At 61.3% G+C, this 48998-nt stretch carries 47 protein-coding genes, 1 tRNA gene and 2 pseudogenes; 27 read left to right on the top strand and 23 right to left on the bottom strand.

All coding sequences use genetic code 11. The features are described 5' to 3' along the window. The 6 genes and pseudogenes from HJB82_RS30420 to HJB82_RS30395 all read right to left on the bottom strand — a co-directional run. Window positions 1-255: pseudogene (locus HJB82_RS30420) on the bottom strand (electron transfer flavoprotein subunit alpha/FixB family protein); the annotation flags it as partial. 23 nt (window positions 256-278) lie between these two features. Beyond that, window positions 279-1028, bottom strand: a complete 750-nt coding sequence (locus tag HJB82_RS30415) for an electron transfer flavoprotein subunit beta/FixA family protein (RefSeq protein WP_207584607.1) — start codon at window positions 1026-1028, stop codon at window positions 279-281. A gap of 177 nt (window positions 1029-1205) precedes the next feature. Then, window positions 1206-1991, bottom strand: coding sequence for a rhomboid family intramembrane serine protease (locus HJB82_RS30410; protein WP_207581983.1), 786 nt, complete (start codon window positions 1989-1991; stop codon window positions 1206-1208). Window positions 1992-2023: 32 nt separating this feature from the next. Next, complete coding sequence (locus HJB82_RS30405) at window positions 2024-2602, bottom strand: cob(I)yrinic acid a,c-diamide adenosyltransferase (protein WP_207581982.1); 579 nt, start codon at window positions 2600-2602, stop codon at window positions 2024-2026. Window positions 2603-2996: 394 nt separating this feature from the next. Then, window positions 2997-3200, bottom strand: coding sequence for a twin transmembrane helix small protein (locus HJB82_RS30400; RefSeq protein ID WP_207581981.1), 204 nt, complete (start codon window positions 3198-3200; stop codon window positions 2997-2999). A gap of 14 nt (window positions 3201-3214) precedes the next feature. Next, window positions 3215-4048 carry an SDR family oxidoreductase gene (locus HJB82_RS30395; protein WP_207581980.1) on the bottom strand — a complete coding sequence of 278 codons (834 nt, stop codon included), beginning with the start codon at window positions 4046-4048 and terminating at the stop codon, window positions 3215-3217. Between the two features lie 76 nt (window positions 4049-4124). Here HJB82_RS30395 and HJB82_RS30390 point away from each other — a divergent pair, with 76 nt between their 5' ends. Further along, window positions 4125-5048 carry a YihY/virulence factor BrkB family protein gene (locus HJB82_RS30390; RefSeq protein WP_207581979.1) on the top strand — a complete coding sequence of 308 codons (924 nt, stop codon included), beginning with the start codon at window positions 4125-4127 and terminating at the stop codon, window positions 5046-5048. Here HJB82_RS30390 and gluQRS read toward each other — a convergent pair. Continuing rightward, window positions 5013-5894 (bottom strand): tRNA glutamyl-Q(34) synthetase GluQRS, encoded by an 882-nt coding sequence (gene gluQRS / locus HJB82_RS30385; RefSeq protein ID WP_221142315.1) that lies wholly within the window; start codon window positions 5892-5894, stop codon window positions 5013-5015. The genes HJB82_RS30390 and gluQRS overlap by 36 nt on opposite strands. Here gluQRS and HJB82_RS30380 point away from each other — a divergent pair. Then, entirely contained in the window at window positions 5893-6585 is a 693-nt protein-coding gene (locus HJB82_RS30380; protein ID WP_207581977.1) for a DNA-3-methyladenine glycosylase, read from the top strand. The genes gluQRS and HJB82_RS30380 overlap by 2 nt on opposite strands. A 111-nt stretch (window positions 6586-6696) precedes the next feature. After that, window positions 6697-7254, top strand: coding sequence for an HNH endonuclease (locus HJB82_RS30375; protein ID WP_007632738.1), 558 nt, complete (start codon window positions 6697-6699; stop codon window positions 7252-7254). Here HJB82_RS30375 and HJB82_RS30370 read toward each other — a convergent pair whose 3' ends face one another. Both HJB82_RS30370 and HJB82_RS30365 read right to left on the bottom strand, forming a co-directional pair. Next, window positions 7255-7770 (bottom strand): disulfide bond formation protein B, encoded by a 516-nt coding sequence (locus HJB82_RS30370; protein ID WP_207581976.1) that lies wholly within the window; start codon window positions 7768-7770, stop codon window positions 7255-7257. A gap of 73 nt (window positions 7771-7843) precedes the next feature. Beyond that, on the bottom strand, window positions 7844-8434 hold the full coding sequence (locus HJB82_RS30365) for a YqaA family protein (RefSeq protein ID WP_207581975.1): 591 nt from the start codon (window positions 8432-8434) through the stop codon (window positions 7844-7846). Window positions 8435-8687: 253 nt separating this feature from the next. Here HJB82_RS30365 and HJB82_RS30360 point away from each other — a divergent pair, with 253 nt between their 5' ends. Beyond that, window positions 8688-8978, top strand: a complete 291-nt coding sequence (locus HJB82_RS30360) for a hypothetical protein (protein WP_207581974.1) — start codon at window positions 8688-8690, stop codon at window positions 8976-8978. Window positions 8979-9016: 38 nt separating this feature from the next. Here the strand turns inward: HJB82_RS30360 and HJB82_RS30355 are convergent, their stop codons facing one another. Continuing rightward, on the bottom strand, window positions 9017-10765 hold the full coding sequence (locus HJB82_RS30355; protein WP_207581973.1) for a cation:proton antiporter: 1749 nt from the start codon (window positions 10763-10765) through the stop codon (window positions 9017-9019). Window positions 10766-10965: 200 nt separating this feature from the next. Here HJB82_RS30355 and HJB82_RS30350 point away from each other — a divergent pair, with 200 nt between their 5' ends. Both HJB82_RS30350 and HJB82_RS30345 read left to right on the top strand, forming a co-directional pair. Further along, window positions 10966-11250 carry a hypothetical protein gene (locus HJB82_RS30350; RefSeq protein ID WP_207581972.1) on the top strand — a complete coding sequence of 95 codons (285 nt, stop codon included), beginning with the start codon at window positions 10966-10968 and terminating at the stop codon, window positions 11248-11250. A gap of 168 nt (window positions 11251-11418) precedes the next feature. Continuing rightward, on the top strand, window positions 11419-11706 hold the full coding sequence (locus HJB82_RS30345) for a hypothetical protein (protein WP_097622071.1): 288 nt from the start codon (window positions 11419-11421) through the stop codon (window positions 11704-11706). Between the two features lie 185 nt (window positions 11707-11891). Here HJB82_RS30345 and HJB82_RS30340 read toward each other — a convergent pair. Continuing rightward, window positions 11892-11976, bottom strand: a tRNA-Leu gene (locus HJB82_RS30340). 124 nt (window positions 11977-12100) lie between these two features. Then, a complete protein-coding gene (locus HJB82_RS30335) occupies window positions 12101-13396 on the bottom strand; it encodes an MFS transporter (protein ID WP_207581971.1) in 1296 nt (431 codons plus the stop codon). A gap of 129 nt (window positions 13397-13525) precedes the next feature. On the opposite strand from HJB82_RS30335, the gene HJB82_RS30330 reads away from it, so the two are divergent. Next, window positions 13526-14104: a TetR/AcrR family transcriptional regulator gene (locus HJB82_RS30330; protein WP_207581970.1), complete on the top strand. Its 579-nt coding sequence runs from the start codon at window positions 13526-13528 to the stop codon at window positions 14102-14104. A gap of 86 nt (window positions 14105-14190) precedes the next feature. Here HJB82_RS30330 and HJB82_RS30325 read toward each other — a convergent pair whose 3' ends face one another. Continuing rightward, on the bottom strand, window positions 14191-15171 hold the full coding sequence (locus tag HJB82_RS30325) for an aldo/keto reductase (RefSeq protein ID WP_207581969.1): 981 nt from the start codon (window positions 15169-15171) through the stop codon (window positions 14191-14193). Between the two features lie 249 nt (window positions 15172-15420). Here HJB82_RS30325 and HJB82_RS30320 point away from each other — a divergent pair, with 249 nt between their 5' ends. Further along, entirely contained in the window at window positions 15421-17052 is a 1632-nt protein-coding gene (locus HJB82_RS30320) for an AMP-binding protein (RefSeq protein WP_207581968.1), read from the top strand. A gap of 58 nt (window positions 17053-17110) precedes the next feature. On the opposite strand, the gene HJB82_RS30315 is transcribed toward HJB82_RS30320, so the two are convergent. The 3 genes from HJB82_RS30315 to secA all read right to left on the bottom strand — a co-directional run bounded on the left by HJB82_RS30315 (window position 17111) and on the right by secA (window position 22701). Continuing rightward, window positions 17111-18388, bottom strand: coding sequence for a GNAT family N-acetyltransferase (locus HJB82_RS30315; protein WP_221142314.1), 1278 nt, complete (start codon window positions 18386-18388; stop codon window positions 17111-17113). Beyond that, window positions 18389-19804 carry an oligosaccharide flippase family protein gene (locus HJB82_RS30310; RefSeq protein WP_207581966.1) on the bottom strand — a complete coding sequence of 472 codons (1416 nt, stop codon included), beginning with the start codon at window positions 19802-19804 and terminating at the stop codon, window positions 18389-18391. A 179-nt stretch (window positions 19805-19983) separates the two neighbouring features. Continuing rightward, the gene (secA, locus tag HJB82_RS30305) at window positions 19984-22701 is read right to left on the bottom strand and encodes a preprotein translocase subunit SecA (protein WP_207581965.1); all 2718 of its coding nucleotides are present in this window, start codon (window positions 22699-22701) and stop codon (window positions 19984-19986) included. Window positions 22702-22946: 245 nt separating this feature from the next. On the opposite strand from secA, the gene HJB82_RS30300 reads away from it, so the two are divergent. The 6 genes from HJB82_RS30300 (at window position 22947) to HJB82_RS30275 (ending at window position 27165) form a co-directional block, all read left to right on the top strand. Then, window positions 22947-23828 carry a peptidylprolyl isomerase gene (locus HJB82_RS30300; protein ID WP_221142313.1) on the top strand — a complete coding sequence of 294 codons (882 nt, stop codon included), beginning with the start codon at window positions 22947-22949 and terminating at the stop codon, window positions 23826-23828. A 114-nt stretch (window positions 23829-23942) separates the two neighbouring features. Further along, window positions 23943-25184 carry a bifunctional glutamate N-acetyltransferase/amino-acid acetyltransferase ArgJ gene (gene argJ, locus HJB82_RS30295; RefSeq protein WP_221142317.1) on the top strand — a complete coding sequence of 414 codons (1242 nt, stop codon included), beginning with the start codon at window positions 23943-23945 and terminating at the stop codon, window positions 25182-25184. Then, entirely contained in the window at window positions 25165-25971 is an 807-nt protein-coding gene (locus HJB82_RS30290) for an N-acetyltransferase (RefSeq protein WP_207581963.1), read from the top strand. The genes argJ and HJB82_RS30290 overlap by 20 nt, the downstream gene beginning before the upstream one ends. Beyond that, a complete protein-coding gene (mutT, locus tag HJB82_RS30285) occupies window positions 25968-26381 on the top strand; it encodes an 8-oxo-dGTP diphosphatase MutT (RefSeq protein ID WP_007632760.1) in 414 nt (137 codons plus the stop codon). Before HJB82_RS30290 ends, mutT begins: the two co-directional genes overlap by 4 nt. A 228-nt stretch (window positions 26382-26609) precedes the next feature. Next, on the top strand, window positions 26610-26927 hold the full coding sequence (locus HJB82_RS30280; RefSeq protein ID WP_207581962.1) for a hypothetical protein: 318 nt from the start codon (window positions 26610-26612) through the stop codon (window positions 26925-26927). A 70-nt stretch (window positions 26928-26997) separates the two neighbouring features. Continuing rightward, window positions 26998-27165 (top strand): Flp family type IVb pilin, encoded by a 168-nt coding sequence (locus HJB82_RS30275; RefSeq protein ID WP_207581961.1) that lies wholly within the window; start codon window positions 26998-27000, stop codon window positions 27163-27165. A gap of 14 nt (window positions 27166-27179) precedes the next feature. Here the strand turns inward: HJB82_RS30275 and HJB82_RS30270 are convergent, their stop codons facing one another. Then, entirely contained in the window at window positions 27180-28064 is an 885-nt protein-coding gene (locus HJB82_RS30270) for a methyltransferase domain-containing protein (RefSeq protein ID WP_221142316.1), read from the bottom strand. Window positions 28065-28246: 182 nt separating this feature from the next. Between HJB82_RS30270 and HJB82_RS30265 the strand changes: the two genes are divergently transcribed. The 5 genes and pseudogenes from HJB82_RS30265 (at window position 28247) to HJB82_RS30245 (ending at window position 31184) form a co-directional block, all read left to right on the top strand. Next, the gene (locus tag HJB82_RS30265) at window positions 28247-29023 is read left to right on the top strand and encodes a ComF family protein (protein WP_221142312.1); all 777 of its coding nucleotides are present in this window, start codon (window positions 28247-28249) and stop codon (window positions 29021-29023) included. Window positions 29024-29054: 31 nt separating this feature from the next. Beyond that, window positions 29055-29312 carry a glutaredoxin 3 gene (gene grxC / locus HJB82_RS30260; protein WP_207581959.1) on the top strand — a complete coding sequence of 86 codons (258 nt, stop codon included), beginning with the start codon at window positions 29055-29057 and terminating at the stop codon, window positions 29310-29312. A 10-nt stretch (window positions 29313-29322) separates the two neighbouring features. Continuing rightward, window positions 29323-30180, top strand: coding sequence for a carbon-nitrogen hydrolase family protein (locus HJB82_RS30255; RefSeq protein ID WP_221142311.1), 858 nt, complete (start codon window positions 29323-29325; stop codon window positions 30178-30180). Beyond that, window positions 30177-30605: a DUF1178 family protein gene (locus HJB82_RS30250; protein ID WP_207581957.1), complete on the top strand. Its 429-nt coding sequence runs from the start codon at window positions 30177-30179 to the stop codon at window positions 30603-30605. Before HJB82_RS30255 ends, HJB82_RS30250 begins: the two co-directional genes overlap by 4 nt. 1 nt (window position 30606) lies before the next feature. Continuing rightward, window positions 30607-31184: pseudogene (locus tag HJB82_RS30245) on the top strand (DUF3291 domain-containing protein). A gap of 18 nt (window positions 31185-31202) precedes the next feature. Here the strand turns inward: HJB82_RS30245 and ubiG are convergent. Continuing rightward, entirely contained in the window at window positions 31203-31949 is a 747-nt protein-coding gene (ubiG, locus tag HJB82_RS30240) for a bifunctional 2-polyprenyl-6-hydroxyphenol methylase/3-demethylubiquinol 3-O-methyltransferase UbiG (RefSeq protein ID WP_221142310.1), read from the bottom strand. Window positions 31950-32091: 142 nt separating this feature from the next. Here ubiG and HJB82_RS30235 point away from each other — a divergent pair, with 142 nt between their 5' ends. Then, window positions 32092-32250, top strand: coding sequence for a hypothetical protein (locus tag HJB82_RS30235; protein WP_207581954.1), 159 nt, complete (start codon window positions 32092-32094; stop codon window positions 32248-32250). Window positions 32251-32394: 144 nt separating this feature from the next. Here HJB82_RS30235 and HJB82_RS30230 read toward each other — a convergent pair whose 3' ends face one another. From HJB82_RS30230 to HJB82_RS30215, 4 genes are all read right to left on the bottom strand, one after another. Further along, window positions 32395-33027, bottom strand: coding sequence for a glutathione S-transferase family protein (locus HJB82_RS30230; RefSeq protein WP_221133185.1), 633 nt, complete (start codon window positions 33025-33027; stop codon window positions 32395-32397). A gap of 35 nt (window positions 33028-33062) precedes the next feature. Beyond that, on the bottom strand, window positions 33063-33809 hold the full coding sequence (locus HJB82_RS30225) for an SDR family oxidoreductase (RefSeq protein ID WP_221133184.1): 747 nt from the start codon (window positions 33807-33809) through the stop codon (window positions 33063-33065). A gap of 123 nt (window positions 33810-33932) precedes the next feature. Beyond that, on the bottom strand, window positions 33933-34652 hold the full coding sequence (locus HJB82_RS30220; RefSeq protein WP_409201856.1) for an alpha/beta fold hydrolase: 720 nt from the start codon (window positions 34650-34652) through the stop codon (window positions 33933-33935). 186 nt (window positions 34653-34838) lie between these two features. Then, window positions 34839-35585 carry an SDR family NAD(P)-dependent oxidoreductase gene (locus HJB82_RS30215; protein WP_221117832.1) on the bottom strand — a complete coding sequence of 249 codons (747 nt, stop codon included), beginning with the start codon at window positions 35583-35585 and terminating at the stop codon, window positions 34839-34841. A gap of 178 nt (window positions 35586-35763) precedes the next feature. On the opposite strand from HJB82_RS30215, the gene HJB82_RS30210 reads away from it, so the two are divergent. From HJB82_RS30210 to clpB, 7 genes are all read left to right on the top strand, one after another. Further along, window positions 35764-36663, top strand: a complete 900-nt coding sequence (locus HJB82_RS30210; RefSeq protein WP_221117831.1) for a LysR family transcriptional regulator — start codon at window positions 35764-35766, stop codon at window positions 36661-36663. Between the two features lie 294 nt (window positions 36664-36957). Next, window positions 36958-38232, top strand: a complete 1275-nt coding sequence (locus HJB82_RS30205; protein ID WP_221117830.1) for an aspartate kinase — start codon at window positions 36958-36960, stop codon at window positions 38230-38232. 89 nt (window positions 38233-38321) lie between these two features. Beyond that, window positions 38322-40589: a phosphoenolpyruvate--protein phosphotransferase gene (gene ptsP / locus HJB82_RS30200; RefSeq protein WP_207581948.1), complete on the top strand. Its 2268-nt coding sequence runs from the start codon at window positions 38322-38324 to the stop codon at window positions 40587-40589. A gap of 29 nt (window positions 40590-40618) precedes the next feature. Further along, entirely contained in the window at window positions 40619-41698 is a 1080-nt protein-coding gene (prfA, locus tag HJB82_RS30195; RefSeq protein WP_221117829.1) for a peptide chain release factor 1, read from the top strand. Continuing rightward, the gene (gene prmC / locus HJB82_RS30190; RefSeq protein ID WP_207581946.1) at window positions 41695-42555 is read left to right on the top strand and encodes a peptide chain release factor N(5)-glutamine methyltransferase; all 861 of its coding nucleotides are present in this window, start codon (window positions 41695-41697) and stop codon (window positions 42553-42555) included. The genes prfA and prmC overlap by 4 nt, the downstream gene beginning before the upstream one ends. Before the next feature lie 342 nt (window positions 42556-42897). Further along, on the top strand, window positions 42898-43644 hold the full coding sequence (locus HJB82_RS30185; protein ID WP_221142308.1) for a DUF4167 domain-containing protein: 747 nt from the start codon (window positions 42898-42900) through the stop codon (window positions 43642-43644). Window positions 43645-43894: 250 nt separating this feature from the next. Then, window positions 43895-46495: an ATP-dependent chaperone ClpB gene (gene clpB / locus HJB82_RS30180; protein ID WP_207581944.1), complete on the top strand. Its 2601-nt coding sequence runs from the start codon at window positions 43895-43897 to the stop codon at window positions 46493-46495. Between the two features lie 83 nt (window positions 46496-46578). Here clpB and HJB82_RS30175 read toward each other — a convergent pair whose 3' ends face one another. Continuing rightward, window positions 46579-48519, bottom strand: a complete 1941-nt coding sequence (locus HJB82_RS30175) for a M23 family metallopeptidase (RefSeq protein WP_207581943.1) — start codon at window positions 48517-48519, stop codon at window positions 46579-46581. Window positions 48520-48998 lie beyond the last annotated feature (479 nt).

The following is a 48998-nucleotide window of genomic DNA, read 5'->3' as shown; positions in this document are numbered from 1 at the left end:
GTCGTAGGCACCGGCCAGCGAAACAATCAGGTCGGAAAGCGGCTCGGCCAGATTGTTGGCGAGCTCGTCGCTTTCGGCCAGCAGCACCTTGGCGACGCCGAAGAGTTTTGCCGCGGCATCGGCGGCTACCTTGGCAGCCTTGCCGGCGACGAGGATGTGAATATCGGAGCCGATCTGGCTTGCTGCCGTCAGCGCCTTGGCGGTCTGGTCGGAGAGGCTTTGATTGTCGTGGTCGGCCAGAAGAAGAATGGTCATGATGTTGTTCTCTCTTTCCTGGCTTAAAGCACGCCGGCTTCGTTTTTGAGCTTGTCGACCAGTTCGGCGACCGACTTGACCTTGACACCGGCCTTGCGGCCCGACGGTTCCTCGGTCTTCAGCACCTTCAGCCGCGGCGTGGTGTCGACACCGAAATCGGCCGGGCTCTTCTTGTCGAGCGGCTTCTTCTTCGCCTTCATGATGTTCGGCAGCGAGGCATAACGCGGTTCGTTCAGCCTGAGGTCCGAGGTGATGACCGCCGGCAGCGTGATCTCGATCGTCTGCAGGCCGCCATCGACTTCGCGGGTGACCTCAGCCTTGCCGTCAGCGATTTCGATCTTCGAGGCGAAGGTGGCCTGGGCGGACCCCAGCAGTGCTGCCAGCATCTGGCCGGTCTGGTTCGAATCGTCGTCGATCGCCTGCTTGCCGACGATGACAAGACCCGGCTGCTCGGCATCAACGATGCCCTTGAGGATCTTGGCGACGGCGAGCGGCTCGACGGCATCGTCGGTCTCGACCAGGATCGCCCGGTCGGCGCCCATGGCAAGGGCGGTCCGCAGCGTCTCTTCGGCCTTGGCCGGACCGATCGAAACGACGATCACTTCCTCGCACCTGCCGGCTTCCTTCAGCCGCAGCGCCTCTTCCACCGAGATTTCGTCGAACGGGTTCATCGACATCTTCACATTGGCAAGCTCGACACCCGTGCCGTCCGGCTTCACCCGGATCTTGACGTTGTAGTCGACGACCCGTTTGACGGGTACGAGAATCTTCATGGGGGGTCCTTCCTTCACGGGAAACTGGCTTCAACGAAAATGCCCGCTCGCGCGCCGCTCCGATTGTCGAATGGCGACATCGATACGCGCTTTTCCTCCAAATACAACGCTTCTATGCCGCCGGTAGACGATTCGCCGGGCAATATATGAACGTTTACGTTCACGTCAATATTGTTGTCAGCGTCGGCCCCAGGGAAGGCGCTGCGCTGTGCGCCCATCCGTGCCGGCGGCGATGGCAGGGCCGGCGCCAGGATCGCTTCTCACGGCGCGGGGCGTGACGATCTCCCGGTCGAACAGCGGTACACCGGGTCGGCGCAACACCAGGATCAGAAGAGCCCCGGCAAGGATGCCGCCGACATGCGCGCCCCAGGAAACATCGCCATCCGGTGCGATCGCCAGCATGAAGAACTGCTGGCCGATCCACAAAAGCAGCGGGATGAAGGCAGGCAAGGGCAGGGGCAAACGGAAGAATACCAGCACCCAGACCTTGACGCGCGGATGCAGCATGACATAGGCGGCGACGACGCCGGAGATCGCCCCCGAGGCTCCAACCAGCGGTGCCTGCGAGGCCATGGCCAGCAGACCGTGGCAGAGCGCGCCGGCGGCTGCACAGACGACGTAGAAAATCAGGAAGCGCAAGTGTCCCATCGCGTCCTCGACATTGTCGCCAAAGACCCAGAGAAAAATCATGTTGGACGCCAGATGCCAGAAGCCGGAATGGACGAAGGCATAGGTGAGGTAGGTCAGCGGTTCCGGCACGATTTCCAGCCCCTGCGCCAGCACCGCGTCACCGAAGGCGATCGCCGGGATATAGCCGAGCCCGACGGTCGTCGCCTGGGCGGCCTGCTCGCTCTCCAGGCTGGTCACAAGCCAGACCGCGACATTCAATGCGATCAGTGAGAGCGTCACCCACTGAACCTTGATATATTTCAGCGTATTGGCGTCGTGAAAAGGTATGAACATAAGGCCCCCCGGCGATCGCGACCGCGGCAAGCCTATCTGTTTTTTCCCGGAACCCAAAGCACATCCGCATGGCCGCGATCATTTGCATGACGCGCGGCGACGAAGAAGAAATCGGAGAGCCGATTGACATATTTCATCGCTGCCTCGCTGACGATTTCACCGTCGGTGCGGGCAAGCGCCACCATCAAACGTTCGGCGCGCCGCGCAATCGTCCGGGCAAGATGCAGATGTGCGGCGGCCGGGCTGCCGCCCGGCAGGATGAAGGATTTCAGCGGTTCCAGGCCGGCATTCAACTGGTCGATTTCGCGTTCCACGCGGTCGACCTGCGCCTCGACGATCCGCAGCGGTTCGTAGGCCGGCGGCTCGCCGGTATCGGGTGTGGCGAGATCGGCGCCGAGATCGAAGAGGTCGTTCTGGATCGACATCAGCATAGCGTCGAGCTCGGGCAAGCCGGCCGTGTGCAGTCGCGCCAGGCCGATGGCGGAATTGGCTTCGTCGATCGTGCCATAGGCCTCGACGCGGAGATCGTCCTTTGTCCGGCGCGGCCCGGAAACCAGCCCTGTGGTGCCGTCATCGCCGGTTTTGGTGTAGATCTTGTTGAGTTTTACCATGCCGCACCGCCTATTGGTGGGAAGGCTGAACCACTCCACCCTTCGTCATGCTCGGGCTTAACCCGAGCATCCACATGGCATTCACTAGCAGTCGTGGCACGGATCCTCGGCTCAAGGCCTGGGGTGACGGAAGGTGGAGTTGGCATTGTCGCAAAATTTGCCGCTGCGTACAGAACCACCGCGTCGTGCATGGCCTCACCTCCCTCATTCCTGTGCTCGTCACAGGAATCCACCGCGCCCAAGTCTTTGGGCGCGGGAGAGGCTTTTGAACGTCTGATTTTGTTATTCACCGCGCGGACGCGCGGTGGCTGGATTCCTATGACGAGCACAGGAATGAGGGAGTTCGAGGAGACGATAGTACCCAATTTTATCCCTCTGTCGTTAGATTGCCCGGTCACGTCGGCCGGCCACCACCGGTCAGCCAGAGCGTCACCATGATCAGGACGACGGCGATTGCCTGTAGCAGGACGCGAAGCTGCATCAGCTTGTTGGAACGGTTGGCATCGCCGCCCTTCATCATATTGAAGAGGCCGCGGATCAGGACGAGGGCGACGGCGCCCATGACGATGATCGCAAGGATATAGGTGACCGTGGACATGGCATTCAGCTTTCTCAGTCCGTCCAGCGCATCAGGCGGTAGAAGAGGTCTGCCGGAAGCAGCCGCTTCAGGAACATGCCCTGCTTGGCCGGAGTCGTTACAGGATAATGTGGCCTTGGATTTTTCGAGTTCAATGCGTGTTTCAATACGGAATAGACTGCTTCCGGGCCAAGCTTATGGCGGCTGACCGGGCCAGATCCATTAAGTCTTGCCAGTTGCTTGACATAGTCGGCCGCGTGCTGCGAATTCTCAAGGTCGATATGCTCCTTGATCTTTGCGAGCGCGTTGGCGGTGAAACGCGTGGCGATCGGTCCCGGCTCGATCAGGCTCACATGGATGCCACTGCCCTGTAGCTCCATGCGCAAGGTGATGCTGAGGCCTTCGAGCGCGAATTTGGAAGCGGTGTAGGCGCCGCGATAGCGATAGGGCACGACGCCGAGGATCGACGAGCACTGCACGATCCGCCCCTCTCGGCGTTTGCGCATCGCCGGGATGATCTGCCGCGTCAGTTCGTGCCAGCCAAAGAAATTCGCCTCGAACTGGGCGCGCAACGCGGCCGTCGAAAGATCTTCGACGGCGCCCGGCTGGCCGTAGGCGCCATTGTTGAAAAGCGCGTCGATGCGGCCGCCGCTGCGTTCCAGGACCGCGTCGACCAGCTCCGAAATCGTCTCGGACCTGGCATAGTCCATCAGCAAGGCTTCAATGCCGTCTGCCTCCAGCCCCGGCAGGTCTTCCGCCTTGCGCACCGTCGCAAAGACGCGCCAGCCATCGGCTTTCAGAGCCCGCACGCAATGAGCGCCGATGCCGGACGAGCATCCGGTCACGACGATGGTACGCTCTCCCGCCATGGAATGATTCCTGTACAAAATGGGACTCGTTTCCCATATTCGGCCAGAGGATACAATCTGGAAAGCCGGAGACGGAATGCCGAAGGCGCTGCGCACGATCTACGACGTGGTCTACGACGCGATCTGTCATATGATCGAGGACGACGGCTTTGCCATGGCGAGCCATGTGGCGCTGTCCAGCCTGCTTGCGGTTTTCCCCTTCCTGATCTTCGGCACGGCGCTTGCAAGCTTCCTCGGCGCCGATCAATTTTCCTCGACCGCCATCCATCTGATCTTCGACACCTGGCCCGAGGCGATTGCCAAGCCGCTCGCCGACCAGGTGCTGCAGGTGTTGACAATTCCGCGCGGCGGGCTGCTGACGATCTCGGTGCTGGCGGCCGCCTATTTCGCCTCGAACGGCGTCGAGGCGCTGCGCATCTCGCTCAACCGCGCCTACCGGGTGCAGGAGACGAGACCGTGGTATTTCACCCGACTCGCGAGCCTCGGCTATGTGCTGATCGCGGTGATCATCTTTGCGGCGATCAGCATCCTGCTGGTCGCCGTGCCGCTGGCGCTCGATTATGCCAGGAACTGGTTTCCGCTGTTTGCCGACACGCTCGACATCGTCTTCAGCTGGCGCATTTACGGCACGCTGGTGGTTCTGACGGTCGGATTGCTGGTCATGCATCTCTGGTTGCCGGCAGGCAAGCGGCGGGTCTTTGATGTCATCCCGGGCGTGCTGCTGACCCTGCTTCTCTGGCTCGCCGGCGCGCTGATCTTTGCCTATTATCTGGCGACCTTCGCCAATTATACCGCAACCTATGCCGGCCTCGCCTCGGTCATGATCGTGCTGATCTTCCTCTACATGATCGGCGTCATCTTCATCATCGGGGCGGAGATCAATGCAGCGCTGATCAAATTCCGCGTCTTCCGGATGTTCTCCCACACGCTTTCGATCGTCGGCAGAGAGCGTGCCGAACGGGCATCAGAGCCCGACAAGGCGGCGAATATCGGCCCATGACATGCCGCGGGCGCGCAATTCGCCAAGCCCGCTGTCGCCGTCGCTTTTCGAAAGCTTGCGGCCGGCCGGATCGAGAATGAGACGGTGATGGTGATAGATCGGTCGCGGCAGGTCGAGCAACACCTGCAGCAGGCGGTGCACCGATGTCGCGGGGAAGAGGTCGAGGCCGCGCACGACGTGGGTGACGCCCTGCAGCGCATCGTCGACGACGACTGAAAGATGATAGCTCGACGGGGCGTCCGAGCGCGACAGGATGACATCGCCCCAGACTTCGGGGTCGGCGGCGATCTCGCCCGATCTGCCGTCGCCGGTTTCGGTCCAGAACAGCAGTTCGCCGATCAGGTCCAGCGCCTTGCGCATATCGAGCCGCCAGGCATGTTTCTTTCCCGAGGTCAGCATTTCCCGCCACTCGTCTTCCGGGCGCTCGCGATCGTTTGCGGGATAGTGTGGCGTGCCGTCGGGATCGCGCGGCCAGGATTCACCGGCCGCCTCATAGGCAGCGACGCGCGCCTTCACCTCGCCTCGGGTCAGGAAGGCCGGATAGACCAGGCCGCGCTCGATCAGCGCGTGCAGTACTGCCTGATATTCGGGGAAATGTTCCGACTGGCGCCGCACCGGGCTTTCCCAGCCGATATCAAGCCAGTCGAGATCGCTCAGGATGCCGGCCTCGAACTCTGGAGTGCAGCGCGCCTGGTCGATATCCTCGATGCGCAGCAGCAGGCGCCCACGCGCGATCGCCGCCATGTCGCGGTTCAGGAGAGCCGAGAGGGCATGGCCGAGATGCAACTGTCCGTTGGGACTCGGCGCAAAACGAAAGACAGGTTTTTGACGCTCGCTCGTGGTCATGCTTTCTTCTGCCATGGATTTAGGTTTTGAACCACTGCGAGGCGATGTGCAGATCATCCGCAACGAAGACGACGTCAGCCGGGGGCTCGAAGCACTGCTTCGTGTCGATCCACGCCTTGTGCCGATCGCGGTGGATGCAGGGCCCGTTCCGCTGCGGTTGCGCGAACCGGGTTTTGCCGGCCTTGCCCATATCATCGTCTCACAAATGGTATCGCGCGCCAGTGCCGAGGCGATCTGGCGGCGCATGCTGCCGGCGGACGGTCTTTTGACCGCCGAGGGCTATGCGCTGCTTCACGCCGAGGCCTGGCGTGAATTCGGCCTGTCACGCGCCAAGGCTGAGACCCTGTCGCGGATCGCCGAAGCCGTTGCCTCCGGCCGCCTCGATCTTTCCGGGCTCTGCCTGATGCCGCCTGAAGAAGCGCTTGGCGAACTCACCGCGCTGAAGGGCGTCGGTCCGTGGACGGCGGAGGTCTATCTGATGTTCTGCGGCGGCCATGCCGATGTCTTTCCGGCCGGCGATGTCGCGCTTCAGAATGCCGTCGGCGCGGCATTCGGTCTCGCGGCCCGGCCTGAAGCAAAGGCTCTGGCTGCCTTGGCGGAACCCTGGTCGCCGTGGCGCTCCGTGGCGGCCCGGCTTTTCTGGGCCTATTACGCCGCGAAAACGCGCCGCGACATGGTGCCGACCAGCTGATCGGCAACACTCTTCAAATTGCCTTTATCCTCTGAATTTATTGGACTTCACAATCCTGTAACAACCGGCCTAATATACAGGTGCAGATGCCGAATCGATCAGGAGAGTCCCTTGACGATTGCAGTCTCCCCACAGGCCCTGCCAGCGCTCGTCCTGAACGCTGACTTCCGGCCACTGAGTTATTATCCCTTGTCGCTGTGGTCCTGGCAGGACGCGATCAAGGCGGTATTTCTCGACCGCGTGAACATCATCGCGGAATACGAGCATTCGGTTTCCTCGCCGAGTTTCTCGATGCGGCTTCCGAGTGTCGTGTGTCTCAAGACCTACGTTCAGCCGTCCCGCAATCCCGCTTTCACCCGGTTCAACGTGTTCCTGCGCGACCGGTTCGAATGCCAGTATTGCGGCGCCCATGACGATCTGACCTTCGACCACGTCATCCCGCGCGCCCATGGCGGCGAGACCACCTGGGAGAATGTCGTGGCAGCCTGTTCGCCCTGCAATCTGCGCAAGGGCAGCAAGCTTCCCAAGCAGGCAAGCATGTTCCCGTCGCAGAAGCCCTATCAGCCGACGGTGCAGGATCTGCACAATAACGGCAGGCTGTTCCCGCCAAACTATCTGCATGACAGCTGGCTCGACTATCTCTACTGGGATACCGAACTGCAGCCTTGATCAAGCGGCTTTGCGAACGCCTGCGAAGGCGAAGGCTGCGAGCAGAATTCCGGCAATCACGTTCCAGCCCGCAAAAGACAGGCCGAGCACCCTGAGTGCTGCATCGGTGCAGGATGGGCCCTTGATCGTGTTGAGTTCGCCGAGCAGATCGCCGGCATTGGTCGTCATGCTGCTGGCCGTCGTCGAGCAGGTGGCCGGGCCGGCCCAGAAATGCCATTCGACGCCGGCGTGATAGACGCCCATGCCCGCGGTGACCAGCATTAGCATGCCGGCGGCAAGAATGAGCGCGCGGGTGATCCAGTTCGGCAGGCCGACGAGTTCCGAAATCGCTGCGAGGATGGCGATCGGGATGGCGTAATAATAAGGCTGGCGCTGCAGCAGGCAGAGTGCGCAGGGAATGTAGCCGCCGATATATTGGAAACCAAGCGCCGTGCCGACCGCGGCCGCCATGCCGATGGCGAGCAATATGGAATAGACAAACCCGGGGCGGGCGAGCGGCGAGGAAGTGGCAGTCATGGCGGAACTCCGCGAAGTTGGCTTAGTGGCACGATGCCGAAAAGCGCGAGCGGTTTTCGGACAACCTTATGTTCTAGTGAGCGAGGTAGCGGTAGGCGATGTATAAAACGATCACGGCAGTTGCACCGAAGCCGACGATCTGGCCGAGGCGCTTCTCGATGAAGTCCCGGATCGGTTCGCCGTAGCGGCGCAGCAGCCAGGCGAGGAAGAGGAAACGCGCCCCGCGCGCAACGATCGCCGAAACAATGAAAAGGCCCAGATTGACGTGAATGACGCCGGACAGGATTGTGACGATCTTGATCGGCGGCAGATGCGCAACACCTGATGTGACAAGCAGCAGCAGGATCGTCTCGTAGGTGACATAGGCTTTCATCTGCTCGAAGGCGTCGAGCTTGCCGTAGAATTCGAGAACCGGCCGGGCCACCGTCTCATAGGCGTAATAGCCGAGCGCCCAGCCGGCGATGCCGCCGAGCACGGAAGCGATGGTCGCGATCAACGCGTAGCGATAGGAGCGCTCCGGCTTGGCAAGCGCCATCGGCAGGAAAAGCACATCGGCGGGGACGAGAAAGATGGAGCTTTCGACGAAGGCGATGACGGCGAGCCAGACTTCGGCCGATTTGCGCGAGGCCAAAGACATGGTCCAGTCGTAAAGTCTGCGGAGCATTCCGTTCCCTTCCTGTTGCAGTGCGAAAAGCTTTAGGGGGCGTGTGCGGCGCTGTAAATGCTTGCCCGTGTCCTTCGTGCCACCCCTGTCCAAAAATTTTCGTGATGTGGGGCATCGGCGCCTCTCCCAAGATTTCACGGGATGGCGAATCGGCGATTCTCCGGCAAGCTGTCTCAGAGCATGATACCGAAAACTGTGGGCGGTTTTCTTAAGACATCATGCTCCAGCCGAATTGGGGCGACTGCAGGGTGGCATGAGCATGTTCAAAGTGATTGAAGGCGGCCGCGGGCAGGCCGTGCACATGGTTGAGCGGTTCGAAGAGGGCGGCGGGCCGAGCCGAGACGACGTGCGCCGGGAGGCGGCGCGGCGGTTGAGTGCCAGCGGCTATCATCTCTCGCGCATCCGGGAGTTCGCGACCGGCGTGCCGATGCTGGCGTCTCTTCAATACCTGTCGCTGCAGATCGATTTTGCGGCCGAGAGCTTGTCGCGACTCGATCCGATCCCGGAGGATTTCCGCGCCGATGGCTATTGGCCGGCAGGCTGAGCAATCGTGCTATCGCCGAGACATGCGCCCATGTTGCGTCATGAGAGATCCATCGATTTTTCCCATTGCTGACGCTGGTCGTTCATCTCCGTGCGTTTCTGGGCCATTTCGCTGACTGCGGCGCGCAAATTGGGATGACGCGCCATGAACATGTTGAAGTCGCGCCGCTCGAGCACCTCGAACTGGCAGAAGTCGACGGCAATGACGTCGGCAGTGCGCCGTCCGCCGGTCAGAAGCGCCATTTCGCCGAAAAAGGCACCGGGCTCCAGGCGGATCGCGCCACTGGCGAGGCGGACTTCCACCGCTCCCGATGAGATAAAATACATGCCGTCGCCGCGATCGCCGCGGCGGATGACGCGCTCGCCGGGCGGCGCGGATTTCGCCTTGAAGAGCAGCAGCAGTTCCTCTTGCGCGTCTTCGTCGACCTCAGAGAATAGCGGGAAAGTCTCGATCAGCTGCTGCATCTTCAGTTGATGCTCGCGTTCGCGCTCCTCACCGAGCGCCTTGATTTTTTCCAGTTCCTTGCCGAGCGCCTTCTGCCTCTTCCTGCCGTAGCTTTCCCAAAGGGAGGGCCATTTCGAATGGATATATTTCTTCAGCCCGTCGGTCGCGAAGATTACGATGGGATTGAGTGTGATCGACAGGATTGCCGCAGCAAGGATCAGATCCTGGCCCTCATGCGGCAGCAGCCCAAGCGAGACACCGAGGCCGGCGAGGATGAAGGAGAATTCGCCGATCTGGGCAAGGCCGCCGGCCAAGGTCAGCCCCAGGCCGATCGGATATCGCAGCAGCATGACGATCGTGAAGGTGATGATGCCCTTGCCGAGGATGATGAGCGCCAGCGCGCCGATCACCGCCAGCGGCTGGCGCACCAGGATCGATGGGTCGAAGAGCATGCCGACGGAGACGAAGAACAGCACGGAGAAGGCATTCTGCAACGGCAGCGAGTCGGCCGCTGCCCTGTGGCTGAGCTGGGATTCGCTCATGACGACGCCGGCAAAAAAGGCGCCGAGCGCGAAGGAGACGCCGAAGATCGCCGCCGAGCCGAAGGCGATGCCGAGGGCGATCGCCAGTACCGTCAGCGTGAAGAGTTCGCGCGAGCCGGTGCGGGCGACCATCGTCAGCAGCCAGGGCACGATGCGCGGGCCGAGGAAGATCGCCATGGCGGCGAAACCCATAACCTTCAGCAGCGTCAGGCCGATCGTCAGCACCAGGGAAAGCTCGCCGAGGCCGTGGTTGGCCGTAGCGACGGCATTGCCACCCAGAAGTTCTGCAAGGGCCGGCAGCAGCACTAGCGCCAGCACCATCACCAGATCCTCGACGATCAGCCAGCCAACGGCGACGCGCCCGCTCGGCGCGTTGACGAGATTGCGCTCCTCCAGCGCCTTCAGCAGAACGACGGTGCTCGCCACAGACAGGCTCAGGCCCAGGACGATGCCGGCACCGAGGCTCCAGCCCCAGAGTTTGCAAAGGCCGATGCCCATGAGGGTGGCGAGGATGATGCGCCCGATCGCGCCCGGCACGGCGATGCCACGCACGGCCAGCAGGTCGGAGGCGGAAAAATGCAGGCCGACGCCGAACATCAGAAGGATGACGCCCATTTCGGCGAGTTGACCGGCAAGGGCGGTATCGGCGACGAAGCCCGGCGTGAACGGCCCCATCAGGATACCGGCCATCAGGTAGCCGACCAGCGGCGGCAGCCGAAGCCGGTCAGCAGCATACCCCAGGACCGCCGCGAAAACGAAACTGACGGCAACCGTCGCGATGAGCCCTACTTCCTGATGCACGTCTGACCCTTCCTGTGATTGCGGCGGCCACTCTGTACGAAGTGCAAGCGGAATTAAACAGTTGATTTGGGTGCGCTGCCCTTGTTTGCGGTCTTGCCCGTGAGGCCCGGAACTCGTTTGCCGCAAGGTCGGGCCTCCGGCGATGTTGGAACCACTTGTCTCTTGTCTCGTTGCTCTTTCATCAAGAAAGGAGAAACGACATGCGGAAGATCATCCTGAATTGTACTGTAGCGGCCCTTGCCGCCTGCTCGTTTGCAGCGCCTGTTCTCGCCGACAGCGTCTATGTCCGGGAGCGTTCCTATGACGACGGCTATCGTCATGAGCGGGTACGACCCGGCATCACCATCAGCGAGCGTGGCGTCACTTTCGGTGCGGTGCGCGAACGCGAGCACCGCCGCTATCGCGACTATGGCTGCGAAACCAGGAGCGTCACCCGACAGACCGACGAAGGCGAGGTTACCAAGACGGTCCGGCGTTGCGATTGACCAGGATTACCCGACGAAGGCGAAGCCCGGTTCCAATGAGCCGGGTTTTCGCCTTTCGTGGCGCGAATATCGCAATGCAGTGGTGAAACTCGTCCGTCGGTGTTATGAGCACGCCTTTGGTACAAGCGCATTCCCAGCGCAAACAACACCTGCACAGGATCTTTTAGTATGATTGAGCTTACGCCGTCCCAGATTGCCGCACTGAAACTCGCCAGGGATGGAGACCTTTACCCTCAGCCAGCCAATAAATGGACGCATCAGAACGCGACGGTGACCTACGCAAAGACCGACCGTTGGAAAGAGCGGCCTCAGAAAATCAAATCGGTCACCGCCAAGACGCTGGGTGAGCTGAAGGAGCCTGGTTTTCTCGAGCGGCGGCACCTCGATGACGATGTCTCGAAAGACGTCTACGGCATCACCATGGCCGGCAAGATGTGGCTGTTGAAGAACAAGTAGTTTTATTCGGATACGGATTCGTTGCGTGCTCCCGCGTCAGTTTGTTGATGCGGAGGTACGACACAATTGTATTCGGGATGAACTATCGAACCAGTCCGCCTTCATTCCTGACGGAACTGCGGCGCGACAGCCTCCGCTTAGCTGCTCTCTTCGGCTGGCCGAGCCGAAGCTCATAGAGCGTAGGCTGGTGCCCCATGCCGGAGTCGAACCAGCACTTCTTTCGAAACTCGATTTTGAGTCGAGCGCGTCTACCAATTCCGCCAATGGGGCAACGGATACGACCGGGCGGCTGTCTAACATGTGAGCGCCTGCACGCGCAAGACGGGCAAGCGAAGTTATCCAACTGATCCTGTAGAGAGATCCGACCTCGTTTCGAGGCCGGATGCTTTTGATATCAATGGGCCGCCGCGGGTGCCGGAGCGGTCAGGCCGGACTTCTTCAGCGTGATCGCCAGGATCGATGCCAGCAGGCAGAAGGCGCCGGCGATGAAGAAGGCGGGCAGGTAGCTCGAAAGCTCCGTGCGCGAGAGGCCGGCGCCATAGGCGGCGGTGGCGGCTCCCAGCTGATGGCCGGCGAAGACCCAGCCGAAGACGAGGCCGGCCTTTTCGCGGCCGAAGCGGTCGGCGGCGATCTTGACGGTCGGCGGCACGGTGGCGATCCAGTCGAGGCCGTAGAAGACGGCGAAGATGGAGAGGCCGTAAAAGCTGAAATCGCTGAAGGGCAGGTAGAGCAGCGACAGGCCGCGAAAGCCGTAATAAAAGAACAGCAGCCAGCGATTGTCGAAGCGGTCGGACAGCCAGCCGGAGCCGATGGTGCCGAAGAAATCGAAGATGCCCATGACGGCCAGCACACTGGCGGCGGCCACCGGCACGATGCCAAAATCGCCGCAGAGGGTGACGAAATGGGTCTGGATTAGGCCATTGGTGCTGAGGCCGCAGATGAAGAAGGTGGCAAACAGGATCCAGAAAGTCGACGTCTTCGAGATGTCTCTGAGCACTGTGATTGGCGTCATCAGCGCGACTCCGAGAGAGGTGCTTGCCGGCGGCGGCGTTACCTGGGTTTCGCCGAGGGCGGGCAAGTTGAGGTCGGCCGGCCGGTCGCGCATGAAGGCTAGCACGGCAAGGGCTGCGACCATGATCATGGCGCAGACAAAAAACACCGTCGAGTGCCAGCCATAGCGTTGCGTCAGCTCCGCCATCAGCGGCAGAAAGACGAGCTGGCCGGTGGCCGAACTTGCCGAAAGCATGCCGACGACGAGGCCACGATGCTTGGTGAACCAGCGGGTGGAGATCGTTGCGGCGAGTACCATGGCCGTCAGGCCGGTGCCGAAGCCGACGACAATGCCCCAGAGCAGCAGCAGCTGCCACAGCGTGGTCATGAACAGCGAACCGATGAAGCCAGCGCCGATCAGGGTGAGGGCGAAAACGATGACCTTGCGCACGCCGAAATAATTCATGAAGGCGGCGGCGAACGGGCCCATGAAACCGAAAAGGATCAGGCGGATGGCAAGGGCTGAGGAGATCTGCGACGTCTCCCAGCCGAACTCGTCCTGCAGCGGCTTGATGAGAACGCCAGGTGCGCCCATGGCGCCTGCGGTGACCAGCATGGTGAGAAAGGTTGCGGCAGCGACGACCCAGCCGTAGTGGATGTTACGCCGGGCAAGAGAGGAGGCAAGGGCTGTGGAAACCATGGGCGAGATTCCGTTCGAATTCAGCTTGGGGAAAATGCAAGATCGATTTACATGATGGCCATCATATTTGTTGCCTATTGATGATGGACGTCATATATTTTGTCAAGCGACTATTTCTGGAGATGAAAAATGCGGGTGAGCCGCGAGAAGTTTGCCGAAAACCGAGAGAAAATCCTGGGCGTTGCCGGCGTGCTCTTCCGCGAGAACGGTTTCGACGGGGTCGGCGTCGCCGACATCATGAAGGCGGCGGGGCTGACGCATGGCGGTTTCTACGGTCATTTCGCTTCGAAGGACGACCTGGCGCTGGAGGTCAGCCGTAAGCTGATCGACAAGGTCGAAACGCGCTGGAAGGAGCATATCGCCGATTCTCCGGATCGGCCGCTGGAATCGCTGCTCGACCATTATATCCACTGGCGCACGGTCGACGATCCGGGCGGCAGCTGCGTCTTCGCGACGCTGATCCAGGAGGTGAGCCGCAGCCGCGGTGCTGTCCGCGCCGTCTTCAGCGACGGGCTGTCCGTGCTGGTCGACACACTCGCCGATATCGTTCCCGGCGAGACCGAAGAAGAACGCCGCGCCAATGCCGCGACGACCCTCTCATCGATGATGGGCGCCGTCATTCTGGCGCGCGCGGTGGAGGACAGGGCGCTTGCCGAGCAGTTTCTGGTGACGATGCGCCGGCAGCTCGATCCCGGCAGTCGGATATAATCTCAGGATGGTGATGGTTTCGATTTCCCCTCCGCGCAAACGGAGGGGATCTGCCTTGATCGCTGAGGCTGAAAACCCGCCGGCGGCTATTTGAAACCGGCGACGGCGTGCGGGATGTAGGGTGCTTCCAGTGCGGCGATTTCTTCAGTGGTGAGCTTGACGGAGAGCGCGGCAACCGCGTCGCTGAGGTGGCCCGGTTTGGAAGCGCCGATGATCGGGGCGGTCACGGCACTCTTCTGCAGGATCCAGGCGGTTGCGACCTGGGCGCGGGAGACGCCGCGAGCCTTGGCGATCTCGGCCACGGCCTCGACGATTTTGCGGTCTGCATCGCTCGACTGCGTGTAGAGCGTCTTGCCGAATTCGTCGGTTTCGCTGCGCGCCGTCGCCTCGTCCCAGTCGCGGGTCAGTCGGCCGCGGGCAAGCGGGCTCCAGGGGATGACGGCGATCTTCTGATCTTCGCAGAGCGGCAGCATTTCACGTTCTTCTTCGCGGTAGAGCAGGTTCAGGTGGTCCTGCATGCTGACGAATTCGGTCCAGCCGTTCAGCCTGGAGACGTAGAGCGCCTTGGCAAATTGCCACGCATACATGGAGGAGGCGCCGATATAACGCGCTTTGCCGGATTTGACGACGTCGTGCAGCGCTTCCAGCGTTTCCTCGATCGGCGTCGTGTAATCGAAGCGGTGGATCTGATAGAGGTCGACATAGTCGGTGCCGAGACGGCGCAGGCTGTTGTCGATTTCATCGAAGATCGCCTTGCGCGACAGGCCGGCGCCGTTGGGGCCTGGCCGCATGCGATTGAACACCTTGGTCGCCAGCACGATGTCCTCTCGCTTGGCGAAATCTTTAATAGCACGGCCGACGATCTCTTCCGAGGAGCCGTTGGAATAGGTGTTGGCGGTGTCGAGGAAATTGATGCCGAGGTCGATCGCCTGCTTGATCATCGCCCGGCTTTCTTCTTCCCGCAGGCTCCAGGCATGATTGCCGCGGCCGGGATCGCCGAAGGTCATGCAGCCCAGGCAGATTTTCGAAACTTCCAGACCGGTCTTGCCAAATTTTGCGTATTCCATGAAACGACTCCGCGATTAAAATTTGATCACCCAATTCGATGCCCCAATTCCATGCCCCGGGGGATGGCCTCCATGATCTAGCGCGGAACCGGCAAAGTCGCAGGGCGGCCGACGAAGAACCGTTCTGCCAGGCACACAACAATGCGTGATGGGCTCGGAAGCCAGGCCTGTCATCGCCGCCCCGGACCGGCTGCTTGCGCAATTGCAGCACAAGGTGTTAGCTGGTGCAGCATTCACCGGATTTCGCCTATGATCCTGCCGTCCCACGATCGCTACGACGATCTCTATCGCGATTTCTCGTGGCGGATTCCCGAAGGCTTCAATATCGGCCGCGCCGTCAGCGACGACTGGGCGGCGAGGGCGCCGGAGCGCGTCTGCCTCGAACATTTCAGCCCGGACGGCCATCACCGCACCCTGACCTATCGCGCGCTCGCCGACCGTTCCTCGGCCTTTGCAAATGCGCTGGTTTCGCTTGGTATCGAACGTGGCGATCGCGTCGCGCTGCTCTTGCCGCAATCCTTCGAGACGGTGATTGCGCATGTGGCGATCTACAAGAGCGGCGCGATCGCGCTGCCGCTGGCGCTGCTCTTCGGCGTCGAGGCGTTGGAATACCGGCTGAAGGCGGCAGGCGTCGTGGCCGTCGTCACCAATGGCTTCGGTCTCGAACGCATCCGCCAGATCCGCGATCGGCTGCCGATGCTGAAACATCTCATCAGCATCGACGGGGCGAGTACCGATGCAGCCGCCTTCGGCGAATTGGTGGACGGCCATTCTCCCGTCTTCGATGTCGTCAAGACCGGTCCGGACGATCCCGCATTGATGATCTTCACTTCGGGAACGACGGGGCCGCCGAAGGGTGCGCTGCATGGCCACCGTGTGCTGCCCGGCCATATTCCCGGCATGCAGTTTGCCCATGAGGATTTTCCGAAAGCGGGCGACAAGGTCTGGACGCCGTCCGACTGGGCCTGGGCGGGTGGGCTGCTCAACGCGCTGCTGCCGAGCCTGCTGCTCGGCGTTCCCGTCGTCTCGTCGCCGGCGCAGAAATTCGATGCCGACATGGCCTATCGGATCATGGCCGAGATGGGGGTGCGCAACGCCTTCATTCCGCCGACGGCATTGAGGCTGATGCGATCTGTTTCGGATCCACGCTCGAAATACCATCTGGTGCTGCGCACCATCGGCTCGGCCGGGGAGGCGCTCGGCCGCGAGACCTATGAATGGGCACAGCGCACGCTCGGCATCACCGTCAACGAATTCTACGGCCAGACGGAGTGCAATTTCGTGCTCGCTTCGAGCGCTGCCCATGGCGTCACCAAGGCGGGCGCCATCGGACGGGCGGTGCCCGGGCATCGCGTTGCGATCGTCAGCGAAGCGGGTGACGCTTTGCCAGTCGGCGAACCGGGCCAGATCGCTATCGCCAGTCCCGATCCCGTGATGTTCCTCGGCTATTGGGACGATGCGGCGGCGACGGCGCGAAAATTCGCCAAAGGCTGGCTGCTTACCGGCGATATCGGCCGGCAGGACGCCGACGGTTACGTCACTTTCGAGGGCCGCGATGACGACGTCATCACCTCGTCGGGATATCGCATCGGCCCGGCCGAAATCGAGGATTGCCTGATCGGCCATCCCGCCGTGCAGCTTGCCGCCGCCGTCGGCAAACCCGATACGGTGCGCACCGAGATCGTCAAGGCCTATATCGTTCTGTCGCCAGGCCATCATCCAAGCGAAGCGCTGGCCGCCGATATCAGGGAGTGGGTGAAGACGCGGCTTTCAATGCACGAATATCCGCGCGAGGTGGAATTCATCGATGCCTTGCCGCTGACGACCACCGGCAAGGTGATCCGCCGGCTGCTGCGCGAAAAGGCGGCGGCCGAAGATTAGTGCATATCGCCCGGAAGTGTGTAGCGGTTCCGGAAGAACGATATGCAAATAAAGGGCTTTAGCCCCGGCCGGCGAGCGACATGATCTTCTCGCGCAGCATCTTCGCCATATTGCGGGTGCTGCGGTACATGTGGAGCTGGGCTGAGACCTGGCGCATGTCGCGGTCGCCGTTCTGCGTCAGGCCGATCACCAGCGTTCCCATCTCCTCGCGCTCCTGCCAGAAGCGGCTCATGATCGGATGATCCGAGACGGCGCAGGAATCGGAGCGCACGATATTGGCGTCGTCGAGATGCCATTCGGTGAGTTCGCTCATCAATAGCTTGCCCGGCGAATAGCGGGCATAGTTCTCGTCATAGGCGGTCTTCCAGGTGTAGGCCTCGCCACCCATCATCAAAACGACGATGGCGGCAATCGCCTTGCCGTTGAGGTCGATCGTGTGAATACGCACGGCGTCGACGGCGGCAAGGTTCGACACCGCCTCGCGGGCGAAAGCCGTATGATAGCGATCGGTGACAAGAGCGCTTCGCCGCTTACCCTTCCAGCCGCCGGCTTCCATCGCCAGGAATTCCTCGAAACGGATGTGGATTTCGCGGGGCTGGCGGGCGACGGCATACACCGCCGTTCCCTGTTCCTCCAGCAGACGCCACTGGCGGCGCATCTCGCGCATGTGCGAGGAAGAGATGGTGCGGCCGAGATAGGCCGGCGCCTCTTTGTCACTCTGCAGCATCGGCCGCAAGTAGGGATTGGTGACGGTGACGGGAAGATTGCGGCTGAGCGCCACGGCCTTGACCATGCGCACGAAGATGCCGTTCAGCCTGAGATCCGGCAGAACCAGTATGCCGGGCAGATTGAGATCGCGCGCGGTCAGTCCCTCGAAGAGGTTGTCGAGGGTCTCGGCTGCATCCTCGCTGTCGACCAGCGGCGTGCCAAGCGGGCCGAAGCTGTTCGACCAGCCGCGGATGATCGACGGACCGACGGCAAAGCCCGGCTTGTCGATCGAAAACGGCATCAGAAAGCGCATGCGGCTGCGGCCGGCATTGTGGTCGCGGATCAGGGCGAAGTTTACCTGCCGGTCTTCGAGCCGCGGCATGGCGGGAGCGAGAAAGCGGCCGGAGAAGAAGACGTTCGGTTCCATAGCCCGGTGGGAGAGAAAGTCGAGTTCTTCCTGCAGCTCATAGCCGAGCTTGCCCGGGTAGAGGCAGAGCTCGCGTCCCGGTCGTCCGATCTCGGCGCGCGCCTCGGCCCGCGGCGCTTCGAAATGCAGCGCGGCGAGATCATGCACCATGCGGTTGGCAGCGCTGTCGGTGCTTTCGGTAACGGGAGGAATACGCACCATCTATCGAACTCTCATCTCTGGCGTTGCGGCGGAGGGGCTGGCGAAGGCGAAAAGGACGATGCCGAGCGTGCGGCGCACGGCGAGATGCAGCAGGATTGCCTCGACCGCCATGGCGGAAGCCGTGGCGATCGCTGTGCCTTCGATGCCGTAATGCGGGATCAAAGCAAGGTTGAGGCCGACATTGGCCGTCAGCGCGCCGGCGTAGAGCGCGACGCAGATATTCTGTCTGCCGGCCATCATCAGCAGCGTTTCGGCCGGGCCGACCAACGACTTGGCGAGGATGCCGGCGAGCAGGATCGCCATGACCAGATAACCTGAGGTGAAGGCGCCGCCGAAGAGCGACAGCAGAAGATGTCCGGCGGCAAGCACCGCAAGTCCAACACCGAGCGCCGGCCAGAAGGTCCAGCGGGCGGCGTCGATGGCGGCGGTCGCCAGCTGGGCGTGGTCGCCTTCGGCGATAATCGAGGAGAAGCGCGGGCCGGAGGCCGCCTTGACCGAGAAATTGATGAAATGCACCAGCGCCATCGTCTTGGCGGCGGCGAAGTAGATAGCGACGTCGTGCGGCTCGAGGAAAATGCCGACAACGACGACATCGGAATTGGTGAGCAGGAAGCTGACGCCCTCGATCAGGAAAATCGGAAAAGCGACGCTGAACCAGGCGAGGAAATCGACCTTGTGCGGGCCTTTGTCATAATGCCGGCGAAGGCGATAGAGCGTTGCGGCATACTGGCCAAGCGCGGTGACGAAGGTCGCGGCGAGTGCGGCCTGCATCGCGGTGACGGCCGTATGCTCGGCGCCGCTGGCAATGGCGATGAGCATGAAGGCGATGATGAGAATCGGGCGGATAATATAGACCGGGCTCAGCGCCATCACCGGCCAGTGGTTCGCCCGCGAGGTGCCTTCCAGAATGTCGCCGAGCGCGATCATCGGCATGGCGAGCAGGCCGAGGAAGATCGGGACGAGATAATAGACCTGGATCATATCGCCGAAGAAATGCAGCCCGAGCATGCCGGCGGCGAGCACTGCAGTACCCGAAAGCAATGCAAAGATGCGCGCCGTGCCGGTCAGGCCGCGGATTTCCTCGACGGCGCCGGCTGCCCGGTATTGCGGCAGGAAGCGGATGATCGCGGTGTGGAAACCAAGGCATGAGAGATCGCCGAAGACGACGACCAGTACCCAGACGAAAACGAAAATGCCGTATTCATATTCGCCCATCAGCCGGGCAAGCACGATCTGGGAGACGAAGGCGAGTGCCGCGCTAAGGATGCGGATCGTGAAGGCCGTCAGCGCCATGCGCTGAGCGGCCGCCTTCTCACCACGTTCGGTGAGCACGGCTGCAAGCATGCGCAACGCGCGGCCGCCGATCGGGCGCAGGCCCGCGGGCAGCATTTTCTCCGCTGTTTCTATGACCGCCATGATGAACACGCAAAACTCTGAAAGTCAGGCAAATCGTCCCGAAGTCTTGACAGAACAGGGTTAAGAAACGGTTCCGGATCGGGCTTGCCGCCCGACACTGTAATTCCGGTTTTCCGGCGCTGCCGCAGAAAAGAAAATGCCGCCCGAAGGCGGCATTTCCGCAGTCTTTGCGGCTTGCCTCAGACCTGTTCGAAGGCGCCGTGGCAATGCTTGTATTTCTTGCCGGAACCGCAGGGGCAGGTCTCGTTGCGGCCGACTTTGCCCCAGGTGGCCGGGTCATCAGGATTGCGGTTCTCGGGAGAAACGAGGACTTCCGATGCCTGGTAGATCGCCGGGGCGAAATCGTCCTCGCCGGTCGTCGGATCCAGGTGGTGGGCCTGCATCAACGGCGGTTCGGGCTCGACAGGGGCCTGCTGCACCAGCTCGACGCGCATCAGCTGCGCGGTCACCGCCTCGCGCAGATTGTTCAGCAGCGCGGTGAACAGCTCGAAGGCTTCCGACTTGTATTCCTGCAGCGGATCGCGCTGGGCATAGCCGCGGAAGCCGATGACGGAGCGCAGATGGTCGAGATTGACGATGTGCTCGCGCCAGAGATGATCGAGCGTCTGCATGACCACCGAGCGTTCGACATAATGCATGATGTCGTCGCCGAAACGCTCGGCCTTTTCTGTGAAGGCGGCGTTGGTGGCTTCCGTCAGGCGCTCGCGGATATCGTCTTCGCCAATGCCTTCTTCCTTCACCCAATCCTCAACCGGCAGGTCGAGATTGAGGATGTTCAAAGCACCGGTCTTCAGGCCGGCGGCATCCCATTGCTCGGCATAAGCGCGCTCGGGGATGTGCTTTTCGACCAGATCCTCGATCACCTCACGACGCATGTCGGAAACGGTTTCGGAAATATTGGTCGATTCCATCAGTTCGAGGCGCTGCTCGAAGATCACCTTGCGCTGATCGTTGAGAACGTCGTCGTACTTCAACAGGTTCTTGCGGATATCGAAGTTGCGGGCTTCGACCTTCTTCTGGGCGCGCTCCAGGGCCTTGTTGATCCACGGATGGACGATCGCCTCGCCCTCCTTGAGCCCGAGCTTCGTCAGCATGCTGTCCATGCGGTCGGAGCCGAAGATGCGCATCAGGTCGTCCTGAAGCGAGAGGTAGAATTTCGAGCGGCCGGGGTCGCCCTGACGGCCGGAGCGGCCGCGCAGCTGGTTGTCGATGCGGCGGCTTTCATGGCGTTCGGTGGCGATGACGTAGAGACCGCCGGCGGCGAGCGCCTTCTGTTTGAGTTCCTTGATTTCCTCGACGATTGCCTGGATCCGGGCGTCACGCTCCGGACCGGCTTCGACTTCGCCGAGTTCGCGCTCGATGCGCATGTCGAGGTTGCCGCCGAGCTGAATATCGGTGCCGCGGCCGGCCATATTGGTGGCGATCGTGATGGCACCGGGCACGCCGGCCTGGGCGACGATATAGGCTTCCTGCTCGTGATAGCGGGCGTTCAGCACCTTGAAGTCGTCGAAGCCCTGATTGCGCAGGCGCTCTGCGAGCAGTTCGGATTTTTCGATCGACGTGGTACCGACCAGCACCGGCTGACCGCGGTTGTGGGCGTCGAGGATCTCCTCGATGATCGCCTTGAACTTCTCGTCAAAGGTCCGGTAAACCTCGTCGTCTTCGTCGAGGCGCTGGATCGGCAGGTTGGTCGGAACCTCGATGACATCGAGATTATAGATGTTGGCGAATTCTTCCGCTTCCGTCTGCGCCGTGCCGGTCATGCCGGCGAGCTTGGCGTACATGCGGAAATAGTTCTGGAAGGTGATCGACGCCAGCGTCTGGTTTTCCGGCTGGATCTGCACCCTTTCCTTGGCTTCGAGCGCCTGGTGCTGACCTTCCGAATAGCGGCGGCCCGGCATCATGCGGCCGGTGAACTCGTCGATGATGACGACTTCGTCGTTGCGGACGATATAGTCCTTATCGCGCTGGAACAGCTTGTGGGCCTTCAGCGCGTTGTTGACGTGGTGGACGATCGCGACGTTCTCGATGTCGTAGAGTGCGTTGCCCTTCAAGAGGCCGGCCTGACGAAGCAGGTTTTCCAGCTTCTCGGTGCCCTCTTCGGAGAAGTTGGCCGAGCGCTGCTTCTCGTCGATCTCGTAATCGCTAGGCACCAGCATCGGAATGTAGGCGTCGATCGTATTATAGAGTTCGGAGCGGTCGTCGAGCGGACCGGAGATGATCAGCGGCGTGCGCGCCTCGTCGACGAGGATCGAGTCCACTTCGTCGACGATCGCGAAGTTGTGGCCGCGCTGGACCATCTGGTTCTTCTCGTACTTCATGTTATCGCGCAGATAATCGAAGCCGAGTTCGTTGTTGGTGGCGTAAGTGATGTCGCAGGCATAGGCCGCGTGACGTTCCTCGTCGGAGAGGCCGTGGACGATGACGCCGGTGGTCATGCCGAGGAAGCTGTAGACGCGGCCCATGGTCGCGGCATCGCGCTGGGCGAGGTAATCGTTGACGGTGACGACGTGCACGCCCTTGCCGGAAAGCGCGTTCAGATAGACCGGCAGGGTGGCGACGAGGGTCTTGCCTTCGCCGGTCTTCATTTCGGCGATCGCATTCGAATGCAGGATCATGCCGCCGACCAGCTGTACATCAAAAGGCCGCAGGCCGAGAACGCGGCGCGAGGCTTCGCGCACGACGGCAAAGGCCGGGATCAGAATGTCGTCGAGCGTCTTGCCCTCGGCAAGCAGCGCACGAAACTCTACGGTCTTTGCCGTGAGCTGCTCGTCCGTCAGGGCCTTGGTCTTCTCTTCGATAGAGTTGATGGCAGTGACGTTCGGCTGGAAAGACCGCACGCGGCGGTCATTGGAAGATCCAAACAACTTGCGGGCTAGACCGCCAAAGCTGACCATATGACTGGTCCTTTCTCAAATATTCATCCCCGACGTTTGTTGTTCGCGGCCCAGCCGAAAATCAGGCGCGCGGCTAAAACGCCCGGAAACTGTTCTGGACGCGAGGTTGCGTGACAGATAAGAGGGGGGTCGAATGATGTCAACGGATTTGGCGGATACAGAAAGGCCACAATCCGGTGTTGATGGCTATTTTGGGCCGATTCAGGCGATGCTGAAACCGGCGATGTAACTGTGAAGGGTATTTCATGTTGAGCACCAACAAACTTGCCGTACTGGCGTTTGCAACTTTTGTTGCGCTCCAGGCCCCGGCCTATGCCGATGACGCCGTCATCGCCAAGGTCGGCACGCTGGAGATTCACCAGTCGGAACTCGACCTCGCCGTCGCCAATCTCGACCCGCAACTGGCGCAGCTTCCCGATGACCAAAAGAAGGTCGCAGCCCTTTCCGCCGCCATCGACGTGAAGCTGCTCGCCGCCGACGCTGCGGCCGAGAAGCTCGATCAGACCGACGAATTCAAGAAGCGCATGCAGTATCTCACCGACCGCGAGCTGCACAACGCCTACTTCAAGAAGCATGTCGTCGACATCGTGACGCCTGAAGAAGTCAAGGCTCGCTACGACAAGGAAGTCGCTGCTCTGCCGAAGCAGGAGGAAGTTCACGCCCGTCATATCCTCGTCAAGACCGAGGACGAAGCCAAGGACATCATCAAGCAGCTCGACGCCGGCAAGGATTTCGCCGAACTCGCCAAGGAAAAGTCCACCGATCCGAACAAGTCGGAAGGCGGCGATCTCGGTTATTTCTCGCGCGGCCGGATGGTCAAGGAATTCGAGGACGCGGCCTTCGCGCTGGAGAAGGGCACCTATTCCAAGACGCCCGTCAAGACCGATTTCGGCTATCACGTCATCAAGGTCGAGGATAAACGCGACGCCGCGCCGCCGCCCTTCGAGCAGGTGCAGGATCAGGTTCGTCAGCTCGTCATGCGCGACAAGTATCTTGAGCTTCTGAATAAGGCGAAGGCCTCCGCCAAGATCGAAATCACCGACGAGACGCTGCGCAAGAATTACGATCAGGCCAACAAGCAGCCGGAGCCGGGCAGTGATCCCGTCGCGCCGGCGCCGAAGCAGTAATATTCGCATCAGGGCCCGGTTTTTCCGGGCCCTTTAATATCATTGTTGTTGTTGCATTTCCGGACGGCGAACCGGTTTCCATTCGCCTGGAAATGCCCATTGGCAGGTTTCATCATGTCCGGTTCCGTCTCTCCGCTCGCTCCGAAATCCTTCGTCTCGATGCCGCCGCTGCGCGGCGTGCGCATGGCGACGGCTTCCGCCGGCATCAAGTACAAGGACCGCACCGACGTGCTGATGATGGTCTTTGACAAGCCGGCGGCCGTTGCGGGCGTCTTCACCCGTTCGAAGTGCCCGTCGGCGCCGGTCGATTTCTGCCGGGCGAATCTGCCGCATGGCAGTGCCCGCGCCGTCGTCGTCAATTCCGGCAATGCCAATGCCTTCACCGGCCTGAAGGGCCGCCAGGCGACCGCACTGACGGCGAAGTCGGCTGCCGCTGCAGTCGGCTGCGCCGAAAACGAAGTCTATCTGGCCTCGACCGGCGTCATCGGCGAGCCGCTCGACGCCACCAAATTCTCAGGCGTTCTGGAGCGGATGCAGGTCGAAGCGACCGGCGATTTCTGGTTCGAGGCCGCCAAGGCGATCATGACGACCGACACCTATCCAAAAGTTTCGACCCGCAGCGCCGAGATCGGCGGCGTCGTCGTGACGATCAACGGCATTGCCAAGGGCGCCGGCATGATCGCGCCCGATATGGCGACGATGCTTTCCTTCGTCGTCACCGATGCCGACATCGCGCCCGAGGCGCTGCAAGTGCTTCTGTCCGATGGCGTCGGCCCGACCTTCAATTCCATGACCGTCGACAGCGACACTTCCACCTCCGACACGCTGATGCTGTTTGCGACGGGTGCTGCGGCCAAGGACGGCCAGGCCCGTATCGAAAGTGCCGACGACCCGCGCCTTGCAGAATTCCGGGCCGCACTCAACGACGTGCTGAAGGATCTGTCGCTGCAGGTGGTGCGGGACGGCGAGGGCGCCACCAAGATGCTCGAAATCACCGTGACGGGCGCCGAGAGCGATGCCGCAGCCAAGCGCATCGGACTGTCGATCGCCAATTCGCCGCTGGTCAAGACGGCGGCCGCCGGCGAAGACGCCAATTGGGGCCGCATCGTCATGGCGGTCGGCAAATCGGGCGAGATGGCCGACCGCGACCGGCTGGCCATCTGGTTCGGCGACATCAGGGTCGCGGTCAATGGCGAGCGCGATCCCGATTATTCCGAGGAGGCCGCCTCGAAGGTCATGAAGGCGCAGGATATCCCCGTCAAAGTTGACATTGGACTCGGCACTGGTTCGGCAACCGTCTGGACCTGCGACCTCACCAAGGAATATGTTGCGATCAATGGCGACTATCGGAGCTGATCGTTCTTTGGTGCAGGCATCCATCTCTTCACACAATCTGCCGCTGGTGCGCAGGCTGGAGGCCGTCGGCTTCCGGGCCTGGCCGGCGGCGTCCGTGCAATATGACGGCAGCTGGCAGGTGCGGCTGACGGCCGGCCATCCGTCCAACCGGCTGAATTCGATCGTGCCGCTCGATCCCTCGGACCATCGCGATGTCGAAATCCGCCTGGAAAAGGCGAGCCGGAAGTTCGAGGCCTATGGCCGCGCCGCCGTCATCCGCCAGACGCCGCTTGCTTCGCCGGTGCTGATCGAGCTTCTGCGCGCGCAGAGCTGGACGCGGTTCGACGAGACGGTGGTGATGACCTGCGACCTTGCCGAGGCCGAGCTGCCGGATACGCTCGATCACCTGCCGACCCATGATATCGGCCGGTTCGTCGACGCCAACCTCGCCGTCGACCGGGCGCCACTGAACTTGAAGCCGGCGCTTGCCGAGATCATTTCGGCGATCAAGCCGCCGTCCGGCCTGTTCATGATCGAGAATGCGGCGGACGGCCCGCTGGCGACCGTGCTCTGCGTTCAGGACAACGACCTTGCCGGCATCATGTCGCTTTCGGTCTCCGAAACGCGGCGGCGCGAGGGACTGGGCACCGAGATCCTGACCTCGGCGCTGCGCTGGGCGCGCATGCGCAGCGCCCGATCGGCCTGGCTGCAGGTGAAGTTGTCCAACCGTCCGGCCATCGCACTCTATGAACGCCTCGGTTTTCGCGACGCTTATCATTATTGCTATTGGCAGCAGGAGCCGCGATGAGCGATGCCGGCCGGAAGATATTGCTGGTCGTCGCCTGTGCGCTGATCGATGCCGATGGGCGTATCCTATTGGCACAGCGCCCCGAGGGAAAGTCGCTTGCCGGGTTGTGGGAGTTTCCCGGCGGCAAGGTCGAGCCCGGCGAGACGCCGGAGGAAACGTTGGTGCGGGAGCTCGAAGAGGAGCTCGGCATCAACACCAAGATCGCCTGCCTGGCACCGCTGACTTTCGCCAGCCACTCTTACGAAACCTTCCACCTTTTGATGCCGCTTTATATCTGCCGGCGTTACGAGGGCATTCCCCAGGGCCGCGAGGGTCAAGCACTGAAATGGGTGCGTCCGCAGGCGCTACGCGATTACCCGATGCCGCCGGCCGACGAGCCGCTCATCCCGATGCTGCAGGATTTACTTTAAAGCGCATCACGCCGATCCGGATTCGGATGATGCGCTTTAGTCTTTGTCTTTTGCATGATGCCTCCCCGGAACCGCTGCAAATTTCCCGATGATATGTATTAGCGTTACCTGATTATTATCATGCCGGGCCATTTTCGGCTGTGGATATTAATGGATCATTTAACACATTCTGCCAAAGATCGGCCTCAATCAAGCATCTGGCGTGCGTGTATTAAAAGGCTTGACGTCATGGACGATGATTTCTGGAAAGCTGTCCGGGAAAAGGAACGGGTTTCGTCTGCCTCGCGCAGGACGGGTGCGCTTAATATCGCCCTTCTGTTCGGCACGGCGGTGGTCGCCCTGACGCTTATCCTGACGCCGATGCTTGCGGATTCCTCGAAGAAGAGCGTCTTTGCCAGCGCGCCGCTTGAATTCGACACGATGACAACCGGATCGATCCCGAAGAGCGAAAGCGGCAAGCGTTATACGATCCGCCGCAGCGTCCTCCAGGATACGCCCGGCTCGGTCTGCGTCGTCCAGGGCTATGGCGTCGGCGCCGGTTGCTGAAAAATGCCGGCCATCGCCCGATGGTCGTGGAATGGTCGTTTGCTGTCAGTTCGCGCCAAGGGTTGGGGTCATGCATCTTTTGAAAGCATTTCTTGCAGATAACAGAGGTGCGACGGCCATCGAGTACGGTCTGATCGCCGCGCTCATTTGCGGCGCTCTCGTCTCGGGTCTCGGGTTCTTCACCGGCGCCCTTCAGAATGTCTTCAACGTGATCAACAACGGTATGATCACAAATTGAAGAGACCGTCGCTGTCACTGGCTGAGCTTGTGCTCGTCCACCTTCAGCGCATCGGCAAGGCGTGCCTTGGCTGAACCCGGCCTCAGCGGCTTTTGCTGGCTCTCGTGCGGCGCCCATCCCGAGACATAGATGATCGAGAAGGTCGCGCGGATGCGCCCGTCGGGATCGGAATAGCGCTCGGCATAGATCTCGGCTGCACGCAGGAAGAAGGCGCGCGTCAGCGGCACCCGGCCCCTGGCTGCAAGCGGATTGCTCATGCCCATGGCTCTCAGATCCCGCATCAGCGGAAATAGCGAATCATATCGTACCGTGTAGTTTTCCGCGTCGATCACCGGCAGCGCGAAACCGGCGCGCTGCAAGAGGCTGCCGACATCGCGCACATCGGCGAAGGGGATGACACGCGGGCTTGCGCCGCCTGTCATCTCGACCTCGGCGGCCAGCAGCACGTCGCGCAGTTCCTGCAGCGTGCTGGCACCGGGGATAGCCGCCAGGAATAGGCCGTCCGGCTTTAGAGCGCGACAAATCTGGATGAAGACGCCTGGCGTATCGTTGGTCAGATGCAAGCTGAGCGGAGCAAGGATGAGATTGGCCGATTGCGGCTGGAGCGGCACGTCCTCAAGCGGCGCCTCGATCAAGGTTTCGCCTGGGCTCGCATAGGCCCTCTCGCTCTCGACGCGCATCATCGTGCCGATCTTGCCGGTCGCCAGCGCGGCACGGGCGGCGGCTCCAGTTGCGCCATGCAGTTCGACGGCGGTCTCGAAGGTCCGCTCGACAACAGCAAGCCTTTCCGCCATTTCCTCAGCGGCAATGTCGAGCAGGAAGGCGGCTTTCGGGTCGTTATTGGCGAGCGCGCGATGACGATGTGCGGCGATCAGGGCTCTGTCGAAGATCGATTCCATGACGATGTCATTAATCCTGTGGCGCTTACGCAGCAAGACGATTTTCCTTTCTGAAAGAACGCGCTAAAGCGCGTCGCGATCTTTCAGATTCGCTCCATGCGCTTTAGCTCTTTGTTTTTACGCATGTGGTTGACGCAAAAACCGCTGCACACTTTTGCGCGACATGCTTTAGTCTCAGCCGGATGAGGCCGATCGATGGCAAAACACGGACGGAGTTCTTGCGGGCGCAGCTCTTGCGGCCGTTTTCCGTGCTTGCAGATTTTCTCTATCCCCCGGCCTGTTCCGTCTGCGGCATTTCGACCGGCGGCCATCGCGGGCTGTGTGCGAAGTGCTGGTCCGGCATCCGCTTCATCGAACGGCCCTATTGCGAGGTGCTCGGCATTCCCTTCTCGCATGATCTCGGCGCCGGCATCCTCAGCGCCGAGGCGATTGCTCACCCGCCGCCCTTCGATCGGTTGCGGTCGGCTGCGACCCACGACCATGCGGTTCGCGATCTCGTGCATGGGTTGAAATATCGCGACCGCACCGATCTGGCACCGATGATGGCTGCCTGGATGCTGCGCGCTTCCGAAGGGACGGTCGAAAGCTGCGATGCGCTGATCCCGGTGCCGCTGCACCGCACCCGTATGCTGGCGCGCAAATTCAACCAGGCAGCCGAACTTGCCCGCCATATGGCGAGGCTCTCGGGTAAGCCGCTTCTTGCCGCCACACTTGTGCGCGTCAAGCGCACCAGCCAGCAGGTTGGCCTTGGCGCGAAGGCGCGCGAAGATAATGTCAGGGGCGCTTTCGCGATTGCCAAAGGTTGCGAAAACGACATTTTCGGCAAGCGCATCGTCCTCGTCGACGACGTCTATACAACAGGGGCGACGGTGGCTGCGGCAAGCCGGACGCTGCGCAAGGCGGGCGCGGCCGAGATAACGGTTTTGACCTTTGCAAGGGCATTGTCCGAGCCTATATGACAGAAATACCCGGCATCGGTCTGGAGAGATTATGATACCCGTCACCATCTATACGCGGCAGTTCTGCGGTTTTTGCACCCGCGCCAAGTCCCTTCTCGAAGAAAAGGGTGTCGACTACGTCGAGCACGATGCGACATATTCACCGGACCTTCGCCGAGAGATGATCGGCAAGTCGAACGGGCGTACCACCTTCCCGCAGATATTCATCGGCGCCGATCATGTCGGCGGTTGCGACGATCTGTTTGCGCTCGATCGGGCCGGCAAGCTCGATACGATGCTGGCGGCTTGAGGAAGAACCGATGGGTTTCAAGGCTGCCGCCGTCCAGATGTGCTCCGGGGTTGATCCGGTGAAGAATGCCGCCACCATGGCACGGCTGGTGCGCGAGGCCGCCGCCCAAGGCGCGACCTATGTGCAGACGCCTGAGATGACCGGCATGCTGCAGCGCGACCGCGCGGCGGCGCGTGCGGTGCTCGCAGACGAGACGCATGACGTCATCGTCAAAACCGGCTCCGAGCTCGCCCGGGAACTCGGCATCCACATGCATGTCGGCTCGACGGCGATTGCGCTAGCCGACGGCAAGATCGCCAATCGCGGTTTCCTGTTTGGCCCCGACGGCAGGATCCTCAATCGCTACGACAAGATCCACATGTTCGACGTCGACCTCGACAATGGCGAGAGCTGGCGGGAAAGTGCCGCCTATACGGCTGGCTCGGAGGCGCGCGTCCTGTCGCTGCCCTTTGCCGAAGTGGGCTTTGCGATCTGCTACGATGTGCGCTTTCCAGCACTCTTCCGCGCCCAGGCGGTTGCCGGCGCCGAGGTGATGACAGTTCCCGCCGCCTTTACCAAGCAGACCGGCGAAGCGCATTGGGAGATACTGCTCAGGGCACGCGCGATCGAGAACGGTGTCTTTGTCATCGCCGCCGCGCAGGCCGGCCGACACGAGGACGGGCGCGAGACCTTCGGCCATTCGATGATCGTCGATCCCTGGGGCACGGTGCTGGCGTCGGCCGGCGCCACAGGGGAGGCGGTCATCATCGCCGATATCGATCCCGGCGCGGTCAAGGCTGCGCATGACAAGATCCCGAACCTGAGGAACGGCCGGGAGTTCTCGGTCGAGAAGATTGCGGGAGCAGTCGCCGGAGGCGTCGCCGCTTGATCCGCTATTCCCTCACTTGCGACAATGCCCATGAATTCGAAGGCTGGTTTTCGGAAAGTGCCGATTTCGATCGTCAGGTCGCGACCGGTTTCCTGACCTGTCCGGTCTGTCATTCCGCCGCCGTCTCCAAGCTCCTGATGGCGCCCTCGGTGTCGACGGCGCGGAAGAAGGACGAGAGGCAGACGCTGGCGATGGATGCCCTGCGTCAGGAGGCGCTGCAAAAGCTCAAAGAGGCGGTCGCCGCGGTCAAGGCCAATTCCGAGGACGTCGGTACGCAGTTTCCCGAGGAAGCCCGCAAGATCCATTATGGCGAGGCGGATGCCCGCGGCATCATCGGCCAGGCGACGGTCGACGAAGCGCAGGCGCTTCTCGAAGAGGGCATCGAGATCGCCGCCATTCCGGTTTTGCCTGAAGATGTGAACTGAAATGCAGTCCGCGCGTCTTGCCCTCTACAATTTCGGCCTGCACATCGCGCCTGCCGAAAGCGAAACGGTCGAAGGCTTCGTTCTCCGCGAGCCCTTGAATTTCGAAGCCGCCGGCCGTGCCTACGGCTCTATCGGACGCTCCGGTTATCCCGGTTATCCCGGAGCCAGAAGCTGGGGCGTTCAAGTCTTTCCCCGTTATATCGAAGGCAGCGGTTTTCCGTCCGCGCCCTCCTCCCTTCGCTCTGGGCCGACATCGAGTGCCTGATGGCCTTTACCTATAACGGCGTGCTTGCCGAGGCGCTGAAACACGCGCGTAACTGGAATGTGACACAGACATGGCCGCCGCTGGTTCTGTGGTGGGTGTCGGGGCATCACCGGCCCGATTGGCAGGAGGGTGTCGAACACCTCGAATATCTTGCCGATCACGGGCAAAGCCCTCGCGCCTTTACGTTCAAGCAGGCTTACGGGCCTGGCGGAACGGAGACGACAATCGATCGCGACCGGGTCAGGGAACTTGCCGCTCGTAATGCAGAAACTCAAAAGGATCTGCTTGCCTGCGTTCAAACGCTGAAAGTGTAGCGCTTATTATCGGCGGAGCTATGCGGGTCGCTTCGCCAGCAGCATATAATTCACGTCCATATCCCTGGACAGGCTCCACTGATTCGACAGCGGATTGAAGAAGACGCCGGTGCGGTCGGTGATCTCGAGGCCGCTTGCCGCCAGCGGCTTTTCCAGCTCTTCCGGGCGTACCAGTTTCTCGTATTGGTGGGTGCCCCGCGGCAGCCAGCGTAGAATGTTCTCGGCGGCGAAAATGGCAAGCGCTGCCGCCTTCATCGTACGGTTGATGGTGGCAACGAAGATCAGGCCGCCGGGGCGGACCATTTTCGCGCAGGTGGTCATGAAGAACTCGACGTCGGCGACGTGTTCGACCACTTCCATGTTTAAAACGATGTCGAAAGTTTCGCCGGCGTCTGCCAGCTCCTCGGCGGTGACGGCGCGATAATCGACCGAAACGCCGGAAGCCCTGGCATGGGTCGAGGCGATGCCGATATTCTTCTCGGACGGATCGGCGCCGGTGACTGAGGCGCCCATGCGGGCGACCGGTTCAGACAACAGACCGCCGCCGCAGCCGATATCGAGTACGCGCAGGCCGTCGAGCGGGCGGGCGCTTTTCGGTTCACGGCCGAAATTCTCGCAGGCCTTGTCTCTTATATAGGTAAGGCGGACGGGGTTGAATTTGTGCAGCGGCTTGAACTTGCCGGTCGGGCTCCACCATTCCGCCGCCATTGCCGAGAAGCGGTCCACCTCGGTCTGGTCGATCGTCCTTCTGGCGGTTTCCGTCATCGTCCTCTCCATCGTTCGTCCCAAGTGAAGTCGGACGATCGCGGGCATAAGTCAAGGGGCACGGTTCAGGGTGGCGGCAGACGCGTTGGGTGATGCCGGTTGCGATTAGGCGTGCCTCCAGTGCAGCACCATGGGAAAGTACATGTTCGTCGCCGAAACGGCGGCCGACAATCTGCAACCCGACGGGCAGCGAGAGGGCCGGAAGCTGCGGCAGCATATTGAAGGGACAGGTCATGTCGAGACCCTTGAAGCGGCCATCGGTAAGCGTCGAGACATGCATATTGTTTTTGTGAACAAATGACGAAGGAAGGCGGACGGATCGAACATAACCCCAAGAGGTTATGCCGAGCGAGCGGTGCGGCCTGTTCCCAGAGGAGATCCGAGTTGCAGGGGCAGGAGAAGCGTATGCGGCGGTCGCAATGCTTGCTACCGTCGCTTACGGGCATCAGGCAGTTGCCGCTGGCCGGTTGGCGATCTTGTCGTACCAGGCCTTCAATGCCGTCGTCTCAGCAGGGATTGGCGCGGAGATTGCGTTTGTAGCGAAATCCACGGTCACCAGTGCCGTGATATCGGCCACCGAGAAGGCATTGCCGGCAACAAAGGGGACGTCTTTTAGGCGCATTTCGAGATCGCCGTAGAAATTGGCGAGACGTTTCCTGCTACGGTCGATGAGGGCAGGGATCTGTTCGTAATCATGCGGGCCAGCAATGGCGCGGTCCTTCAGTCCTGGCACGGTGTTGCGGATCGCTTCCATTGTGGAGGCGAAGCCTTCCGCCTCTACCCGCCGATCCCACATGGCAATGATCGCTTTTTCCTTCGGCGTCGTACCGAGCAGCGGCACATCAGGATATGCCTCGTCGAGATAACGCTGGATGGCTGGAACCTCGCCGATCGCCGTGCCGTCATCGAGCACGAGGGTCGGCACCACCACGCGCGGGTTGACCGCCCGGTAGCTATCGGAGAATTGCTCCTTGGCGCCCAGGTCGATAGCGACCAGTTCGACGTCGAGGCCCTTTTCGGCGATCAGTATCCGCACGCGGCGAGAATTGGGCGAACCCTTGGATTGATAGAGTTTCATTGTCCTGTCCTTGAAGGATTGAGATGGATGAGCGTTTACAGTTTCGATCCGCCGTCGACGCGGAGTGTGTCGCCGGTGATCCACCGGGCATCGTCGGAAGCGAGGAAGACGATGGCGCCGGCAATATCGTCCGGTTGGGCGATGCGCTTCAGCGCCTGCATGCCGAGCGTGAAATCCCGGCCGGCATCCGTCTTGGTGAAGTTCGACATGTCGGTCTCGACGACGCCGGGGGCAACGGCATTGACTCGGATGCCATGCGGGCCGAGCGCCGAGGCAAAATGCTTGACCAGTGTATCGATTGCGCCCTTCGTCGCGGCATAGGCCGAAAGCGTGCCGACCGAGGCATGCGCCGCGAGCGAGGAGACGAAGATGACACTGCTGTCGGTGCACATCACCGGCCGCAGCTGCTGCACGAGGAAGAAAGGCGCCCGGACATTGACGGCGTAGAGACCGTCGAAGTCTTCGACCGTCATGTCCTCGATTGTCGCGGCTTTCGAGACGCCTGCGTTTGCCACCAGAATGTCAAGTCGCCCGCCGATAATGTCGCGGGTCTGCCTGGCGAGCTTGTGCGGTCCGTCTACTGCCGAAAGGTCGGCACCAATTTTTTCGGCGCGGCCGCCGGTTGCGCGGATCTCGGCGACAACAGCGTCGGCTTCTGCCGGGCTGCTAGCGTAGTGGACGAGCACCTGTGCGCCTGCCTTGGCCAGCGCCCGCGCGCTGGCGCGGCCGATGCCGCGCGAGGCACCAGTGACGAGGGCGGTTTTACCTGAAAGATTGGGCACGAAGGTCTCCTTTCGAGTTAGAATTCAGGATGATCCGCGCATGGTCCATCGGCCGGTAGTCGCGTGCCGGATGTCGGCTGGGCTTGTCGGAGTGCTGGATTGCGCCGGTTTGGGTCGGTTACTTCAGTGCATCGAGGAAATGAGATGCGTGCGCGACGAAGAGCTCGGGATACTGATACTGCGAGCCGTGGTTCGCATCGGGGTGATGATGAGCTGCGCGTTCGGGATGTGTTGCGGCAGGATGAAGGAGTTGACGGTATAGATGATCACGTCGTGTCCTCCATTCACGACCAGCGTCGGCTGATGGATCGCTTTGAGATAGTCGAAGGGATTCTCGCGAGGAGCGCCCCACTTGCCAAGTGCTGCGATCTGGGCCGATGCTACCTTGTCGCTGACGTCCGGATCACGACCCTCGCTGCGTAGACGGAAGCGCTTCAGATATTCGCGGCCGGCTGTCTGACTTTTCTCGGAAGGTGTGAAAAAGACGCCAAGCCAGAGATTATCCGGATCCGCATAACTTGCGCCGAAGATCTGTTGGGCCTCGGGCGTCAATGTTGTCATGCCTTCACCGCTGCGCGGACCGGTACCGACGAGGATCAGCCGGCGCACGAGCAACGGTTCTGCGATCGCCAGTTCCTGGGCGACAAGTCCGCCGAGCGAGAAGCCGAGAACGTCGACCTCAGTCAGCCCAAGCGCCTTGATGAAGACTGCGGCGTTGATGGCCATTTCTTCGATTGAAGTTGGCACTTCGCCAGAGGTGCTTGATATGCCGGCATTGTTGAACAGGATCACCTCGCGATTTCTTGCCAAACCATCGGTTACCAGTGGATCCCAATGATCCATCGTACCGGTGAAGTGCATATTGAAGACGAGCGGAATGCCGCCTTGATTGCCAAAACGCGATAGGCGAACCGGATACCGTTGGCGTCGACGAATTCGGTCGGGGCGGTCTGGTGGGTAAACATCGTATTCATCCCTTGCTGGAGTTTGGAGGATGCGGGCGGCCAGGGGCCGCCCTTGAGTTCGGGATTAACCAGCAGTCTTGCCGCCATCGACCGTGACGATCTGGCCGGTGATGAACGAAGCCTTGTCGGAAGCAAGGAAGGCGATGGCATGGGCCATCTCTTCCGGCTGGCCGATACGGCCAAGCGGCACGCCAGAAAGCAGTGCAGTCTTGTTCTCCGGTGTGCCGGTGAAGCGGTTCAGCATGCCCGTCTCGGTCGGGCCAGGTGCCACGGCATTGACACGAACGCCGGTCGCGGCGACTTCGAGCGCCGCCGACTTGGTCATGCCTTCGACCGCATGCTTGCTGCCGACGTAAACGGACGCGCCGGCGGCTCCTTCATGACCATAGGTCGACGAGATATTAATGATACTGCCGCGGCCCTGCGCCTGCATGACGCGCAACTCGTGCTTCATCGAAAGCAGCGTACCGAGCACGTTGGTATCGAAGGTCGCTCCATAGCTCTCAGCGGTTTGTTCGGTCACGGCACCCGGCTTGCCTTCGGTGCCGGCGTTGTTGACCGCTGCATCCAACCGACCGAAGCGTTCGATCGTCTGATCCACCAGCTTGCGGACATCGTCATCGTCGCGAACATCCGCGCGGATGAACTCGGCTTCAGCGCCTAGCGAGCGAAGCTCGGTTTCCAAGGCATGGCCTGCTTCCTCATTGCGGCCGGAAACGACAACTCGGTTACCTTCCTTGACCAGTGCTACTGCAGCGGCCCGACCGATGCCGGTCAGCGCGCCTGTGATAAGAACGACGGGGGTAGACATGATATTAATCCTTTGAAATTCATTGTTTTTCCGAAAGACGGATCAAAACAGGCGCAGATTTTGTCGTCTGATTTCGTTTCCGTGATCGTTTCCGTTGAGCAAAGATCTAGGCGCTTCTTGCGCCGATGAAAAAGACTTTGTAAGTTGGTAGCCATGCCTTCCAGGCATGGAGGTTAAGATGGAACTCCGGCATCTTCGCTATTTTGTCGCCGTCGTCGAAGAAGGCAGCCTGACGCTTGCCGCTGAACAACGGCTGCACACGGCACAGCCTTCGCTCAGCCGTCAGATCAGGGATCTCGAATACGAGGTCGGCGTTCCGCTGCTGACGCGCAGCGCGCGGGGTGTGGAGGCGACGGCAGCCGGGCTTGCCTTTCTGGAGCATGCACGTCAGGCGATTGCTCAGGCGGAAGCTGCGGTGGAGGCGGCGCGGCGCGCTGCAGAGCCTAGCAAACCGGTGTTCTCCATCGGCTTTCTGACGGGACAGGAGGTGGATTGGCTCCCTCATGCCACGAGAATTCTTCGGGACGAGCTGCCCAACATCGAGATCAGGGTCTCGAGCCAGTATTCGCCGCAGCTTGCCGATGAACTCCAGCGCGGAAAACTCGACATCGCCTTTCTGCGCCGCGAGCCGAAGCCGGATATCGAATATGTCGTCATCGCAAGAGAACCGCTGGTGGTGATCCTGCCAAGCGACCATCGCCTTGCCGCATGCAAGGCGATCGATCCCATGGATCTTGCCAGCGAGACTTTCATCGGGATGTCCGATACGCCGCATATACTCCGCGGCGTCATCAACGACTATTTCGATCGGCTCGGTCTCAAGATCGCGCCGAAGCACCTGATCGACAATTTCGCCATGGGCGTGTCGCTTGTCGCGTCCACCCGCGGCGTCGCGCTGCTTCCCGCCTATGCCGAGAACTTCCTATCCCGGTCGGTCATCAGCCGCCCGCTCATCGGCAAGGCGCCGACAATCGATCTGATGGTGGGGTATCACAAGGCAAACAGCTCGCCATTGCTCAAGCTCTTCCTGTCGCGTGTGGACGATATGATCGAGCGTTTTTCCGACAAGGTGAAATGAGAGTCCTGCGATCTGTTTTCTTAATCCTACGTGCCGGGATCTCCGCGGGCAACGTGACGGGTAGTCAGGGACAGCTTTTGACGCAAAGTTGGGTAATTGCTTTTATCGCGCGCGCTTGCCTCCCCCCGCCAAACTCGCTAAGAGACGCCGCAACTTGGGGCCTTGGGGACCTAGGCTTTTTGAGCGGTTCCGGAAGTCGGGAGCCCGGCTCTCTGGCCAAGAGGTCTGCCCCAGAGCTTTCGTGATGCCGGATCCGGTTTTCCGCTTTCCCGGCGCCAGTCGTGGTAGAGGCATATGGCACGCATCGTAATGAAATTCGGCGGCACGTCCGTCGCTGACCTGGACCGCATCAGGAACGTCGCCCGCCATGTAAAACGCGAAGTCGATGCCGGCCACGAGGTGGCGGTTGTGGTGTCGGCCATGTCCGGCAAGACCAATGAACTGGTCGGCTGGGTCCAGGGCATGCCGAAGGTGATTGGCGCGAACTCTCCGTTTTACGATGCGCGGGAATATGATGCGGTAGTCGCCTCCGGCGAGCAGGTGACCTCCGGGTTGCTGGCGATCGCATTGCAGGCGATGGATATCAATGCGCGCTCCTGGCAGGGATGGCAAATCCCGATCCGCACCGACAATGCGCATGGCGCGGCGCGCATCATGGAAATCGACGGTTCCGACATCGTCAAACGGATGGGCGAGGGGCAGGTTGCCGTCATTGCCGGCTTCCAGGGACTGGGACCAGACAACCGCCTCGCGACGCTCGGGCGCGGTGGATCGGATACGTCGGCCGTCGCCATCGCGGCAGCTGTCAAGGCGGATCGCTGTGATATCTATACTGATGTCGACGGCGTTTACACGACCGACCCGCGCATCGTGCCGAAGGCGCGCAGGCTGAAGAAGATCGCCTTCGAGGAAATGCTCGAGATGGCTTCGCTCGGCGCCAAGGTGCTGCAGGTGCGCTCGGTCGAGCTTGCCATGGTGCACAAGGTGCGCACCTTCGTGCGCTCGTCATTCGAAGATCCCGATGCTCCGGGCATGGGCGATCTGCTAAACCCGCCCGGAACGCTGATTTGTGACGAGGATGAAATCGTGGAACAGGAAGTAGTCACCGGCATCGCCTATGCCAAGGATGAGGCTCAGATCTCGCTTCGCCGTCTAGCCGACAGGCCGGGCGTTTCCGCGGCGATCTTCGGGCCGCTCGCGGAATCCCATATCAATGTCGACATGATCGTCCAGAATATCTCCGAGGATGGGTCGAAGACCGACATGACCTTCACCGTACCGTCAGGTGACGTCGAGAAGGCAATCAAGGTGCTCGGCGACCATAAGGAGAAGATCGGCTACGATGTCGTGCAGAACGAATCGGGGCTGGTGAAAGTGTCGGTCATCGGCATCGGCATGCGCAGCCACGCCGGCGTTGCGGCTACCGCATTTCGTGCACTTGCCGAAAAAGGCATCAACATCAAGGCGATCACGACCTCCGAGATCAAGATTTCCATTCTGATCGACGGTCCCTATGCAGAACTCGCTGTCAGGACTTTGCATTCCTGCTACGGTCTGGATAAGAATTGATTCCCAGTGGGCGGCCTGCCCCTTCAGGTTGAGGAGACGAAGGCCGGCCCGCCGGGACTGAGTGCGTTGTTTCGGGAGCTTGAGACGCCATGAGAGACCTTTCCGGCGGTCCGCGCGTGCTGCTCAGGCGGCTGCGCGAGTTGATGGCGGAGCCGCTGGAGCCGCAGGATCGTCTTGACCGGATCGTCCGCCAGATCGCCGGCAACATGGTGGCGGAGGTGTGCTCCGTTTACGTGCTGCGGGCCGACGGCGTGCTCGAACTCTATGCGACCGAAGGCCTCAACCGTGAGGCCGTGCACCTGGCGCAACTGAAAATGGGGCAAGGCCTGGTCGGCACGATCGCCGCCTCGGCCCAGCCGCTGAACCTTTCCGATGCGCAGTCGCACCCTGCATTCCGCTACCTGCCGGAAACGGGCGAAGAGATCTACCATTCCTTCCTCGGCGTGCCGATCCTCAGGACCGGGCGCTCGCTTGGCGTTCTCGTCGTGCAGAACAAGGCGAGCCGCAACTATCGCGAGGAAGAGCTGGAAGCGCTCGAGACGACGGCGATGGTGCTGGCCGAGATGATCGCCACCGGCGAGCTGAAGAAGATCACTAAGCCGGGCCTCGAACTTGACCTGACGCGTTCGGTGACCGTCGACGGCGACACGTATAATGACGGCATCGGCCTCGGTTACGTCGTGCTGCACGAGCCGCGCATTGTCGTCACCAATTTGTTGAACGAGGATGCCGAGAAGGAAATCCGGCGGCTGGCCGAAGCCATGGGCTCGCTCAGGATCTCGATCGACGACATGCTGTCGCGTCGCGATGTCTCGATGGAGGGCGAACATCGAGAGGTGCTCGAGACCTATCGCATGTTCGCGCATGACCAGGGCTGGGTGCGCAAGCTCGAGGAGGCGATCCGCAACGGCCTGACGGCGGAAGCGGCGGTCGAGAAGGTGCAGAGCGACACGAAAGCCCGGATGATGCGGTTGACCGACCCCTATCTGCGCGAACGCATGCATGATTTCGAGGATCTGGCGAACCGGCTGCTCAGGCAATTGACGGGGTATACCGGGCGGACGACTGCCGAAGGTTTCCCCAACGATGCGGTCGTCCTGGCGCGTGCCATGGGGGCGGCCGAGCTGCTCGATTATCCGCGTGCCAATGTGCGCGGGCTGGTGCTGGAAGAAGGCGCGGTGACGAGCCACGTGGTGATCGTTGCGCGCGCCATGGGTATTCCGGTCATCGGCCAGGCAGCCGGTGTGGTGGCGCTCGCCGAGAACGGCGATGCCGTGATCATCGACGCCGACGAGGGACATGTACATCTGCGACCGATGGCCGATCACCGGCGTTCCTACGAGGAAAAGGTTCGCTTCCGCGCCAGGCGGCAGGAACAGTTCCGGGCGCTGCGCGCCGTCGAACCGGTGACCAAGGATGGGCAGCGGATTGGGTTGATGATGAATGCGGGGCTGCTGGTCGACCTGCCGCAGCTTTCGGAATCGGGTGCCGAGGGCATCGGCCTCTTCCGCACCGAACTGCAGTTCATGATCGCCTCCACCATGCCGAAGGCGGACGAGCAGGAACAGTTCTATCGCAATGTGATAAAACAGGCGGCGGGCCGCGCCGTCACCTTCCGTACGCTTGATATCGGCGGCGACAAGGTCGTGCCGTATTTCCGCGGCCATGAGGAAGAAAATCCCGCACTCGGCTGGCGCGCCATCCGGCTGTCGCTCGACCGGCCGGGACTGTTGCGCACCCAGCTGCGCGCTCTGTTGAAGGCATCGGCAGACACCGAGCTGAAGTTGATGGTGCCGATGGTGACCGAGGTTTCCGAGCTGAAGATCGTGCGCGAGCTGTTGCAGAAGGAAGTGCAGCATCTCTCGCGCTTCGGTCACGGGCTGCCGCGCAAGCTGCAATTCGGCGCGATGCTGGAGGTGCCTGCACTGCTTTGGCAGCTCGATGAACTGATGGAGGCGGTCGATTTCGTCTCGGTCGGTTCGAACGACCTCTTCCAGTTTTCGATGGCGGTCGATCGTGGCAATGCGCGGGTCTCGGACCGCTTCGATCCGCTCGGCAAACCGTTTTTGCGCATTCTGCGCGATATCGTGCGCGGCGCGGACCGGAACAAGACGCCGGTAACGCTCTGCGGCGAGCTTGCCAGCAAACCGATCTCGGCGATGGCGCTGCTCGGCATCGGCTTCCGTTCGATCTCGATGTCGCCGGCCTCGATCGGGCCGGTGAAGGCAATGCTGCTCGGGCTCGATGTCGGGGCGCTGACCAAGGCGATGGACGAGGTGCTGGACGATATCCACGCCATGATGCCGATGCGCGAGGTGCTTGCCCGCTTCGCCGAAAGCCACAATATTCCCCTTTAGACAGAGACTAAGAAGAATCGGAGTGAAGGGTGGCGAAGCTTCCCGTTGAAAAGATGCGCGAGCTGGAACGCCGTTTCGGAGAGATCGAAGCGCGCATGTCGGCAGGCCCGGCTGCCGATGTCTATGTGAAGCTCGCATCCGAATATTCCGAGCTGCAGCCCGTCGTGACGAAGATCCGCGCCTATGAGAAGGCGATAGCCGAGCTTGCCGATCTCGAAACGCTGCTCGAAGACAAGTCGGTCGACCGCGAAATGCGCGACCTTGCGGAGCTGGAGCTGCCCGAGGTGAAAGAGCAGATCGAGGCGCTTGAGCAGGAGATGCAGATCCTGCTGCTGCCGAAGGATGCGGCTGACGAGAAGAGCGCCATCCTCGAAATCCGCGCCGGCACAGGCGGCTCTGAAGCGGCCCTTTTTGCCGGCGATCTCTTTCGCATGTACGAGCGTTTTGCGGCGGAGAAAGGCTGGAAGGTTGAGATGCTCTCGGCGAGCGAGGGCGAAGCCGGCGGCTACAAGGAAATCATCGCGACGATCACCGGCCGGGGCGTGTTCGCCAAGCTGAAATTCGAATCCGGCGTGCATCGTGTGCAGCGTGTGCCGGAGACCGAGGCGGGCGGGCGCATCCATACGTCGGCCGCAACGGTGGCCGTGCTGCCGGAGGCCGAGGAGATCGACATCGAGATCCGCCAGGAGGATATCCGCATCGACACGATGCGCTCTTCGGGTGCGGGTGGCCAGCACGTCAATACGACGGACTCCGCGGTGCGTATCACCCATCTGCCGAGCGGTATCGTCGTCACCAGCTCGGAAAAATCGCAGCACCAGAATCGCGCCAAGGCGATGCAGGTGCTGCGCTCCAGGCTCTACGATGCCGAGCGGCAGAGGGCCGACAGCGAGCGCTCGGCCGACCGCAAGAGCCAGGTCGGCTCCGGCGACCGCTCGGAACGCATCCGAACCTATAATTTCCCGCAGGGTCGCATTACCGACCACCGTATTAATCTGACGCTCTACAAGCTCGACCGGATGATGGAAGGTGAGATCGAGGAGGTGGTGGATGCGCTGATGGCCGATTACCAGGCAAGCCAGCTGGCACAACTCGGCGAGCAACAATGAGCTCGACGGTCGCCGATACGCTTGCCGAAGCGCGCCGCCGCTTCATCGAAGCAGGTGTCGCCGACCCGGCGACCGATGCGCGGTTGCTTGTCGCGGGCCTTCTGAAACTATCGCCGACCGAGCTTTTGACGCGATCGTCCGAGCGGCTTTCTTCTGAGCAGGCCGAGGTGATTTTCAAGGCGGTGCAACGGCGGCTCGGTCATGAGCCGGTGCATCGCATTCTCGGCGAGCGGGAGTTCTATGGCCTGCCGCTTCGGCTCTCAGTGGAAACGCTGGAACCGCGACCGGATACGGAAATCCTGGTCGATACGGTGCTTGCCTATCTGAATGACCTTGCAGAGGCGCAAGACCATCTCCATATCCTTGATATGGGAACCGGGACGGGGGCGATATGCCTTGCGCTTTTGCGCGAATGTCCCGAAGCGTCAGGTATCGGCAGCGATATTTCGGCGGATGCACTTCGGACGGCAACATCCAATGCAGAAAGGAACGGATTACAGGATCGTTTCCAAGCCGTACAGTCGAGATGGTTCGAGAGCATCCAGGGTTGGTTTCATGCGATCGTCTCAAATCCGCCCTATATTGCTTCCAATGTCATTCACGATCTTGCTCCCGAAGTGACGAAATTTGATCCGGTTGCGGCACTGGATGGCGGCCCGGATGGGCTTGACGCCTACCGCGCGATCGCCAAAGATGCCGCAAGGTTCATGAGGCCCGATGCGGTCGTCGGACTCGAAATCGGCTACGATCAGCGAAACGATGTGACGGCGATTTTTGAAGCGAAAGGCTTCAAATGCCTCAAATCCGTAAAAGATTATGGTCAGAATGATAGAGTGCTCGTGTTCGCGCTCGCGTGACTGGCGATAATTGCTGCATTGAACAGGACATTATTGTTATTGCGAAGAAAAGGCTTGGATTTCCACGGGAAGCAATATAGGTTGCGGTCACGTGTTGGGCAGATAGGAATGAACGAGATTCGTTCGGTACTTGGTTTGCCTCGGGGGTCCGCTCTTTTAAACGAGAGTTTCAACGGTTGAACACGACCCAATGCGTGAATCAGTCAATCTGACTTGAAAACCAAGCGGCAGGTCGGCGCAAAGGCGCAGTATGCTCGCGGCACAAAGGTCCTGACCCGCTTTTCGGTCATGGCGGTTGGTGCCATGTATCCATCATAAACAGAGAATTCAGGTGAACGATCTATGAGGCCAGGACAGCAGAACAAGCGCGGTCGAGGGCGTGGTAACAACAATAACGGCGGTGGCGGCGGCGGAAGTAACAATAACAATAACAATAACAACAATTTCAACCGCAAGGGCGGCAATCCGCTGACCCGGACCTATGACAGTTCCGGCCCCGATGTGAAGATTCGCGGTACTGCTCAGCATATCGCCGAAAAATACGCACAGCTCGGCCGCGACGCCCAAAGCTCCGGCGACCGCGTGATTGCCGAGAACTATCTCCAGCACGCCGAACATTACTATCGTATCATCGCCAGCGCCCAGGCGCAGATGCAGGAACGCTTCCAGCGCGACGATCGCGGCGAATATGATCGCGATGGTTCTGATCGGGACGGTGCGGATCGCGACGGCGACGATATGGATAACAACGACAATGACGGCGACGATGTCGTTATCGTCCAGCCGCCGCAGAGCAGGCAGCAGCACCGGCCGCAGGCACAGCCGCAACCGGCGCCTGCCCCGGCGGCTGCACCGGCACCCCAGCCCGAGGTGATCGACGGAACCGGCCCGCAGCCGGAGATCGAAGGCATTCCGGCCGAGGTCGCCATGGATGAGGAAGGCTCCGGCGGTCAGCCGCGCCAGCCCCGCCGTCGCAGCACCGGCAGCCGTCCCCGTCGCCCGCGTCGCGGCGCTGAAGGCGAAGCAGCCGCTGAGGGCGAGGGTTCCTCTGGCGAGGCGCCGGTACTGGCTGACGCCGCATCGGAATGAGGATTTCGCTTCTCCTTCAGGGGGAGTATGAGGTTCATGCCATCTGTTAGAATTGCGACGAAAATCCCCGGCTTCGCGCCGGGGATTTTCGTTTTGTCGGCTCTTTAAACTCGCAGAACAGGGTACCATATTCTCCTCGACTGCTTCGCCCAAATCTGAGATGGGCCAAGCGCGGCCTGCCTTTTCAGGGGGTCGATCTCAATCATCGGTCTGCGCCTCGTCAGGGCAGGGCGATCCATGGAGGTAGAATATGAATATCGAGAAATACTCCGAGCGGGTGCGCGGCTTCATTCAGTCGGCGCAGACCTATGCGCTGGCGCAGGGTCACCAGCAATTCACGCCCGAACATGTGCTGAAAGTGCTGCTCGACGACGATCAGGGCATGGCGGCGTCGCTAATCGAGCGCGCCGGCGGCGATGCCAAGGCTGCACGCCTCGCCAATGACGCAGCGCTGGCCAAACTGCCGAAAATTTCCGGCGGTAACGGCAATATCTATCTGGCGCAGCCGCTCGCCAAGGTGCTCTCGACCGCCGAAGAGGCGGCGAAGAAGGCCGGCGACAGCTTCGTCACCGTCGAGCGCCTGCTGCAGGCGCTGGCGATCGAATCCTCGGCCTCGACGTTTTCGACACTGAAAAACGCAGGCGTGACGGCCCAGGGCCTGAACCAGGTCATCAACGACATCCGCAAGGGCCGGACGGCGGATTCTTCCAATGCGGAGCAGGGTTTCGATTCGCTGAAGAAGTTCGCACGTGATCTCACCGCCGAAGCCCGCGACGGCAAGCTCGACCCGGTGATCGGCCGCGACGACGAAATCCGCCGCACCATTCAGGTGCTTTCGCGCCGCACAAAGAACAATCCTGTGCTGATCGGCGAACCCGGTGTCGGCAAGACCGCGATCGTCGAGGGTCTGGCGTTGCGCATCGTCAACGGTGACGTGCCGGAATCGCTGAAGGACAAGAAGCTGATGGCGCTCGATATGGGCGCGCTGATTGCCGGTGCAAAATACCGCGGCGAATTCGAGGAGCGGCTGAAGGCCGTGCTCAACGAGGTGCAAGCTGAGAACGGCGAGATCATCCTGTTCATCGATGAGATGCACACGCTGGTCGGCGCCGGCAAGGCCGATGGGGCAATGGACGCGTCCAACCTTCTGAAGCCCGCTCTTGCCCGCGGTGAGCTGCATTGCGTCGGCGCGACCACGCTCGACGAATATCGCAAACATGTCGAAAAAGACCCGGCGCTTGCTCGGCGCTTCCAGCCTGTTGTCGTCGACGAGCCGACGGTCGAAGACACGATCTCGATCCTGCGCGGCCTGAAGGAAAAATACGAGCAGCATCACAAGGTGCGCATCGCCGATGCCGCGCTGGTGGCGGCTGCGACGCTTTCCAACCGCTATATCACCGATCGTTTCCTGCCCGACAAGGCGATCGACCTGATGGACGAGGCGGCGGCGCGGTTGCGCATGCAGGTGGATTCCAAGCCGGAAGAACTCGACGAACTCGACCGCCGCATCATCCAGCTGAAGATCGAGCGCGAGGCACTGAAGAAGGAAACCGACGTTGCCTCGGCCGACCGGCTGAAGCGGCTGGAGACCGAACTGACCGGCCTCGAAGAGGAAGCCGATGCGCTGACGGCCCGCTGGCAGGCGGAAAAGCAGAAGCTCGGCCTTGCCGCCGATCTCAAGAAGCAGCTCGACGATGCCCGCAACGAACTGGCGATTGCCCAGCGCAAGGGTGAATTCCAGCGCGCCGGCGAGTTGACCTACGGTGTCATCCCGGATCTGGAAAAGCAGCTGGTCGATGCTGAGAGGCAGGATGGCGAACGCGGCGCGATGGTGCAGGAGGTTGTTATCCCCGACAATATCGCCCATGTCGTTTCCCGCTGGACCGGCATTCCGGTCGACAGGATGCTGGAGGGCGAACGCGACAAGCTGCTTCGGATGGAGGATGAACTGGCGAAATCGGTAATCGGCCAGGGCGATGCGGTTCAGGCGGTGTCGCGCGCTGTGCGCCGCGCCCGCGCCGGTCTGCAGGATCCGAACCGGCCGATCGGCTCGTTCATTTTCCTCGGCCCAACCGGCGTCGGTAAAACGGAGCTCACCAAGGCGCTCGCCCGCTTCCTCTTCGACGACGAAACGGCGATGGTGCGCATGGACATGTCGGAATATATGGAGAAGCACTCCGTTGCCCGGATGATCGGTGCGCCTCCGGGCTATGTCGGTTATGACGAAGGCGGGGCGCTGACGGAGGCCGTGCGCCGCCGGCCGTATCAGGTCGTGCTGTTCGATGAGATCGAAAAGGCGCATCCAGACGTCTTCAACATCCTGCTGCAGGTGCTGGATGACGGACGCCTGACGGACGGCCAGGGGCGGACCGTCGATTTCCGCAACACGATGATCATCATGACCTCGAACCTCGGCGCCGAATATCTGACGCAGCTCAAGGACGGTGACGACAGCGATACGGTTCGCGAGGAGGTGATGGAGGTCGTGCGCGGGCATTTCCGGCCGGAATTCCTGAACCGCATCGATGAGATCATTCTGTTCCACCGGCTGAAGCGTGAGGAGATGGGCGCGATCGTCGATATCCAGCTGAAGCGGCTGGTGGCGCTGCTGTCCGAACGCAAGATCGTCATCGACCTTGACGAGGAAGCGCGCCACTGGCTGGCGAATAAGGGTTACGATCCGGTCTACGGCGCAAGGCCGTTGAAGCGGGTGATCCAGAAATTCGTGCAGGATCCGCTGGCCGAGCAGATCCTGTCGGGCCAGGTGCCGGATGGATCGACGGTGAAGGTGACGAATGGTTCCGACCGGCTGCAGTTCAGGACCGGCCAGACGGTGAGCGAAGCGGCATAGGCCGGCTTTGCTGGATAAATGAGAAATGGCGGCTTCGGCCGCCATTTTATTTTGCGGGGACGAGACGAGGAAAAGGTTGCAAATTACTTGCTCGCCACCTGATCCGAGGTCTGGTTGTTCAGCAGCGTATCAATGCGCTTGCGCTCGTCCTCGAATTTCGCCAGCGCCTCGCCCTGCAGTGACTTGCCGCCCGGCAGGCGGATGCGCAGGGGATCAACCTTTGTGCCGTTGACGATCAGCTCGTAGTGCAGGTGCGGTCCGGTGGACTCGCCCGTCGTGCCGACCCATCCGATCACCTGACCCTGACGAATCTTGGCGCCGGGGATAACGCCCTTGGCGATGGCGCTTTGGTGATTGTAGGAGGATTCATAGCCGTTGGCATGGCGGATGATCGTCTGGTTGCCGTAACCGCCGGAATCCCAGCCGGCTTTTTCGACCGTGCCGTTGCCGGCGGCGATGATTGCGGTACCGCGGGGGGCCGCCCAGTCGACACCGGTGTGCATGCGGGCGAAACCGAGGATCGGGTGACGGCGCATGCCGAAGCCCGATTTGAAGATGCCGTTGGGAACTGGGTTGCGCAGCAGGAACTGGCGGATGCTCTTGCCGTTCTCGTCGAAATAGTCGAGCGTGCCGTCATCGGGGTCCTGGAAGCGGTAGAAGCGCGTCTGCGTATCGCCGAAACGAGCGTTGACGTAGAGCAGTTCGGAATCCTCGGTCGCCTGGCCGGCGCTGTCGGCGACGGAGAAGAAGGCCTCGAGACTATCGGTCGACCTCAGCTGCGCCTGGAAATCGACATTGCTGGCGAGCAGCTTGATGATCAGCGCCGTCATATCCTTGGTCATGCCGTAGGACAGGGCCGCGCGATAGATGCCGTCATAGACGCGCGGCAGGTTCTGACCGGGTGGCGGCGCGAAGGAATTGTCATCGAAGGCGGTGGCGATGGCATCCAGCATCGGCGGCTCGCTTCCGGGCACGTATCTGCCCTTGTCGTCGACGGCCACGGTGACGAGATGGCGCGTGCCGCGATAGACGCTGGCTCGGATGATCTTTGCCTGCTCGCCCTTCTGAATGATGCCGATCCGCAGCACGTCGCCTTTGTCGAGATCGGCGGAACCCAGTTGCTGCGAGATAAACCCGGCAATGCCATCGGCATATTGCTGCGGATAGCCGGAATCCGTCAGCGCCTTGGCGATCGGCGTGTCGACGCGGACGGGCAGGATGTCGTCGGCGAACTCCTCGGTCTGCGGCGTGATCGATTCCGATGCGGAAACGGTCATGTTCTGTTCGAGCACGCGAGCCGACAGGCCGGCGGTCAGATCGACATCGGCATCCTCATTGGAGAAGCGGCGTGGATCGACGTAATAAAGGGCTGCAAGCTGCGTGTTGCCATCAGTCAGCACCGAGCCATTGGAACGCACGTTTTCTTCGACCTCTTCGAGCGACAGGCCGGATGCCATCTTCATGCTGCTCTTGCCGGTCGGGAAGGAAATGGTCTTCAGGCTGACTTCGGATTCGACATCGGAGCCGTAAAGCGCACCAGTGCGGCTTTGCGGGGCGGGCTGCGGCTCGTCGGCGGAAAAGATCGCCAGGGGATCAAAGTCGGGATAGTCCTCGGTCGCCACATGGTTGGCGGCCAGCGTCATCTTCACATGCGCGAAAGGCTGGCGACGAACGACCTCTTTCTCGCCATCGTGGACAACGGTCGAAACTTCCATGATGGCACGGTCGGACGGTTTTGCGGCGATGGCGGGCGCGATCAGCCTTCCGCCGCGCACCACTGTCGTATCCTCGTGCGCGTCCGCGGCAGCACTTGCATAGGCCTCGGCGGGGATCGCCAGTTGCTGTCGGCCGTCAAGAGCGGCAAAAAGCGCGACGCCCATCAGAACGGAGGATGTAATGCCGGTGAGGAACGTGCCCGAGAGCCAGCGCAAGGAAACCTCTCGGCGGTCGGGCGCACGCCTGCCGTCGGCCAGAAGCGGAGGCTCGTTGCCCAACGAGCGGATCATCATTTTCTCCGTCATCATGGCAGTCGGGTCCGCGTCCTTACATTCGACGTCTCTGGAAGCATTTCTCGGCCATCCTGGCTGGGGCGAAAGATGTGCATATTATAGGCATGGAAGTCAAATCGCACCGGGAAAGGCAGTCTGCCTGCATTTGCCTGTGTGAATCGTGTGTCTCTTAAGACCAGCAGATTGTGATGATGTCGGGGCGCGGTGGAGTGGAAAAAGCATTCCTCCCCCAAAAAGTCGAAAGAGGTTCATTTTCCTGGTCGCGTCAGGTCGGTCGGAATCCGGGAAACGACCGCATTTCCATGCGGTCTGAAATTTCGTCTGAAAAAACAATTGTTTGAAAGAAAAATCAGTTTTTTCGAAAAGCGCTGTTGACTGTTTGGGAGGGTTAGTTCTATAAGCCCACTCACTGAACGAGGGCGGCGGCGCTGCTGGCGACGAAGTCTTTCGTTCTAAAGAAACTCAAGCGGATTGGCGATTGCTGGTTTGTGTTC

The organism is Rhizobium sp. NZLR10 (genome assembly GCF_019685125.1).
GTDB lineage: Bacteria > Pseudomonadota > Alphaproteobacteria > Rhizobiales > Rhizobiaceae > Rhizobium.
Note: the sequence above shows the minus strand (reverse complement) of the source record. Positions and strands in the feature narration are given on the sequence as shown.

Coding starts and splice junctions, on each gene's coding strand:
- HJB82_RS30365 (WP_207581975.1), bottom strand. CDS start 8,434: ATGCTCCGCAGACTTTACGACTGGACCATGTCTTTGGCCTCGCGCAAA.
- HJB82_RS30255 (WP_221142311.1), top strand. CDS start 29,323: ATGGGTTTCAAGGCTGCCGCCGTCCAGATGTGCTCCGGGGTTGATCCG.
- HJB82_RS30280 (WP_207581962.1), top strand. CDS start 26,610: ATGGACGATGATTTCTGGAAAGCTGTCCGGGAAAAGGAACGGGTTTCG.
- mutT (WP_007632760.1), top strand. CDS start 25,968: ATGAGCGATGCCGGCCGGAAGATATTGCTGGTCGTCGCCTGTGCGCTG.
- HJB82_RS30350 (WP_207581972.1), top strand. CDS start 10,966: ATGCGGAAGATCATCCTGAATTGTACTGTAGCGGCCCTTGCCGCCTGC.
- HJB82_RS30185 (WP_221142308.1), top strand. CDS start 42,898: ATGAGGCCAGGACAGCAGAACAAGCGCGGTCGAGGGCGTGGTAACAAC.
- HJB82_RS30320 (WP_207581968.1), top strand. CDS start 15,421: ATGATCCTGCCGTCCCACGATCGCTACGACGATCTCTATCGCGATTTC.
- HJB82_RS30315 (WP_221142314.1), bottom strand. CDS start 18,388: ATGGTGCGTATTCCTCCCGTTACCGAAAGCACCGACAGCGCTGCCAAC.
- clpB (WP_207581944.1), top strand. CDS start 43,895: ATGAATATCGAGAAATACTCCGAGCGGGTGCGCGGCTTCATTCAGTCG.
- HJB82_RS30405 (WP_207581982.1), bottom strand. CDS start 2,602: ATGGTAAAACTCAACAAGATCTACACCAAAACCGGCGATGACGGCACC.
- HJB82_RS30210 (WP_221117831.1), top strand. CDS start 35,764: ATGGAACTCCGGCATCTTCGCTATTTTGTCGCCGTCGTCGAAGAAGGC.
- HJB82_RS30300 (WP_221142313.1), top strand. CDS start 22,947: ATGTTGAGCACCAACAAACTTGCCGTACTGGCGTTTGCAACTTTTGTT.
- HJB82_RS30205 (WP_221117830.1), top strand. CDS start 36,958: ATGGCACGCATCGTAATGAAATTCGGCGGCACGTCCGTCGCTGACCTG.
- HJB82_RS30360 (WP_207581974.1), top strand. CDS start 8,688: ATGAGCATGTTCAAAGTGATTGAAGGCGGCCGCGGGCAGGCCGTGCAC.
- HJB82_RS30325 (WP_207581969.1), bottom strand. CDS start 15,171: ATGGAATACGCAAAATTTGGCAAGACCGGTCTGGAAGTTTCGAAAATC.
- secA (WP_207581965.1), bottom strand. CDS start 22,701: ATGGTCAGCTTTGGCGGTCTAGCCCGCAAGTTGTTTGGATCTTCCAAT.
- HJB82_RS30370 (WP_207581976.1), bottom strand. CDS start 7,770: ATGACTGCCACTTCCTCGCCGCTCGCCCGCCCCGGGTTTGTCTATTCC.
- HJB82_RS30345 (WP_097622071.1), top strand. CDS start 11,419: ATGATTGAGCTTACGCCGTCCCAGATTGCCGCACTGAAACTCGCCAGG.
- prmC (WP_207581946.1), top strand. CDS start 41,695: ATGAGCTCGACGGTCGCCGATACGCTTGCCGAAGCGCGCCGCCGCTTC.
- HJB82_RS30330 (WP_207581970.1), top strand. CDS start 13,526: ATGCGGGTGAGCCGCGAGAAGTTTGCCGAAAACCGAGAGAAAATCCTG.
- HJB82_RS30175 (WP_207581943.1), bottom strand. CDS start 48,519: ATGATGACGGAGAAAATGATGATCCGCTCGTTGGGCAACGAGCCTCCG.
- HJB82_RS30290 (WP_207581963.1), top strand. CDS start 25,165: ATGGCGACTATCGGAGCTGATCGTTCTTTGGTGCAGGCATCCATCTCT.
- HJB82_RS30265 (WP_221142312.1), top strand. CDS start 28,247: ATGAGGCCGATCGATGGCAAAACACGGACGGAGTTCTTGCGGGCGCAG.
- HJB82_RS30380 (WP_207581977.1), top strand. CDS start 5,893: ATGCTTTCTTCTGCCATGGATTTAGGTTTTGAACCACTGCGAGGCGAT.
- ubiG (WP_221142310.1), bottom strand. CDS start 31,949: ATGACGGAAACCGCCAGAAGGACGATCGACCAGACCGAGGTGGACCGC.
- gluQRS (WP_221142315.1), bottom strand. CDS start 5,894: ATGACCACGAGCGAGCGTCAAAAACCTGTCTTTCGTTTTGCGCCGAGT.
- ptsP (WP_207581948.1), top strand. CDS start 38,322: ATGAGAGACCTTTCCGGCGGTCCGCGCGTGCTGCTCAGGCGGCTGCGC.
- HJB82_RS30235 (WP_207581954.1), top strand. CDS start 32,092: ATGTTCGTCGCCGAAACGGCGGCCGACAATCTGCAACCCGACGGGCAG.
- grxC (WP_207581959.1), top strand. CDS start 29,055: ATGATACCCGTCACCATCTATACGCGGCAGTTCTGCGGTTTTTGCACC.
- HJB82_RS30270 (WP_221142316.1), bottom strand. CDS start 28,064: ATGGAATCGATCTTCGACAGAGCCCTGATCGCCGCACATCGTCATCGC.
- HJB82_RS30395 (WP_207581980.1), bottom strand. CDS start 4,048: ATGGCGGGAGAGCGTACCATCGTCGTGACCGGATGCTCGTCCGGCATC.
- HJB82_RS30230 (WP_221133185.1), bottom strand. CDS start 33,027: ATGAAACTCTATCAATCCAAGGGTTCGCCCAATTCTCGCCGCGTGCGG.
- HJB82_RS30215 (WP_221117832.1), bottom strand. CDS start 35,585: ATGTCTACCCCCGTCGTTCTTATCACAGGCGCGCTGACCGGCATCGGT.
- HJB82_RS30220 (WP_409201856.1), bottom strand. CDS start 34,652: ATGGATCATTGGGATCCACTGGTAACCGATGGTTTGGCAAGAAATCGC.
- HJB82_RS30400 (WP_207581981.1), bottom strand. CDS start 3,200: ATGTCCACGGTCACCTATATCCTTGCGATCATCGTCATGGGCGCCGTC.
- HJB82_RS30310 (WP_207581966.1), bottom strand. CDS start 19,804: ATGGCGGTCATAGAAACAGCGGAGAAAATGCTGCCCGCGGGCCTGCGC.
- HJB82_RS30390 (WP_207581979.1), top strand. CDS start 4,125: ATGCCGAAGGCGCTGCGCACGATCTACGACGTGGTCTACGACGCGATC.
- argJ (WP_221142317.1), top strand. CDS start 23,943: ATGTCCGGTTCCGTCTCTCCGCTCGCTCCGAAATCCTTCGTCTCGATG.
- HJB82_RS30410 (WP_207581983.1), bottom strand. CDS start 1,991: ATGTTCATACCTTTTCACGACGCCAATACGCTGAAATATATCAAGGTT.
- HJB82_RS30275 (WP_207581961.1), top strand. CDS start 26,998: ATGCATCTTTTGAAAGCATTTCTTGCAGATAACAGAGGTGCGACGGCC.
- HJB82_RS30335 (WP_207581971.1), bottom strand. CDS start 13,396: ATGGTTTCCACAGCCCTTGCCTCCTCTCTTGCCCGGCGTAACATCCAC.
- HJB82_RS30415 (WP_207584607.1), bottom strand. CDS start 1,028: ATGAAGATTCTCGTACCCGTCAAACGGGTCGTCGACTACAACGTCAAG.